The 57,671-nt window shown below is 72.4% G+C and carries 41 protein-coding genes and 1 pseudogene (1 of these 42 running past the window's edge); 17 read left to right on the top strand and 25 right to left on the bottom strand.

Features of this window, described 5'->3' with window-relative positions; genetic code table 11:
- On the top strand, positions 1-638 hold the 3' end of the coding sequence (locus WME75_RS08355; protein WP_437488216.1) for a hypothetical protein. It extends 1,066 nt beyond the left edge of the window; 638 of the gene's 1,704 nt are visible here — the last part of the coding sequence; its start codon lies beyond the left edge, outside the window; the stop codon is at positions 636-638.
- A gap of 614 nt (positions 639-1,252) precedes the next feature.
- Here WME75_RS08355 and WME75_RS08350 read toward each other — a convergent pair.
- From WME75_RS08350 to WME75_RS08330, 5 genes are all read right to left on the bottom strand, one after another.
- Entirely contained in the window at positions 1,253-3,016 is a 1,764-nt protein-coding gene (locus WME75_RS08350; RefSeq protein ID WP_437488213.1) for a serine/threonine-protein kinase, read from the bottom strand.
- Between the two features lie 168 nt (positions 3,017-3,184).
- Positions 3,185-5,077, bottom strand: a complete 1,893-nt coding sequence (locus WME75_RS08345) for a serine/threonine-protein kinase (RefSeq protein WP_437488210.1) — start codon at positions 5,075-5,077, stop codon at positions 3,185-3,187.
- Positions 5,078-5,172: 95 nt separating this feature from the next.
- Positions 5,173-7,257, bottom strand: coding sequence for a protein kinase domain-containing protein (locus WME75_RS08340; protein ID WP_437488207.1), 2,085 nt, complete (start codon positions 7,255-7,257; stop codon positions 5,173-5,175).
- A 79-nt stretch (positions 7,258-7,336) separates the two neighbouring features.
- The gene (locus WME75_RS08335) at positions 7,337-8,839 is read right to left on the bottom strand and encodes a protein kinase domain-containing protein (RefSeq protein WP_437488204.1); all 1,503 of its coding nucleotides are present in this window, start codon (positions 8,837-8,839) and stop codon (positions 7,337-7,339) included.
- A gap of 266 nt (positions 8,840-9,105) precedes the next feature.
- Complete coding sequence (locus WME75_RS08330) at positions 9,106-11,637, bottom strand: protein kinase domain-containing protein (protein ID WP_437488199.1); 2,532 nt, start codon at positions 11,635-11,637, stop codon at positions 9,106-9,108.
- A 376-nt stretch (positions 11,638-12,013) separates the two neighbouring features.
- Here WME75_RS08330 and WME75_RS08325 point away from each other — a divergent pair, with 376 nt between their 5' ends.
- The gene (locus tag WME75_RS08325) at positions 12,014-12,355 is read left to right on the top strand and encodes a cupin domain-containing protein (RefSeq protein ID WP_437494770.1); all 342 of its coding nucleotides are present in this window, start codon (positions 12,014-12,016) and stop codon (positions 12,353-12,355) included.
- An 84-nt stretch (positions 12,356-12,439) separates the two neighbouring features.
- Here the strand turns inward: WME75_RS08325 and WME75_RS08320 are convergent, their stop codons facing one another.
- From WME75_RS08320 to WME75_RS08285, 8 genes are all read right to left on the bottom strand, one after another.
- Positions 12,440-15,250, bottom strand: a complete 2,811-nt coding sequence (locus WME75_RS08320; RefSeq protein WP_437488196.1) for a transglycosylase SLT domain-containing protein — start codon at positions 15,248-15,250, stop codon at positions 12,440-12,442.
- Positions 15,251-15,428: 178 nt separating this feature from the next.
- A complete protein-coding gene (gene cheB / locus WME75_RS08315) occupies positions 15,429-16,511 on the bottom strand; it encodes a chemotaxis-specific protein-glutamate methyltransferase CheB (protein ID WP_437488193.1) in 1,083 nt (360 codons plus the stop codon).
- A gap of 93 nt (positions 16,512-16,604) precedes the next feature.
- Entirely contained in the window at positions 16,605-17,483 is an 879-nt protein-coding gene (locus tag WME75_RS08310) for a CheR family methyltransferase (protein ID WP_437488190.1), read from the bottom strand.
- 29 nt (positions 17,484-17,512) lie between these two features.
- Complete coding sequence (locus WME75_RS08305; RefSeq protein WP_437488188.1) at positions 17,513-19,588, bottom strand: HEAT repeat domain-containing protein; 2,076 nt, start codon at positions 19,586-19,588, stop codon at positions 17,513-17,515.
- The gene (locus tag WME75_RS08300) at positions 19,585-20,076 is read right to left on the bottom strand and encodes a chemotaxis protein CheW (protein WP_437488185.1); all 492 of its coding nucleotides are present in this window, start codon (positions 20,074-20,076) and stop codon (positions 19,585-19,587) included. The genes WME75_RS08305 and WME75_RS08300 overlap by 4 nt, the downstream gene beginning before the upstream one ends.
- A gap of 56 nt (positions 20,077-20,132) precedes the next feature.
- Positions 20,133-20,669 carry a chemotaxis protein CheW gene (locus WME75_RS08295; RefSeq protein WP_437488183.1) on the bottom strand — a complete coding sequence of 179 codons (537 nt, stop codon included), beginning with the start codon at positions 20,667-20,669 and terminating at the stop codon, positions 20,133-20,135.
- Positions 20,662-22,923, bottom strand: a complete 2,262-nt coding sequence (locus WME75_RS08290) for a chemotaxis protein CheA (protein ID WP_437488180.1) — start codon at positions 22,921-22,923, stop codon at positions 20,662-20,664. Before WME75_RS08290 ends, WME75_RS08295 begins: the two co-directional genes overlap by 8 nt.
- A complete protein-coding gene (locus WME75_RS08285) occupies positions 22,923-23,414 on the bottom strand; it encodes a response regulator (RefSeq protein WP_437488177.1) in 492 nt (163 codons plus the stop codon). The genes WME75_RS08290 and WME75_RS08285 overlap by 1 nt, the downstream gene beginning before the upstream one ends.
- 340 nt (positions 23,415-23,754) lie before the next feature.
- Here WME75_RS08285 and WME75_RS08280 point away from each other — a divergent pair, with 340 nt between their 5' ends.
- Entirely contained in the window at positions 23,755-24,861 is a 1,107-nt protein-coding gene (locus WME75_RS08280; RefSeq protein ID WP_437488175.1) for a VWA domain-containing protein, read from the top strand.
- Between the two features lie 51 nt (positions 24,862-24,912).
- Here the strand turns inward: WME75_RS08280 and WME75_RS08275 are convergent, their stop codons facing one another.
- Together WME75_RS08275 and WME75_RS08270 are read right to left on the bottom strand one after the other, a co-directional pair.
- The gene (locus WME75_RS08275; RefSeq protein WP_437488173.1) at positions 24,913-25,749 is read right to left on the bottom strand and encodes a hypothetical protein; all 837 of its coding nucleotides are present in this window, start codon (positions 25,747-25,749) and stop codon (positions 24,913-24,915) included.
- A gap of 161 nt (positions 25,750-25,910) precedes the next feature.
- The gene (locus WME75_RS08270; RefSeq protein WP_437488172.1) at positions 25,911-26,969 is read right to left on the bottom strand and encodes a hypothetical protein; all 1,059 of its coding nucleotides are present in this window, start codon (positions 26,967-26,969) and stop codon (positions 25,911-25,913) included.
- 271 nt (positions 26,970-27,240) lie between these two features.
- Between WME75_RS08270 and WME75_RS08265 the strand changes: the two genes are divergently transcribed.
- Positions 27,241-27,510, top strand: a complete 270-nt coding sequence (locus WME75_RS08265; RefSeq protein WP_437488169.1) for a hypothetical protein — start codon at positions 27,241-27,243, stop codon at positions 27,508-27,510.
- A 45-nt stretch (positions 27,511-27,555) separates the two neighbouring features.
- On the opposite strand, the gene WME75_RS08260 is transcribed toward WME75_RS08265, so the two are convergent.
- The 3 genes from WME75_RS08260 to WME75_RS08250 form a co-directional block, all read right to left on the bottom strand.
- A complete protein-coding gene (locus tag WME75_RS08260; RefSeq protein WP_437488168.1) occupies positions 27,556-28,518 on the bottom strand; it encodes a serine/threonine-protein kinase in 963 nt (320 codons plus the stop codon).
- A gap of 161 nt (positions 28,519-28,679) precedes the next feature.
- Positions 28,680-32,498: a hypothetical protein gene (locus tag WME75_RS08255; RefSeq protein WP_437488165.1), complete on the bottom strand. Its 3,819-nt coding sequence runs from the start codon at positions 32,496-32,498 to the stop codon at positions 28,680-28,682.
- 532 nt (positions 32,499-33,030) lie between these two features.
- Complete coding sequence (locus tag WME75_RS08250) at positions 33,031-36,495, bottom strand: nitric oxide synthase oxygenase (protein ID WP_437488163.1); 3,465 nt, start codon at positions 36,493-36,495, stop codon at positions 33,031-33,033.
- Positions 36,496-37,087: 592 nt separating this feature from the next.
- Between WME75_RS08250 and WME75_RS08245 the strand changes: the two genes are divergently transcribed.
- Entirely contained in the window at positions 37,088-37,993 is a 906-nt protein-coding gene (locus WME75_RS08245; protein ID WP_437488160.1) for a DUF5995 family protein, read from the top strand.
- On the opposite strand, the gene rlmN is transcribed toward WME75_RS08245, so the two are convergent.
- A complete protein-coding gene (rlmN, locus tag WME75_RS08240) occupies positions 37,971-39,170 on the bottom strand; it encodes a 23S rRNA (adenine(2503)-C(2))-methyltransferase RlmN (protein WP_437488157.1) in 1,200 nt (399 codons plus the stop codon). The genes WME75_RS08245 and rlmN overlap by 23 nt on opposite strands.
- A 685-nt stretch (positions 39,171-39,855) precedes the next feature.
- Here rlmN and WME75_RS08235 point away from each other — a divergent pair.
- Positions 39,856-41,484, top strand: a complete 1,629-nt coding sequence (locus WME75_RS08235) for a hypothetical protein (RefSeq protein ID WP_437488155.1) — start codon at positions 39,856-39,858, stop codon at positions 41,482-41,484.
- A complete protein-coding gene (locus WME75_RS08230) occupies positions 41,485-42,477 on the top strand; it encodes a hypothetical protein (protein ID WP_437488152.1) in 993 nt (330 codons plus the stop codon).
- A 35-nt stretch (positions 42,478-42,512) separates the two neighbouring features.
- Here the strand turns inward: WME75_RS08230 and WME75_RS08225 are convergent, their stop codons facing one another.
- The gene (locus WME75_RS08225) at positions 42,513-43,322 is read right to left on the bottom strand and encodes an alpha/beta hydrolase (protein ID WP_437488149.1); all 810 of its coding nucleotides are present in this window, start codon (positions 43,320-43,322) and stop codon (positions 42,513-42,515) included.
- A 232-nt stretch (positions 43,323-43,554) separates the two neighbouring features.
- Positions 43,555-44,607, bottom strand: coding sequence for a CAP domain-containing protein (locus WME75_RS08220; protein ID WP_437488146.1), 1,053 nt, complete (start codon positions 44,605-44,607; stop codon positions 43,555-43,557).
- An 875-nt stretch (positions 44,608-45,482) separates the two neighbouring features.
- Between WME75_RS08220 and WME75_RS08215 the strand changes: the two genes are divergently transcribed.
- From WME75_RS08215 to WME75_RS08175, 9 genes are all read left to right on the top strand, one after another.
- Positions 45,483-46,322 carry an SDR family oxidoreductase gene (locus tag WME75_RS08215; protein ID WP_437488143.1) on the top strand — a complete coding sequence of 280 codons (840 nt, stop codon included), beginning with the start codon at positions 45,483-45,485 and terminating at the stop codon, positions 46,320-46,322.
- Positions 46,323-46,332: 10 nt separating this feature from the next.
- Positions 46,333-46,665, top strand: coding sequence for a hypothetical protein (locus WME75_RS08210; protein WP_437488141.1), 333 nt, complete (start codon positions 46,333-46,335; stop codon positions 46,663-46,665).
- The gene (gene mtnA, locus WME75_RS08205; RefSeq protein ID WP_437488139.1) at positions 46,666-47,805 is read left to right on the top strand and encodes an S-methyl-5-thioribose-1-phosphate isomerase; all 1,140 of its coding nucleotides are present in this window, start codon (positions 46,666-46,668) and stop codon (positions 47,803-47,805) included.
- Between the two features lie 54 nt (positions 47,806-47,859).
- Complete coding sequence (gene lipA, locus WME75_RS08200; RefSeq protein ID WP_437488137.1) at positions 47,860-48,999, top strand: lipoyl synthase; 1,140 nt, start codon at positions 47,860-47,862, stop codon at positions 48,997-48,999.
- A gap of 109 nt (positions 49,000-49,108) precedes the next feature.
- The gene (locus WME75_RS08195) at positions 49,109-49,678 is read left to right on the top strand and encodes a tellurite resistance TerB family protein (protein WP_437488134.1); all 570 of its coding nucleotides are present in this window, start codon (positions 49,109-49,111) and stop codon (positions 49,676-49,678) included.
- Positions 49,679-49,873: 195 nt separating this feature from the next.
- Positions 49,874-51,064 carry a thiamine pyrophosphate-dependent dehydrogenase E1 component subunit alpha gene (locus tag WME75_RS08190; protein ID WP_437488131.1) on the top strand — a complete coding sequence of 397 codons (1,191 nt, stop codon included), beginning with the start codon at positions 49,874-49,876 and terminating at the stop codon, positions 51,062-51,064.
- A gap of 165 nt (positions 51,065-51,229) precedes the next feature.
- A complete protein-coding gene (locus WME75_RS08185) occupies positions 51,230-52,204 on the top strand; it encodes an alpha-ketoacid dehydrogenase subunit beta (protein WP_437488129.1) in 975 nt (324 codons plus the stop codon).
- A gap of 3 nt (positions 52,205-52,207) precedes the next feature.
- Positions 52,208-53,641 (top strand): dihydrolipoamide acetyltransferase family protein, encoded by a 1,434-nt coding sequence (locus tag WME75_RS08180; protein WP_437488126.1) that lies wholly within the window; start codon positions 52,208-52,210, stop codon positions 53,639-53,641.
- Between the two features lie 875 nt (positions 53,642-54,516).
- Positions 54,517-55,185 (top strand): pentapeptide repeat-containing protein, encoded by a 669-nt coding sequence (locus WME75_RS08175; RefSeq protein WP_437488124.1) that lies wholly within the window; start codon positions 54,517-54,519, stop codon positions 55,183-55,185.
- Between the two features lie 12 nt (positions 55,186-55,197).
- On the opposite strand, the gene WME75_RS08170 is transcribed toward WME75_RS08175, so the two are convergent.
- The 3 genes from WME75_RS08170 to WME75_RS08160 form a co-directional block, all read right to left on the bottom strand.
- Positions 55,198-55,497, bottom strand: coding sequence for a hypothetical protein (locus WME75_RS08170; RefSeq protein ID WP_437488122.1), 300 nt, complete (start codon positions 55,495-55,497; stop codon positions 55,198-55,200).
- A 603-nt stretch (positions 55,498-56,100) separates the two neighbouring features.
- Entirely contained in the window at positions 56,101-56,481 is a 381-nt protein-coding gene (locus WME75_RS08165; RefSeq protein WP_437488119.1) for a hypothetical protein, read from the bottom strand.
- Positions 56,482-56,486: 5 nt separating this feature from the next.
- Positions 56,487-56,726, bottom strand: coding sequence for a hypothetical protein (locus WME75_RS08160; protein ID WP_437488117.1), 240 nt, complete (start codon positions 56,724-56,726; stop codon positions 56,487-56,489).
- Between the two features lie 215 nt (positions 56,727-56,941).
- Between WME75_RS08160 and WME75_RS08155 the strand changes: the two genes are divergently transcribed.
- The gene (locus WME75_RS08155) at positions 56,942-57,235 is read left to right on the top strand and encodes a hypothetical protein (protein WP_437488114.1); all 294 of its coding nucleotides are present in this window, start codon (positions 56,942-56,944) and stop codon (positions 57,233-57,235) included.
- 198 nt (positions 57,236-57,433) lie between these two features.
- Here WME75_RS08155 and WME75_RS08150 read toward each other — a convergent pair.
- Positions 57,434-57,664 (bottom strand): annotated as a pseudogene (locus WME75_RS08150) (tyrosine-type recombinase/integrase); the annotation flags it as partial.
- Positions 57,665-57,671: the final 7 nt, after the last annotated feature.

Here is a 57,671-nt window from a genome sequence, read left to right as displayed (position 1 = left end):
CAGGCGCAGAGGGCCCCGGTAGCATCTCCATGACCGGCTATGCCGGCGTCCCCGGAGCCCCTGGGCGCCGTGGCGCGCCTGGACAGGGCGGTGGCGGCGGCGGCGGTGACCGAGGCGAATCGTCAGTCTCGAGAGATTATCGTTGTGACGATGGCCTCATTGCAGACCGCGCCGGCGCGGCCGGTGGCTCCGGCGGGGCTGGCGGCTGCGGCGGTCTGGGAGGCCGTGGTGGCTTCCCGGGCGGCGCCAGCATCGCGCTCATCAGCGTCGGTGCCACGCTTTCCTTCGAAGCGGTCGTCCTGAAGGCTGGCGATGGCGGCCGTGGTGGCAACGGCGGCGACGGACAGCCGGGCGGCGAGGGCGGCGCGGGCGGTCGGGGCGGAACGGTTGATCCGAACGAGGCCCTAGGCCTGCACGGCGGCTGCGACGGCGGCCGCGGCGGCCGCGGCGGCGACGGCGGCAAGGGCGGCGGCGGGCAGGGCGGCCATTCTCTCGGCATCGCCTTCAACGGCACCCCGCCGCCCCTCAGCGGTGTTGCCATCCAGCTCGGCGCGGCTGGCCTCGGCGGCGGCGACGACGGCGACACCGGCCTCGGAGCCGACACAGGAATTGCGGCTGACACGCTCGCCTTCAACTAGACCGCCCCGATACGCCGGCCACCGCGATGAGCACCACCGACACTCCGCCGAGATCCCACCGGCTGCTGGCACGCTGCAGCCCGCTGCAACGCTTGAAATCTCCTCTCCGCCACGCAATCAGCGCGGTCAACGCACGCAACGGGCACCTCGCCGGCCTCGCAGCGCGCCTCGGGCGCCGATCCACGCCGACCCCCGCCGCGCTGCTCGTCTCAACGCTTGCGACGGCTCACCCGTCGTCCAACGCTCCGCTGCGACGCTTGCATCAAGCGCTGCGGTTGGCGTGGAGCTCGCCCGAGCTCACCTCGCCCTGAACGCTCCGGCGCAGCGCACCGATGCGCCATGGCGCCCGGCGGAGGTCACCCATCGACCCGGCGATTCGCACCTTCGGCCCGGCGAAGTGAGCCCCAGGTTCGTCGAGATCGCACCTCGATCTTTGGCCGTCGCGCATCGACTTTTCGATGCCGCACATCGATTTTTCGATGTTCCCCATCGATCTTTCGCGGTTGCCCCTTGACAGCCCGCCGCACCGAGAAGCCCGCAGCGCGCGACGCTCGTGGCCCCAACCTCCCGCTCGCAGGAAGCACCCCGGAGCGGCTCGCCCGTCGATATCTCCCTCAAAACCCCCAGTCCCGCCTGGGGCGCCCCTGGGACGTCCCCGAGCTCGCCGGTTTCTGCCCTCCGATCTCGGACCACATTCGTGGCGCCACCTCGCGCTTCGGCGCGGCAGTCGGTGCCTCCTTGGGGGCAGCCGGGGCGGCGCTCGTCGCCGGCGACGCTGCCCCGGGAACCTGCGCCCGCTCAGGCGCCGCGCTCGCTCCAGCAGCGCCACCCGATACACCTTGCATCGACGTCGGCGCTGGCTCCGGCCCTGGCACAATCGCCGGCTCTGCCCCCTCGCCCTGCGCCCCCTCTCCCGCCGCGGATGCCACCGCCTTCGGCGCCGCCGGCTCGCCCGCGGCCGGCGCCGCAGCGCCCGCCGTCGCCTCCGCCGCCTCCCCCGCCGCCGCCGCCTCCGCCTTCACGCTCGCTGCGGCCGCCGCGCCCGCCTCCGCCTTCACGCTCGCTGCGGCCGCCGCGCCCGCCTCGGCTCCCGGCACCTCCAGCACGCGCCGCAACATCACGCCCAGCCCCACCCCCACGGCGACGATCGCCACGCTTCCCGCGGCGATCCACGCCGCGCGCGCCCTTCGCGAGCGCGGCTGCGCCGACGCCGACACGTGAATCGCATCGGTCAGCGTGCCCGGCGAGGCGCCCTGCGCCACGGCCGCAGCGCCGCTCCCGCCGCCCGGCCCCTGCGCAGATCCCGCCGGATAGGCCGCACCTCCATAGCCACCGGCATAGCCACCGGGCGCCGCGGTCCCCGCGATCGCCACACCCGCCACACCCGCCACACCCGCCGCAGCTGCCGGCCCCCCTGCCCCCGCGCCACCCAGCGCCGCGGCCCCTCCCGCGACAGGCGTCCCCACCGCCGTCCACCCGAACGGGTTCGATCCTCCGCCCCCCACCCCCGACGACGAGAACACCGGCACGCCCGCCGCCCGGCCGAACTCCTCCACCATCTCGCGCACGCTCTGGAACCGGTGGTTCCGGTCGCGCGACAGCGCCCGCGCGAAGAACGCGTCGAGCGCCGGCGGCAGATCCAGCGCGAGCTGCCGCGCCGTGGGGATCGGCTCCACGAGGATCCGCGTCATCACCTGCGCCAGCACCTCGCCCGGGAACGGCAGGTAGCCGGTCACCATCCGGAACAGGATGACGCCCATCGCCCAGAGATCGCTCCGCGCGTCGATGTCGCGCTCGGCCCGGAGCTGCTCCGGGCTCATGTAATGCGGCGACCCCATCACCTCGCCGGTCGTCGACGCCTCCGTCACGAGCTTCGATGTCGTGTCCTTGGCGATGCCGAAGTCGATCAGCTTGAGCTGGTCCTCGTCCTCGCCGTCGACGCGCGCCAGGAACAGGTTCGCCGGCTTCAGGTCCCGGTGGACCAGCCCGGCGTCGTGCACGCTCCGCAGCGCCTTCCCGGCGTGCACCAGGAGGCGCTGCGTCTCCGGCAGCGAGAGCCTGCGCACCCGCAAAAGCCGCGCGCTCAGGTCCTCCCCGCGCAATAGCTCCATCACGAGGTACGGCACGCTCTGCTCGAAGCCGAAGTCGTAGACCTGCACGACATGGGGGCTCCGGAGGTGCGCCGCCGCGCGCGCCTCACGCTCGAAGCGGGCGCGGAACGCCGGCGATCCGGCGTAGGCCGTGCCCATGAACTTGACGGCCACGTGCGTGCCGAGCTGGACGTGCTGCGCCACCCAGACCGAGCCCATGCCCCCCGCGGAGAGCGCGCGCTCCAGGCGGTACTTGCCGGCGATGATCGAGCCTGATTCGAGCTGCATGCGCCGGGGCGCCTCCTGCGGGTGGGAGCAGCGTAACCGATCGCGCGCCGATCGCGCAGTCCTGGCGCAGCGGACGCGCGTGAGGGCGCAGCGCACAGGGCGCACGTCGCGGCGAGCTCGAGAGCGACGCCGTGGTGCGACGGGCGTCTAGGCGACGGGCCAGGCTGCTCAGAACGGCCGAGGCGGCGCGGGTTTCTTCTTCTCCGCTGCACTCGTGGCGTCAGCCGGCGATGCGGCGCGGGCGGGTGGCGGAGGTGGAGGCGGAGATCGCGGCGCCTCGTCGTACACCGACTCCGCGGCCGTCTGCGTCTTTCCACGGACGGACGTCCCGCCGGACGCCGGTGTCCGCGCTCCCGCGATGGCTGCTGCCGTCCCCGTCGGCGACGACGATTTCACCTGGGCCGCTGTCCCTCCGGGGGCAGGTGGAGCGGGCGGAAGCGCGCGCTGCTGCGGCGGTGCGTCCACCTGGGCCTCGTGCTGCTCCTGCTCGACCGGCGCCGCAGCCCTGCGCTCTGCGCCCGCGCTCGCCGCGGCGCTCTCCGCCGCCGCTGGCGGTCCCGATCCTTCAGCAGCAGGCGCCGCTGTCGTCGCAGCGGGAGCCCTCTCCTGCCGTGTTGCCTCCGCCGCGCCCACGGCCGGCTCGCGGCCTCCATCAGCTCCGGCGGGTGGTGTCGGCCCCCTCCAGCCGACGAGCCACGTTGCGGCGATCGCGCCCACGATCAAGCCCACCACCAGCGTCGCGGCCACGGCCGTGGTCTTCCCTCCCCTTCGCCTCGCCTCGACGGCGGCCCGCCCCTTCGCCGCGGGTTGCGCGCCCGCGGCACGCGCGCCGGCCTGCTGTGCCTGCGCCGCGCGCATCATGGACATCGCCGCCTGGTGCTGCGCCTCGGCGGCCTTCCCTCGCATCACGAGCGTCCCACGAAGCGTCACCATGGGTCCGGCGCCGGCAGCCGGAGCTCCGGCGCTCGTGCCCGGCGCCGTTCCTCCTTGCGAGGCCGGTGTCCCCGGCCGCCCGAGCGGCACCGTCGTCACCACTTCCTCCGCGCCGACCGCGCTCCCCTGCCCTCGCGCCGGAGCCACCACCGTCTCCTGATCCGCCGTGCTCCCCAGCGGCGGCCTCCCGCGCTCCCCCGTGGTGCGCAGCCCCCCGCGCTCCGCTTCCCCCGCGCCCTCCCCCCGGAGCGCCCCCGCCTCACCCGCGGTCGACACGACGAACGCCGCGAGCTCCCGCGCCACCTCCTCCGCGGTCCCGAACCGCTCCTGCCGCTCCCTGCGCAGACACCGGTCGACGATCGTCACGAGCCGCTCGTCCACGCGCCGCAGATAGCGGGACACCTTCGGGATCTCCCCCGACAGGATCTGCGACAGCAGCTGCGGCCCCTCGCCCTGGAAGGGCCGCACGCCGGTGAGCATCTCGAACAGCATCACCCCGAGCGACCAGAGATCCGCCCGCGCATCGAGGTCCTCGTCCGCGCGCAGCTGCTCCGGGCTCATGTAGACCGGCGAGCCCACCACATCGAGCGTCGACGTCAACCCGCTCGCGGCCGCGAGGCTCTTCGCCACCCCGAAGTCGAGCACCTTGACCACGAAGTCGCCCGCCTCGGGCGGCCGGTGCAGGAACACGTTCGCCGGCTTGAGGTCGCGGTGCACGATCTGCACGGCGTGCGCCGCGGCGAGCGCGCCCGCCACGTCGTGCGCGATCCGGGCGGCCAGCGGCGCCTCCAGACGGCGCCGGGCATCGAGCAGCGCGGCCACGCTGTCGCCCACGAGCAGCTCCATGATGAGGCACGGCTCGCCGCCCTCGGCGCGGGCCACATCGAGCACGTCGACGATGTTCGGATGCTGGAGCGCGCCGCACGACTGCGCCTCGCGGAGGAGCCGCTTGCGCAGCAACGGATCAGGACGGGCGATCACCTTGAGCGCCACCTCGCGCCCCGTGGCCTCGTTCCTCGCGGCCCAGACGACCCCCATCGCGCCCTGCCCGATCTTGCGGCTCAGGCGGTACTTCCGCGCGAGCAGCATGCCCGGAAGGAGCCTGTACGCCTCGATCGGTTCCGACATATGCCCCCCGGGTCGCGCCGTCAGCCCACCGCGGGCTTACCATCGCTCCAGCGCGACCGGAATCACCGAACCCGCGCCTCGGCGGTCGACGCCGATCAGGGTGCGTACGGATCCCGCTTCCTCTCGTTTTCCCGCAGGCAGTTGGTCCGCATGAACCCCGTCTTTCCCGCGCAGGGATCCACCTTGGGCCGCTTGGCAGCGGGCTGCTGCGGAGGCGGCGTCGCAGCCGTTTTCCCAGGCGCCTTGCCCCCGGGCTGCGCGGCAACGGCGCTCCGCGGCGCAGACGGCGCCGCCGCTGGCGCCGCCTTCACCGGCGCCGCTGCTGGTGCCGCCTTCACCGGCGCCGCTGCTGGTGCCGCCTTCACCGGCGCGGTCGCCCCTGGCGTCGCCGCCGTGACGGCCGTCGCCGCTGCGGTCGGAGCGCTCGGCGCCGGTGACGCCGATGCGTCCGCCTCCGCGTGCCCCGAGTCGCTCGCCGCGCCCGCATCCGCGTCGGCGTCGCCCTCGATCGGCTCAGCCACGGCCGGAGCTTGCGGAGCAGGCGCCGCCGGCGGAGGCAGCGTCTCAGCCGGCCTGACGACGCTGACCGCGCTCGCGTCCCCGGCCTCGATCGACGCGTCAGGCTCCGCGGGCACCTCGCTGCCCTGGAGGGCGCGCAGGGCGAAGAAGAGCACCGCTCCCACGAGGCCAGCGGCGAAGGCGGCCAGCAACGCCAGGATCGCGCCGGGGACCTGGATCCTCGCCGGGCGCCGCTGCTGTTCCAGCGGCGGCATCGGCGGCGGCGTCGCGCGCGCTGCCCACGGCGACGGCTGCGCTGCCGCCCCACCCGCCTCCGGGCCCGGCACGAGCGGCGCGGTCGTCGAGCTCCCCGATCTGCCCGGCTCGTCCTGTCTCCGTGTCGGCGAGACACGCGCCCCCGCGTCCGCGCCCCCCATGACCTCCGGATCGAGCTTCTGGGTCAGCTCAGCGTTCCACACCGGCTCGGCCCCGGCGCTCGCCCCCAGCGCCGGCGGCATCCCCGCTGGCACCACGCTCGCCCTCTGCGCCGGCGGCATCCCCGCTGGCACCACGCTCGCCCCCAGCGCCGGCGGCATCCCCGCTGGCACCACGCTCGCCCCCAGCGCCGGCGGCATCCCCGCTGGCACCACGCTCGCCCCCAGCGCCGGCGGCATCCCCGCTGGCACCACGCTCGCCCCCAGCGCCGGCGGCATCCCCGCTGGCACCACGCTCGCCCCCAGCGCCGGCGGCATCCCCGCCGGCGCCGCGTAGCCGCCTCCCCCCCCGCCCCCCACGGCGGCGCCCGCCCTCCCGCGCGACCTCGCTCCCGCGGCCGCGTACCCGTCGAGGAGCTCCGCGACCTCCGCCGCCGACCCGATCCGCTCGTCCCGGTGGCGCGCCATGCACCGCGCCACGAGCTCCACGAGCCCTGGATCCACCCGACGCAAGTACCTGGAAATCTTCGGGATTTCCCCGGTCAAGATCCCGGTGAAGACCGCCCGCGCGTCCCCCTGGAACGGCCGCATGCCGGTCAGCATCTCGAACAGCACAACGCCGAGCGCCCAGACGTCGGCGCGGGGATCGACGCTCGGATCGGCCCGCACCTGCTCCGGGCTCATGTAGAGCGGCGACCCGACCGTGCCGCCGGTCGCCGTGCGGATGCCGTCGTTCAGGGCGAGATTCTTCGCGACCCCGAAATCGAGCACCTTCACCACCGGCTCGTCCACGTCCGGCTCGCGGTGCAGGAAGATGTTCGCCGGCTTCAGATCGCGGTGGACGATGTGCGCCGCGTGGACCGCGGCGAGGCCCCTCGCCACGTCGCGCCCGATCGCCGCCGCCACGTCCGCGTCGAGCCGACGCCTGCGCTGGAGCAGCTCCGCGAGCGTCTCTCCCGTGAGGAGCTGCATCACGAGGAAGGGCTCGCCGAACTCGGTCTCGCCCATGTCGTACACGTCGATGACGTTGCCGTGCCGCAACGCCCCGCCATTCCTCCCCTCGCGCTGCAGCCGCCGCCGGAGCTCGGGATCCGGGCGGTGAATCAGCTTCAGCGCCACCTCGCGCGACGTGGACAGGTTGAGCGCCGCCCACACCACCCCCATGGAGCCCTCGCCCAGCCGCCTCACCAGCTTGTACTTCTCGGCGATCAACAGGCCGGCAGCGATGTGCGTGAAGGACTTGGACATCGAGCTCAACAGGGACGGTCGAGGCGCCGCACCGAGGCGCGCAAGGTATCGTTATCTATCGCCGAACGAAAGGGCGTCATCACAAGGTAACCTGCGCTCCACCGCGACCTCCCGGGCTCTCCGCCCCGGCGCGCAACAGGAGGTACCCCGCGGCCATGCCGATTCCCACGAGGAGCACCGCCGCGAGCACCGCCAGCGCGATCCACGCGATCCGCGACCGGGCAAGCTCAGGCGACGATCGCTCCGGCGCGCGGAGCGGCCCGAACGGCACGGTGACGCCCACCGGCGGCGGCGCCGGCGCCTTCGCGATGGCACCGGCCGCAGACGCCTGCGCGGCGCCGAACGCCTGCCGATGAACGGACGCCTCCGTCGGTGAGAGCTTGACGGTCCCGTTCTCTCCCAGCAGGGGATGGCTCGCCGTCGGCTTCCGGGGCACCGGCGCCGCCGGGCTCCCGCTCGCCGGAGGCGTGGGCGCCGGCGATGCGCCCGTTCCGCGCGGCGGCGGCGCCGGCGATGCGCCCGCTCCATGCGGCGATAACGCCGGCGAGCTCTCGCGTCCGTGCGGGAGCTGCAGAGACGCCACCGACACCGGAAGCGGCGTCGTGGTCGCCGGCAATGCTCCTGGCGCCGCCCCGCCCCACGGCCCTCGCCCCGGCTGCTGCGGCACGTCGTACCGCAGGTCCGGCGACGATCCCGGCGACGAGGCGCTGCGCGGCTGCGCCGACGGCCTGGCGAACGGCTCGAGCGCCGCGGCCACATCCGCCGCCGAGCGCGGCCGCTGCTCGCGGTCGCGCCGGAGACACTGCGCCACGATCGCATCGAGCCCAGGGTCGACCTGCCAGACGATCTGGGAGACCGTCGGGATCTCGCCCTGCAACACGTTTCTCAGGAGCTCGTGCGCCCTGCCCTGGATCGGCCGCCGGCTGGTGAGCATCTCGAACATCAACACGCCGAGCGCCCAGAGGTCGGCGCGCGTGTCGATATCGCCCTGCGCCCGCACCTGCTCCGGGCTCATGTAGGCGGGCGAGCCGATGAGGATGCCTGTCGCGGTGCGTATCTGATCGGGCCCCGTGAGGAACTTGCTCACGCCGAAGTCGAGTATCTTGACGACGTAATTGCTCTCGCCAGGCTCGGTGTGGAGAAAGATGTTGGACGGCTTCAGGTCCCGGTGGATGATGCCGCGCTCGTGCGCCGCGGAGAGGCCGCGCGCGATGTCACGGGCGATGCGCGAGGCCTCGGGGATCTCCAGCTTTCGCTTGCGCTTGAGCAAGGCGGAGAGCGTCTCGCCGGACAGCAGGGGCATGACCAGGAACGGATCGCCGTTCTCGGTCGCGTCAGCATCGTAGATATCAACGATGTTCCGGTGGCTCACCGCGCCGCAGGCCCGCGCCTCCCGGAGGAGCCGGACGCGGAGCTCCGGGTCGGGCCGCGCGAGCAGCTTGAGCGCCACCTCGCGCGAAGTGGCCTCGTTGTGCGCGGCCCAGACGACCCCCATCGCCCCCTCGCCGATCCGACGGAGCAGCCGGTATTTGCCGCAAACGAGCGCACCTGGCGGCGCGGCAGGAGGCGAGGGAGAGGGCATGGATGGGCTCGCGTTAAGGACGGACGCAGAGACAGGTCGAACGCGCTCGGAGAGCGATTGTCGCAGGTGAGATAGCGTACCGTCAAGTAAAGGCGCGTGCCCGGGTGGCGGGGCGCAGGAGCACGAGGTCGGATCCGGCGCGCTCGAGCGCGCGCCTGCGCTCAGCGCACCGGAGCGTCACCGGCGCATCGCTTCTTGCGAGCACCGGTGCGAGCGACCGCGGTGTCAGAGCGGGAGAAGCGGCGCCAGACCCCGGAGCATCAAGCCTACTTTCTCAACTTCGCCATGCACTTTTGCTTCTCCATGAACTTGAGACCAGCGCACGGATTCGAGAGGGGTCTGGCGGTCTGCGCTGTCGCCGGCGGGGACGAGCTCGGTACCGTGCGCGGCTTCGCGCTGCTCGCCGTCGCCGGCGTGCCGCCCGCCGCTGTGCCGGCGCCCGTCGCGCTGCCCGCGCTGCCGCCCGTCGCTGTACCGGCGCCCGTCGCGCTGCCCGCGCTGCCCGCGCTGCCGCCCGTCGCTGTGCCGGCGCTGCCGCTCGCGGCCGTCCCGGTGCTGCTCACCGGAGCGGCGCTCTGCGCCGCCGGCGGCTCGGACGGGGCATTCACCGCGGAGCCCGACGGCGCTCCCGCGGGCTGCTCCGGGAGCCGGTCGTCCTGCGGCCGAGCGCCGCCGCCCTCGGGCTTCCCCTCGTCCCTCCCCGGGGTGATCCCGGGCAGCATCGTGCTCCCGGACGGCGCGGGTGCGGCGGGCGCCGTCTCGTGCGACCGCAACGCGATGAGCATCCCCACGAGGATCAGCGACAGCGCGGCTGCCGTGATCGCCAGCGTCGCGGCTGTCCGCTTGCGCTTCAGATCGTCGCCCTGCGGCGCGGTCTCCTGAGCACCCTGGGCCCTGTATGCCCCGGTCTGGTGGACCGACGGGTGGTTCGAGACGAGCGGGGTCGTCGACGAGCTCCCCGCCTGCTGCGGCACGCCCGTGCCCGTGGTTGCGCCCGGCCTGGAGTCCGACGGCGTGGAGTCCGAGCCGCTCGCGCCCGCCTCCGGCGCGAGCATCACCGTCGACGCCGGGATCCGGCTCGATGATGCGCCGACGCTGCCGTGGGCCGGCGCGCTCGCAAGACCGATGCCGCCCGGCCCTGCGTTTCCCTCCGGCATCGCCGGCGAGGCCATGCGCACCGTCATTCCCCAGGCCCCGCGCTCCGGGAGCGCCCCCGGCGCGGCCTGCGCCGGCGCAGTCTGCACCGGCTGCGCCCAGCTCGCGTGGGACTGCCTTGACGCTCCGGCCGGCGAAGGCAACGGCGTCAACAGCGCAGCCGCCGGGTGTCCCGCCGGGTACTGCCCCGATCCCGCGCGCGGCTTGCCAGCCCCGGCCGCCTCCGCGCTCCCCCGCGTGATCGGCAGGGTCGCCACATCCTCTTCCCACAGAGCGGGACCCGCCGACGCCGCGGCGATGTGCTGCCCTGAGCTCCCCGCGCGTCGAGGCGGCGCAACCGCCGCCTGCCCCGCATACGCCACCTGGCTCGGGCCGGCCGGCTGCCCCGCAGCCACCTGCCCCGACCGCTGCGACAGCAACCCGCCCGCCCCCGGCGGCTCCTGCAACAGGATCGGAGCCCGCCGCCCCCCACCGAGCAACGCCAGCGGCAGCGCTCCCGCGTCGACGCCGGCCGACCCGGGTTGCGCCACCGACCCGGGTTGCGCCACCGACCCGGGTTGCGCCACCGACCCGGATTGCGCCACCGACCCGGGTTGCGCCCCTGACCCGGGTTGCGACCCCGACCCGGGTTGCGACCCCGACCCGGGTTGCGACCCTGACCCGGGTTGCGCCGCTCCGGCCTGCGCCCCCTGCCAGCTGCCGTCCACGCCCTCGCCCGGAAGCAGCCCCTGCCCCTCCGGCGACGTCTGCCGCCACGCCGCGTTCATGCCCGAGCCGACGCCCCGCGCCGCGTACCGATCGAGCTGCGCCGCGACCTCCGCCGCCGAGCCGATCCGGTCCGCGCGGTCCCGCCGCATGCAGCTGGCGATCAGGTCGACGAGCCCCTGGTCCACCCGCCGCAGGTACTTGGACACGGTGGGGATCTCGCCCGTCAGGATCCCCATGAACACCGCCTGCGCGTCCCCCTGGAACGGCCGCATGCCGGTCAGCATCTCGAACAGCACAACGCCGAGCGCCCAGAGGTCGGCGTGGTGATCGACGTTCGGTTCGGCCCTCACCTGCTCCGGGCTCATGTAGAGCGGCGACCCCACCGCGCCGCCCAGCACCGTGTGCAGGCCGTCGTTGACCGAGAGGTTCTTCGCGACGCCGAAATCGAGCACCTTCACCACCGGCTCGTCCATGTCCGGCTCGCGGTGCAGGAAGATGTTCGCCGGCTTCAGATCGCGGTGGATGATGTGCATCGCGTGCGCCGCCGCGAGGCCCCGGGCCACGTCGCGCCCGATCGACGCCGCGACCGGTGGGTCGAGCCGGCGCCGCCGCATGAGCAGCTCGGCCACGGTCTCCCCCGTGAGCAGCTGCATCACCAGGAACGGCTCCCCGGCCTCGGTCTCGCCCATGTCGTACACGTCGATGACGTTCCGGTGCCGCAGCGCCCCGCAGTTGCGCGCCTCGCGCTGCAACCGCAGCCGGAACTCGGTCTCGGGGCGGTGGATCAGCTTCAGCGCCACCTCGCGGGCGGTCGCCACGTTCACCGCCGACCAGACGACCCCCATGGCCCCCTCGCCGATCTGGCGCACGAGCCGGTACTTCCTGTCGATCAGCACGCCGGACGCGAGCCATGTCGAACTCGTCGGCGATGACATCAGCGGCTTTCCGGCAGCACAGCGCGCCCCACCCTCACGGAGCACGCCCGGACGGACGCGGCCAGCGACGCGAGGTGAGCCGAGCCATGCCTCCGGCACCCCCACCGTCCAGCGCTCGCGTCGCCCGATCCCTCATGCGCCTGCTCCCGCACGACGTAACATCCGATCCCCAGGTCCACGGGACGCGCCTCCTGCGCGAGCCATCCTACAGCACTTCTCCCCGGCGCGATACGTTCTCTGCAACGGAGAACGGACGACAAAAGACGGACCAGGAATGCGGGCGAAGCCTGATTCGCTCGTGCCGGGCTCGGATCCACGATCGCCGCCCTCGATGGCTGCCACACCCGGCGAACGACTCGAGGAAAGCGAGGCGCACATGGGCGACACAACCATCATGAAGGTCTCCTCCGGCCGCTCCCCGAGAGGCCAGATGGGGCAAAAATACCTGGCTTCCGGAATCCAGGTCTCGATGCGACTCTGGGAGCAAGAGCCGCCGGGCGACGCCAAACAGCCCACCGTGCGCGATTACGAGACGGTGGGGTTCGTCATCGAGGGGCGAGCCGAGCTGCACATCGAGGGGCAGATGGTGCGCCTGGAGCCGGGCGACTCCTGGACGGTGCCTAAAGGCGCATCGCATTTTTACAAGATCATCGAACCGTTCACCGCGGTGGAGGCGACGAGCCCGCCAGCCAGCGTCCACGGACGCGACGAGACCTGAAGAGGCTTTCAGGCAACGCCTGACCGCGACGCCGGCTGTCTTGCCTTCCGGGAGGAGCTCACCAGGGCCGCAGGGCCACTCGACTCACAGCGCGGTGCCGGCGCCGGCCGCGGGCTTCTCTCTGGCCTGCGCTCCCTTGGCGTCCTGCGCTCCCTTGGCGCGCCCCGCCGGTTTCTTCTCGTCTGCGCCGCTCGGCGGCGGCTTCTTTTCGCCCTCGGCGGTCTTCTTCTCTTCCGGCGTCGCTCCGGCCTGATCGCCCGCGCCCGCCGCGTCGGCGCCACCAGGCGTGTCGCCCGCGCCCGCCTCGGCCTTCGCTCCGTCGGCCCGCGCCGGCTTCGTCTCGCCTGCCTCGGCCTTCTCGGCCCGCGCCGGCTTCGTCTCGCCTGCCTCGGCCTTCGCTCCGTCGGCCCGCGCCGGCTTCGTCTCGCTCGCCTCGGCCTTCTCGGCCCGCGCCGGCTTCGTCTCGCTCGCCTCGGCCTTCTCGGCCCGCGCCGGCTTCGTCTCGCTCGCCTCGGCCTTCTCGGCCCGCGCCGGCTTCGTCTCGCCCGCCTCGGCCTTCTCGGCCCGCGCCGGCTTCGTCTCGCCCGCGGCCGCAGCGCCTCCCGGCGTGCCGCTCTCGTCCTTGGCGACGGCCCCCTCGTCCTTCCCGGCGCTCGCGCGCGCGGCCTCGGCGGGCGCCGCGGGCGCCGTCCGCACCGCCGGCTTCACCGGCTCGGCTGCGGCCGCCTTGTCGCCGTCGTCCACCACGCCCGCCGCCTGGGTCGACGCCACGCGGACCTCGTCCTCGCGCGGCTCGACCGGCGCCGGCTCGTCCGGCCGCGAGGCCGGCACGTACACAACGAGCCGATCCCCGGGCATCAGCGGGCTCCGCCGCGAGCGCTGGTTGATCCGCTCCAGGCTGCCGACGCTCAGGCCGTAGCGGCTCGCGAGCTCGCTGAACGTATCCCCCTCCCGCACCGCGATCTCGATGCGCTTTCGCCCCTTCAGCGCCTCGAAGTGGGCGAAGAAATCCTCCGAGCCGACCTCCAGGGCGCGCGCGCCGGCCTCGTCGAGCAGGAACACCCCGTCGTAGCGGTGCGACCTCGGGACGAACAGCTGGAGCGTCATCCCCTCGTGCAGCGACGCCCCGGGCGCCAGCGTGTTCCAGCGGCAGATCTCGTCGGGCGTCACCGACATCACCGCCGCGAGATCCCGGAGCGCATCGCCCGCGACCACGCGGTAGAACACCCGCCGGCGACCCTCGTAAGAGAAGCGCTGCGCCGGGACCACCACGACCGGCTTCGCCTCCGAGGAGAGCGGCGCGCCGTTCGCGAGCAGGTGCTCCGCGGCCGCCACGCCCACGCCCTCCGCCGCCGGGACGAACAGCAGCGCCCCCGGGCGCACCGGCTCGCCGGGCCGCAGGCCGTTCAGCGTCTGCAGCGTCCACCGCGTCGTCCCCCGGAACGTCGCGACGTCGTCGAGCGACTCGCCCCAGCGGACCAGGTAGCGCTCGAGCTTCGGCTCGCGCTCCAGGAGCTTCGGCATCGACTTCGCCGCGCGCGCCCCCGCGCCCGCAGGCACCCGGACCTCCCACCGCGCCTGCTCCTTCGCGTCCACCGGCAAGGGCGGCGTGCGCTTCGCCACGAGCTGCGGGTTCAGCGCCTCGATCTCCGGCGCCCCCGCCCCCGCCGCGGCCGCCACCGACTGCAGCGAGATCCCGGAGCCGAGCGAGATCTTGTCGAACGTCACCGCCGGATCGAGCTCGACGTCGTCGCAGCCGAACACCTTCAGGTTCCGCGCCACGATCGCGATCGCGAGGATCTTCGGCACGTAGAGCGCCGTCTCGAGCGGCATCCCCGCCTCGAGCCGCGACAGCTCCCAGAAGTCGTTCGTGTTGTACTTCCGGATCGACGCGAGCAGCCCGCCGTACCCCATGTTGTACGCCGCGAACGCGAGCTCCCAGCCGCCGAAGCGCCGCCGCAGATCCGAGAGGTACCGCGCCGCCGCCAGGGTGGAGCGCTCTGGATCCAGCCGCTCGTCGACCCATCGGTCGACCGTGAGGCCGTAGATGCGCGCTCCCTCGGGCATGAACTGCCAGAGGCCGGCGGCGCCCGCCGGCGAGTGGATGGTCGGGTCGAAGCCGCTCTCGACGAGCGAGAGCCAGAGCAGGTCCTCCGGGAGCCCCTGCTCGCGAAGGACGCGGCGGATGGCGGCGCCGTAGCGGCCGCTCCTCTTGATCCACGTGACCACGGCGGAGCGGCCGCGCGGGTCGTCCTTGTAGTACTCGAGGTAGCGCACGACCCGGCCGTCCCAGCGCACCGGGATCTCGGGCAGATCGAGCTGCCGCAGCCAGGAGATGTCGCGGGTCTCCTCGGCCATCGCCGGCGCGACGGGCAGCCCCGAGGGCGGCAGGCCGGAGGCCTCGATGCGCGGCTCACCCACGCCGAGCAGGAGCGTGCCGTCGACCGGCCACGCGGGCCCGGCGCTCGGGGTCGCGCCGGGAAACAGGGCCAGGTCGATGTCGCGCATCGTGCGGAGCTCGGGCGACTCGGCGACGCTCGCCCCAGCCGGCGTCGCGGTGCCCGCGATGACCCGCCGCGCGGCCGCGTCCGGCACGCCGGGCTGCCCCGCCTTGCGCGGGATCTTTGTCGCGCCCTTCTTCGGCGCCTTCGATCGCGCCGCCGGCTTCGCCGGCGTCTTGGCGGCCACGCGCTTCGCGCCGTCCTTCCCGCTCGACGCGGCAGGCCTGGCCGGCGCCGGCTTCTCCGCCCTGGCCTCGCCGGCCTTCTTCGCCTCCGGCCGGTCCGCCTTGCCGTCGGCCGCCCCGTCCTTCTTCGCCTCGACCTTCGCCGGCTCGGCCGCAGCCTCCGGAGGCGCGGCGAGGCCGTCGAGAGCGACGCCCGAGAGGGCGGCCATCCAGCCAAGACAAACAAGCCTGCGTGCGGCGCGTAGGATCCGCATGTCAGGGACCGACCTGTCTCACGATGCGCCCGAGGGGTCAACTTTGGCAGGCAGGCGAAACGGCCGCAAACGTCCAGAGGTCGGGGGGCTGGAGCACACACAGCGCCGGCGGGCGTCCCCCGCGCCGGTCGCTCTAGGAGAGCAGCGCGATGAAGTCGCCGACCGCCGTGAACGGAAGGCTCTCGTTCACGACCCCCGCGCGCACCGCGGCCCCCGGCATGCCGTAGACCACCGCCGAGTCCTCGCTCTCGGCCACCACCGTGCCCCCGGCCGCGCGGATCGCCCGCGCACCGTTCACCCCATCATCCCCCATCCCCGTCAGGATGATGCCCACCGCGCGGCTGCCGCCCACCTGCGCCACGCTCCGGAACAGCCGATCCGCGCTCGGCACATACCGATCGCCGGGCGCCGGCGCCCCCACCCGGATCCGGATGTCGCCGCTCAACCCGACCCCGCTGCCAGGCGTCACCGCGATCTCCATGCACATCCTCCCGGGACATACGTAGGCCTTGCGGCTCAGCACCTGCTCGCCGTTCTGCGCCTCCACCACGCGGAGCCCGCCCTTGCGATCGAGCCGCTCCGCGAACGTGCGGGTGAACTTGTCCGGCATGTGCTGCGCGATGAAGATCGCGCCGGGGAAGCGATCCGGGATGCGGTTGAAGATCTCCAGGAGCGCCGTGGGACCGCCGGTCGACGAGCCGACCGCCACGAGGTGGCGCAGCGAGACCCCGAGCCGCGACGCCTCCTGCACCGGACGCTGCAACGCAGGCTGCGACGCCCGGGCCGGAGCCACGGCCGCCGGCAGCGGAGACCGGGGCCGGAGGTAGCGCACAAGCAGGACCTTCTGGATGATCTCCCTGCGGATCTGCGCGTCCGCCGTGAACTGCCGGTCCGGCTTCGCCACGAAGTCCACGGCGCCGAGCTCGAGCGCCTTGAAGACGTTCTCCTTGTGGCTGTAGCTCGAGACGATGATCACCGGCGTGGGCTGCCTCGCCATCAGGATGCGGAGGAAGGTGAAGCCATCCATGCGCGGCATCTCGAGGTCGAGCGTGATCGCATCCGGCCTCAGCTGGGCGGCCTGACGGAGCGCGTCGTCGCCGTCTCCGGCCTTGCCCACGACCTCGATCTCGTCGCTTCCGCTCAAGATCTCGGCGATGTTGCGCCGGTTGTACGCGGAGTCGTCGACGACGAGCACGCGCAGGGGAGCGAATGTCATGAGCGCAAAACCTTCCGCCGGAGGTTCATTCTACCCCACCCGGAGCGCCATGGGACCATCCGTCGCCCGCACAGCCTCGACTTCGTAGGCGCCTCATCCGCCCTCCTCCCCGCCCCCCCGCTCCGGGAAGGTCTCCGCGAGCCCCAGACGCAGCGTGGCCGCCGGCTTCCGGTACACGAGATCCTCCCGCAGGTGCACGATCTCGAACGCGGTCGTGACGTTCAGGAGCGACTCGGAGTGGCCCAGCAGGAGGAACCCGCCGGGCGAGAGGCGCTCGTAGAAGATGTCGATCACCCGGCGCCGCGACTCCTCGTCCAGATAGATGAGGACGTTGCGGCAGAAGATGACGTCCACCCGCCCGACCACCGCCGCGCGCGACGAGTCGAGCAGGTTCAGATGGCCGAACTGGCAGAGCGAGCGCAGCTCGTCCGCCACGTGGAACCCGTCCGGCCGCTCCGTGAAGTAGCGCCGCTTCAGCTCGGGCGGCGCCACGCGGAACGACGAGGCGCCGTAGATCCCCTTGCGCGCGGCGACCACGCAGCGGCGCGAGATGTCGCTGCCGAAGATCCGGACCTCGCCGCGATCCGCGGCGCCCGACTCCCGCGCCGTGATCGCGATCGAATAGACCTCCTCGCCCGTCGAACAGCCCGCGCTCCAGATGGACAGACGGCCCTTGGCGCCCCCCGCCTTGACGATCATCGGCACGATCTCGGTCATGAGGGCGCGCAGCTGGTAGTCCTCGCGGAAGAAATACGTCTCGTTGACCGTGATGAGCTCTATCGCCTCGTCGAGCTCGGCGCGCGCGCGGCTGTGGGTGCGCAGGTACTCGTGGTACTGCGCGAACGACGAGAGCCCGAGCACCACGACCCGCTCGCGGAGCCGGCGCTCCATCGACGTGCGCGCCTCGGGACCGAACTGGAGCCCGCAGTGCTTGTTGAACAGGTCGCGCAGCCTCTGGAACTCGTCAGGCAAGAGGCGGATTTCGTCGTCCCGCCGCCGGTTCACAGCACCTTCCCCGAAGGCGGGCCGCCGGACATCCCCGAGGGGGACGTCGAGCCCTCGCCACCCTCCATCGAAGCCGGCGCGCCCATCCGATCCCCCGCCTCGCCCCATGGCGGATCCGAGCGGAACGGGGCGCCCCCCTGCGCCGCCGCCGAGACGAGCTCCGGCTCCCCCGACGCGCGCACAAGCCCGAGCAGCTCGCGGGCGCGCGTCCGCTCGTCGCCCGCCCGATCCGCGAGCGAGGCGTACAGGCGGCCAAGCGCCCGCGCCGCCGCGAGCCGGACCTCCCGCTCCTCGTCCGCCAGCGAGAGGCTCAGCACCTCGAGCGCCGAGACCCCCGCCGCCGCCGCGATCGCGGTCACGGCCGCGCGGCGCGCGCGCACGTCCCCCACCGACGCGGCGCTCGTGAGGAACGCGATCTCCTCAGGATCCGCCGTGCCGAGCGCCTCGATCACGATCGCCGCCGCGAGGTGGGTCTCCTCCGCCTGCATCAGCGGCCGCGCCAGCGCGCGCGCCGGCTCGGGGTACCGCTCCGACAGCCCCGCGAGCGCGCACTCCGCGGCGCGCGCGACCGGCAGCGAGATCGCGCGCGTCTGCGACACGACCCGCGAGAAGTCGTCCGCGGTGCCGATCTTCGCGAGGCCATAGAGCGCGCTGGTCGCCACGAGCGTCGAGGGGCTCTTGACCGACCTCCGCACCGCGCCGAGCAGCTCGTCGAGCGTCGGATCGGCGGCGGGCGGCGGCGGATGCGCCAGCGCGCCCTCGCGCCCGCGCTGCTCCGCGATCGCCACGGCGCCGTCGATGAGCGCGGCCGTCGCGTCGTCGAGGCCCTCCCAGAGATCCGGATCGGGATCGATGTGCCGATCGAGGTAGGCGAGCACCGCGGGCAGCGCCTCCCCGCCGAGCTGCCCGAGCGCGCGCTGCGCCGTCTCGACGAGCGCGGGCTCGATCATGGCCTGCACCGCGGCGTCGGCCGCGCCGGGCGCGCGCGCCATCGCCGCGAGCAGGAGCGCCTGCGCGCGCCCGCTCACCGGATCCACGCCGACGCCGCGCCACGACGGGGGCTCCGCGCCGCCGGAGCCCGGCGCGGCGGAGGCGGCCTGCACGAGGCGGGCGCCCACCTCCTGCGGAGCCGCGCGCAGCGCGTCGACCACGTGCGACGCGAGCGGCCCCTCGACGAGCCGCGCGAGCGCCCGGACGAGCTGCGCGAACGCGCCGCCCCGCGCCGTCGCGAGCGCCGCGGAGAGCGCCCGCGGCGCCTCCGGGCTCTCCGCGAGCGCCGCGGCGACCAGCGCCGCCGAGCGGAGGATCGGGTCGTCGATGAGCAGCGACAGCACCCGCCACGGCACCGGCGCCTCGAGCCCGTTCAGCCCGTTCAGCGCGGTCAGCCGCACGAAGCGATCCCGATCGCCGAGCCGCTCGTACAGGATGTCCGTCACCCGCTCGCGCGCGATGAGCCCCATCCCGGCGATCGCCTCGATCGCGCTCTGGCGCAGGTTGTCGTCCTTCTCCGCGAGCGCCGCGTAGAGCGCGTCGAGCGCCGCCGGGTCGCGCGTGCGGCCGAGCGCGTCGACGACGAGCTTGCGCTCGTCCCCCGTGAGCTCGCCGAGCGCCGCGACGAGCGCCGGCGTGGCGTCGCCGCCGCAGTAGCCGAGCACCTCGATGGCCGCGTTCCTGAGGCCGACGTCGTCGCTCTCCCGCAGCGCGCCGAGCACCGCCCCGACGAGGAGCTGCGCGGCGGACGGCCGCTCTCCCTCGGCGCCGCCCGGCGGCGGCGCCGCCTGGATCAGCCGGTGGCACGCGTAGGTCGCCTCCTTCCGGACGCGCCAGTCGGGATCGCCGAGCGCGCGCAGCAGGAGCGGCAGGGCCTCCGTGACGTCCGCCCTGCCGAGCCGCGCGGCCGCCTGGCGGCGCTCCTCGGCGTCGTCCGCGGCGAGCGCCGCGGCGATGGCCGCGATCGGCATCGGCGTGCTCCGCACGCTGGGCGCGACGGACTCGGGCTCGGTCGGCCAGGGGCCCGCGTCGCTCACGCGCGGACCCCCGTACGGGCCGAGATCGTCGAAGGCGCGGCTCACGGGGCCTCCAGGAGGGCGCCCGACGCGGCGAGCGCGAGCGCGAGCTCGATGAAGCGCCCGACGTCGAGCACGAAGATCATCCGCTCGTCGTGGGTCGTCACCCCCACGATGCCGCGCAGATCGCCGCTGCCGCCCACCGGCGGCGTCGGCCGGTAGTCGCCGCTCGTCCCGAAGACCTCCGTCACGGCGTCGACGACGAGCCCCACCGTGTGCGTCCCGACGTCGACAAGGATCCACTTGGTGCTGCGGCTGGGCTCGACCGGAGGCAACCCGAAGCGCACGCGGAGCTCGATCACCGGCACCACCTCGCCGCGGTGGTTCGCGACGCCGGAGACCTCGGGGGGCGTGTGCGGCAGCATGGTCACCTCGAGCGGATTCACGATCTCGCGCACCCGCGTGATGTCGATCGCGTAGTGCACGTCGCCGACCACAAAGCCGACGAGGCTCTTCTGCGGGTCGGGACGGCTGCGCTCTCCAGTCAACGGCATCTGAGCCTCCGAGCGTCCGGGCTCTACGAGCCGCCCGGGCGCGGACGATTCGTCCGTTAGGACGCGAGTATGGCCTGCAGGTCGAGCAGGATGATGACGCGCGGCTGCGCCTCGCCCTGGGTGCCATCCGACGCGCTCGCCCCGTGCATGGGCCGGGCGATGCCGGCGATGTGGCCCGCGACGTCCCCCCCGAGCGCCGTCGCGGCGTGCTCGATCTCGGCGTCGGCGAGCCGGTAGACCTGCTGGACCTCGTCGACGAACAGGCCGAGCGTCTCGCCGTTGGCCGCGTCGACGAGCAGGATGCGCGCCCGCCGCTGCGGCGCCCCCTCGTGCAGCCGCATCCGCCGCCGCAGATCGATGACGGTCACGAGCTGCCCGCGCACGCTGACGATGCCCATCGTCGAGTCCGGCGCGCGCGGCACCGGCGTGAGCGGGGGCGGCTTCAGGATCTCGCGCACGAGCGAGACGGGCGCGGCGTAGGTGTCGCCCGCGAGCGAGAACGCGAGGTACTCGGTCCGCGGCCCGCTCGCCTGCGCGCGCGAGTTCCGCTTCGAGACGGGGATCCGGGCGGTCCTTCGGGAGAGGTTAGCCATGGGTGCTCCGCGGGTCATTGCGCTGCCGGTCGCCGCCGCCGTGGAGGATCTCCTCGATGAGCGCCGGGGCGTCGATGACGAGCGCGATGCGCTGGTCGCCGAGCTCCGTGGCCCCGGAGAAGCCGCGCACCGAGGCGAGCGACGGGCCGAGCGCCTTGATCACGACGTCCTGCTGGCCGATGAGCGTGCTCACGACGAGCCCCAGCCTGCGCGCGCCGACCGACGCCACGACGATGTACTTGCGCTTGTTCCCCCCCTGGAGCCCGAGCGTCCCGCGGCCGCCGTCACCGCGGCGCCCGCCGGACAGGGCGGCGCGGGCCGCCGAGCCGCCGCGCGCCCCGCCGAGCAGGCCGGCGATGCGCGCGCTGAGCTCCTCCTCCTCGTTCAGGCCGAACAGCCGCGCCAGGTAGCAGAGCTGGAGCGTGCTGTTGCGCAGCGTGATCATCTCGCGGCCGTCGATCTGGCGCACCGTGGCCTCGTCGAGCGCGACCGCCTCCTGCACGTTCGTGAGCGGGATCGCGAACAGCCGATCGGCGACGCGGACGATGAGCGCGCTGATGATCGCCAGCGTGATCGGCAGCGTCACGGTCATCTTGGTGCCGATGCCGGGCTCGCTGTGCACGTCGATGACGCCGCCGAGCTTGCTGATGTTCGTCTTCACGACGTCCATCCCGACGCCGCGCCCCGAGATCTCGCTCACGTCGGTCTTCGTCGAGATGCCGGGCTGGAAGATGAGGTTCAGGACCTCGCGGTAGCTCGTGGTCCGCGCGTCCTCCGGGGTCATGACCCCGCGGCGCAGGGCGGCGTCGAGCAGCCTGTCGACGTCGATGCCCTTGCCGTCGTCCTCGATCTCGATGACGACGTGGTTGCCCTTCTGGAAGGCGTTCAGCGCGATCGTGCCGACCGCCGGCTTGCCCACCGCCTCGCGCACGCTCTTCGACTCGATGCCGTGGTCGATGGCGTTGCGCATCATGTGCATGAGCGGGTCGCTGAGCTCCTCGACGATGAGCTTGTCGACCTCGGTCTCGGCGCCCGTGATGACGAGGTTCACGAGCTTGTCGGCGTCGCGGCTGATCTGGCGCACGACGCGGGCGAGCTTGTCGAAGACCTGCCCGAGCGGGACCATCCGGACCTCGAGGATGCCCGCCTGCATCTGGGCGAGGTGCCGGTCGAACGTGCGCTGGAGCCGGTGGAGGTCGAGGGAGAGCTCGCGCTCGGTCGGCGCCGACCGGAGGCGCTCGACGAGGCGGCCGAGCGCCGATCGGACGAGGGCGAGCTCGCCGACGATGTTCATCAGCCGATCGAGCTTGTGGATGTCGACCCGCACCGTCTGGGCGACCGAGCGGATGGAGCTGAGCTCCCCCTTGCGGTTGCGCGCGCTCGACGGCGGGCTCGCCGCCATCGAGCCGGTCAGGTCGACCGCGCGCGACACGCCCGTCGGCACGCCGCCCCGGAGCCCCGCCGACATCGACGGCATCCCCGGCGGGGCGACCCGGCCGTGCCCGTTGTCGTTGCGCCGCGGGATCTCCTCGACCGCGGCGCCGGCCTGGTGCAGGGCGCGCTGGAGCTCCTCGAGCGGCGCGCGCGAGGCCATCAGGATGTCGAGCTCGATCGAGTCCTGGTCCGCGCCCGCGCCGGTCGGCAGGTAGGTGATGATCTCGCCGTACGGCTTCGCGGTGATCTTCAGGTCGTCGAGGGCCTGGTCGATCGTGGCGAGGTGAAACTGCACGCGGAGCCGGAACAGGGTCATCCCGCTCGCGATGTTCGTGCGCAGCCGGTGCTCCTCGTACTCGGTGAGCACGGAGAGCAGCCCCGGATCGAGGTCGTAGTTGTCGTCCGGGAGGCCGGCCGCGCTCGGGCCGGCGTCCTGGTGGAGCAGGCGGAGGAGGTCGTCGACCTCGGGCATGGGCGCGTCGCGCCCGTCCTTCTCGTTCTGGAGGATGCGCCCGTAGAGCTCGACGCTGCGGAACAGGAGATCGAGGACGGACGCGCTGATCTCGATGCGGCCGAGGCGCAGGTTGTCGAGCAGCTCCTCGAGCTCGTGCGACAGGGTGGCCATCCGGGTGGCGCCGAAGAGCCCGGCGAGCCCCTTCAGGGTGTGCACGGCGCGGAAGACGTCGTTGATGACGTCGGGGTCGACCTTGTTGGTCCGCACCGCCTCGTCGAGCGCGAGGAGATCGCGCCCGAGCCCCTCGACGATCTCCTGCGCTTCCGAGAAGAACTCTTCGCGCGCCCGATCGCCGCTGTCGACCATCAGCCGCCGCCTCCCTCGTCGGAGCCGGGCTGCTTGGTGCGGGTCACCGGCCCCGGGGCGCGCGCGGCCAGCGGGGATCCGCGCTCCTCGGCGCCGTCTCCGCGGTCGGCCGGCAGCGGGGCCTCGGTGTCGGCGCGCTGGGCCCGCCCATCCAGGCAGGCGATCACCGCGTCGCGGAGGGCCTCGGGCGTGAACGGCTTCGGGAGGAAGAGATCGGCCCCGAGGCTGAGCCCGCGCTGGACGTCGCGCTCGGTCGCCTGCGTCGAGATGATGAGGATGCCGACGCGCCGGTAGCGCTCGCTCTGCCGGACGAAGCGGATGAGCTCGAGCCCGTTGATGTCGGGCATGTTGATGTCGGTGATGACGAGGTCGAACGCGCCGCGCGGCAGGAGGCGGAGCGCGTCGAAGCCGTTCATCGCCTCGACGACGTCGACGTCGCCCTCGAGGCCCAGCACGCAGTCCTCGAGCGTCGAGCGTACATACGCTCGCATTGCCGGCGAGTCCTCGACGATCAGGATGCGTGCCATGTCCGCGATAGGGTAACGGAAATCCGCCGGGGGAGAGCAACTCGCTGACGGCCCGACGGCGGCGCGCGCTCCGGCTCCTGCCGCGCGGCGCGCCGGCCTGCCTATGTACGGCGGTCTCCTTCCCGGTGTAAACCGCCGCGAGCGCCCCCCGGCGCGGACCGGCGCGACGTCCGCGCGGCGGCCTCCCCGGGAAGGGCCAGCTCGCCTGCGGGCGCGGCCGCGCCCGGCTGGTGCGCCGGCTGTCGGGCGGGCCGCCTGCAGCAGTGAATTGACAGCGCAGCGTCCGATGCGCGCTAATCGCGCCGTGAAAATTCTCCTTTGTTCACCAGCGTTCCGGATCCTGCTCGCCGCCGTGTTCGCTCTCTCGAGCGTGGCCTGCGGCGGCGGGCTGCGGGTCAACCGGATCAACTCCGCCCAGAAGAAGCCGAACAACGTCTGGGTGTTCTTCAGCGTCGATGCCGGCGAGGACGAGCCGGTGGGCGGCCTCACGGCCGAGGACTTCGAGATCTACGAGGACGGCGACCTCGTCTCGAAGTTCGAGAGCAAGCAGACCATCCAGAACCCCGAGGTCGCGGCGGTCATGTACACGATGCTGCTCGTCGACATGAGCGGCAGCATCACCGAGTCGGGTCAGGCGGACGCGCTCGTCGACGCCGCGCAGTCGTTCAGCGATCGGGTGGGCAAGAGCCAGAAGGTCGGCGTCTACGCGTTCGACGGCGAGGTAAAGATCCACTCGGTCGTCCCGTTCACCGAGGCGCAGGGCTCCGTCCAGGGCGGGCTTGAGGGGCTCCGGAGCTACAAGCCCAAGGACACGTCGACGAACCTCCACGGCGGCGTGGTCGAGGGCGTCCGGGAGCTCAAGAAGCAGCTCGACAAGGATCGGCGGCCGCTCAAGTTCGGCACGCTCGTCGTCTTCTCGGACGGCACCGATCGCGCGAACCGCGTGAGCCGCGACGACATGCTGAAGGAGCTCAACAAGGAAGACTACGAGAACTACCAGATCTTCGTCGTCGGCGTCGGCGCCGAGATCGAGAAGGCGAGGCTCGACGAGATCGGGCGCGACGGGACCGAGCTCGCGGCGGACCAGGCCAAGGTCAAGGAGTCGTTCGAGAAGATCGCGGCGAAGATCGAGGCGCACATGAAGCGCTTCTACCTGCTGTCGTACTGCACCCCGGCGCGCGCGGGGGAGCACGAGGTGGAGATCAAGGCGATCCAGAAGGATCCGTCGGCCTCGGGGTCGCTCGCGTGGAAGTTCAACGCCGACGGCTTCGGGCCGCCGCCGGAGTGCGATCCCAACACGCCGCCGTCGTTCGATCTGAAGGCGACCACGCCGGTGGAGGAAGGGAACGGAGGCGGGGGAGCGAAGGCGAACTTCAAGGCCAGCGCCGGCGTGAAGGTCGAGGCGAAGTGACGAAGGGCGCCGCGGCCTCTCTCGACGGCCGCGGCGCGGTTCCTTCTGCGGCTAGCGCGGCACCTCGGGGACGAACTCGGCGCCGAGGCGGAAGATCAGGAAGTCTTTCGTGACGTTGCCGCTGCCGCTGGGCCACAGGAACGGGCTGCCGGTGCTCCGGTCCGGCTCCCACTCGTACCACATCCACCGAGCCTCCTTGTCGATGTCGCAGACGACAGAGAACTCGTTGCCGGGCTCCGGGATCGAGCGCTCCGTGTCGTTGGTTTCTCCGAACACGACATGGCCGTTCGCGGACGGCTCGGTCGTCACCCAGCCGGCGCTGGTCGTCTGGGGGTCGAGATCGCCGCCGTTGCAGCGCGCGATATGCTGGTTGACGGTCTCCAGCGTCGGCCCGAGCGAGCCGAGGTCGTAGTCCTCGCCGGTCGCGCAGACCTCCCACGCGCCGTCGCCGGTGAAGACGGGCGCGGCCCCCTCACGGAAGAACTGGCCGATCACGCCCTGCGTCGTGCTCTTGTCGGCGTACGTGATGATGTAGAGGTAGTGTCCAGCGTTCGCGGACGCCGCCGGCACGGTGTACGACTCGGGCCCATTGCCGATAGGACAGGAGAAGATCGCCTGGGCGAGGTTGTTCTCGATCCCGCCGAAATAGCTCAGGAGCTCGTCGCCGCTCCCGTAGCCAAAGCCGTATGCGTTGTCGGCCGTGATGATCACGCTCACCGCGGTCGAGAGCTCGGTTCCCCCGCCGCCGACGCCGGCGATCTCCCCGGGACCGTCCTCGTCCTCGCCGCCCGCGCCCCCGGTACCGGTACCGGCGCCGGAGCCGGCGCCGCCGGGATCGGTGCCAGCGTCCGAGCACCCGGAGGCATGAAGCGCGACAGCAAAAGCCAAGGCTGAAGCTGAAACAAGACGTAGGTTCATTGCACAAGGATCGGCGAAGTCGCGCCCTGCGTAAAGGCTCACCGGGGCACGCGATCACGCCGTCCCGGCGTCGCGCACGATTTTGTCGCTGACCTCGCGGGCGGGGGCGCCCGCAGGCGCGCGGGGGCAGGTCAGGGCACGATCTCTCGCACGCTGCCCTTCTTGTACAGGAGCCCATCGGGGCCTACCCCGTCGCTCCGGAAGTAGACGGTGATGTTGGGCTTGCCCGTCTCCGATCCCGGGCGGGTCGGCTCCCCGGTGAGCCTCATCGCGGGATCGATGCCCGGCTGGCAGGGCACGCCCCCCACGCCGAAATCGGTCCCCTGGTCGACGTGCTCGTGGATCTTCACCCAGGCGCCGCCGTCCGCGCCGTCGGTCTCATCGATCCAGAGCTCCTGCTTCACATCGCCGTTCGGCAGGTCGTAGACGAGCTGCTTGTACCCGATCCAGACCTGCTCCGGCATGCCGCCCTCCCAGTACGTCCTGCTGAGGATGGCCACCGAGGCGGGGTGATTCGTCTCCTTCTCGAAATCGATCTTGCCGTCATAGCGCATGCGCGCAGCGATCCCGCGCGTGTCGCACTTGTTGTCGTCCTCGTCGCCGATCGTGCCGTGGTTGGTGCGCGTCATGGCGACGAGGCCTCCGTAGGGCGTCCCGTCGTCGGCGGCGCGCAGGAAATACATCGTCACCTCGACGTCGCGCCACGGGTCCTCGAGCGCGGGGTCGTGCACGTACATCCGCGGAACGTCGCCGCTGATCTTGAGGATGCCCTGGCCGTCGGTGTCATACGAGGCGTCGCCGTGGTCGGCGTCGAACCACGCGTCTTCCGGGTCGATCCCAGAAAACGTGCGCGCAGCCCCGCTGTCCCAGGCCGAGAACCACGCCTTGCCGGAGGGCAGCGTGGGTCGCAGCATCGCGATCCCGAACCTGTCGAGCTGGCCCGCCTCCCCTCCCCCGACGCCGGTCGCGCTGGACACCTCGGCGCTGCTCGACCCGGACGAGGCCTCGCCGCCGCCGCCGCCAAGGCCACCGCCGCCGAGGCCGCCGCCGCCGCCGGAACCGCCGCTGCCACCGAGGCCGCCTGCGCCGGGCGGGCTGCCCGCCGCCGGAACGCCATCGCCGGCGCAACCCGCGCTGCTCAGGGCGACAGCCGACATGACCGAGACCGCGATGGTCAAAGAGACGCGCATGCCTCCGGAATAACACAGCCTCATCGAGGCGGGCGAGCTCGGAATTGAACCACAGAGAGGCACAGAGGACACAGAATATAAAGAACGAGAGATCTGCCCCCCTACTCTCTCCTTTCCCCTCTCTCCTCTGTGCCTCTGTGCCTCTGTGATTCAATTCTCCATTTTCATGCCTCGACCGCTCGCCGTTACAGCGGGATTGCGGCTTCCAGGTGTCTGCCCCATGAGATCACGCGAGCATCGCCTTGCCAGGCGATGCGCCAAGGGGGGAATCATGAAGAATACGCTCGTCGCGCTGATCCTCGGCGCGCTCTCGTTGTCTACCCTGCTGTCCATCAGCGATGTTGCGCAAGCTCAACGACGGCCGCCGGAGGGCTCCTATCTCAGGACGTGCAGGAACGTCCGGACGGAGCGAGGCACGCTGTCCGCGATGTGCAGGGACCGAAGGGGGAACTACCTCAGGACACGCATGGTCGACTTCCGGCGGTGCGGAGGAGACATCGAGAACGACAACGGCCGGCTCCGCTGCGCCCGTCGCCGCTGACGCGCGCCGCAGCCGGACAGGGCGCCCGCCGCGCGGTGGGCGCCCTCAGCGGCGAGGGAGCGGGGCCCCCGGCGCGATCCGGCCTTCCTCGACGGCCACCACGTACGGCGGCAGGCGGCCCGCCCGCACCGCGCGGACGTCGGCACGCATCGTCGCCGCGTCGGGATAGCGCTCGACCTTGTGGAACGCGAGGGCACGATCCACGACGTCGCACACCTCGGAGGGCACGTCCGGCGCACACAGCGCGAGCGACGGCGCCCGCTCCGTCGCCGCGGCGATGAGCAGGCGCGCGTCGGCGACGTCACCGTGAACCGCGCGGCCCGAAAGCAGGCGAAACATCGTGGCGCCCAGGCCGAAGACGTCGGTCCGGCCGTCGATCTCGCGGACCCTCCCCGTCGCCTGCTCGGGCGCCATGTACTCGCTCGTGCCGAGCGCCACCCCCGTCTTCGTGGCCGTCTTCTCCGGCAGCTCCCCCATCCCGAAAGGAAGCGGATCGAGCACGCGCGCGATCCCGAAATCGAGCACCTTCACCCGCCCATCGTTCCCGATGTGCAGATTTTCAGGCTTGATGTCCCGGTGAACCACGCCGTGCGCGTGCGCCACGACCAGCACGTCGAGGCCCCGCTCCGCCAGCGTCAGCACCTCGCCCACCGGGAGCCTCCCCACCCGGGCCATGCGGTCGAAGACCGTCTCGCCCTCGAGCGCCTCCATCGCGAGGTAAGCAGCGCCGTCGTCCGCGATGCCCGCCTCCAGCACGAGCGGCAGCCCCTCGCAGAGCGGGCCGACAGCGGCCAGGGCGCTGCCGATCGGGCCCTCGCGCAGGAAGCGCTTCCGGAGCTCCTCGATCTGGCTCAGGGACGGGTGCAGGACCTTCACCGCCGCGACGCAGCCGTCAGCGCGCCGGCCGAGGAAGACGCTCGCCATCCCGCCGCCCCCGAGCACGCGCTCCACCGTCCAGGTGCCGATCCGGGTGCCGATGCGCTGCGCCGCAAGCTCCTCGTCGTCCATTGAGCAGGTGGATGGTACCATTCCGTCCACGAGGAACGCTCAGGAAAGGCCGCTCCGCCGGAGGCTCGGGCGATGACCTCGGGAGAGCGGGAGCTCCGCGCCGGACGCCGGTGTCAGCGGTGCCGGCGCCACCGAGGCTCGCGCGACGTCTCTGCCCCTCCCTACGTGCCCCAGCGGCGGCGCTCGTCCTCTTCGTCCGCCGCGTGCTGCTCATGGCTCTGCGTCAGCGATTCGATGAGTCGCTCGGCAAAGGCGCGGACGAGCGGGTCGGGGTCGGCGAGCCACGCGCGCGCGCGTTCGAGCTGCTCGGCGTCGTGCTCGGCCAGGCTCGCGACCGCCCCGTCGGTGCTGTGGACACGGGCGATGATCTCATCCGCGACCGAGCTCCGCGGCCCGAACCGCTGCACCAGGGCGCGCCAGATGGGATCGAGCTCGGACGCGCGGGGATGCACGATTGCGGCCGCGTGGCGGCCCCGGCGCGCGTCCTGCCCTACCCACCCGAGGACATCCTCGGTCGGCCAGGCGAACGAGGAGCGATGATGAAACATGAACGCCAGCAGCAGGTGCCCCGCCGCGGGGTCGCGGCGGCCCAGGGCCGCCGCGACGGCCCGCCACGCCGCTGGCGCGTCGCGCGCGACGGCCACGTGCAACGCCTCCCACGCGTGTTCCTTGGCGCCATGAGGCTGCGATAGCGCGACGAGCGCGAGCTCGGCGACGCGCGCCGCCTCCCCCTGATCGACGAGGAACCGCGCCCCCAGCTCCCAGAAGTGGCCTGTCATGCCGTGCACGCGGTGGGGCGCCAGGCGTTCGAGCGCCCGGAGCACGAGCTCTCGCAAAGGCGCCGCGCGCTCGGGCCTGTCCTCGATGCGATCGACGACAAGCTCCAGCGCCGCCGCCGCGTGCTCGATCGACGCGCCATCGAGGAGCGCCCCCGCGAAGGACGCAAAGGCCGCCTCGCTCACCTGGCGCAGCCAGTGGCCACGGCGGCCTAGCTCCAGGACGCAGGCGTTGTCGAGGAGGCCGCCCTGCACCGCCGACTGAATCCAGGCGAGGCGCTCGTCCGTTGCGCCCAACTCGACGACAGCCAGCGCCAGGACGGACGCCTCATCCGCGTCCAGCTTCAGGTCGCGCAGGACCGCGTCAGCTGCCGCATCTCGGCCCGCCCACGCCCAGCCGCCCAGGTAGCGCGCGAAGACGATCCGCCCCTTCCACGCCTTGCGCCAGGCCCTCGCCCGCTCGCGGAGCCTCGCGAGCACCAGGCCGTGCTCATCGCAGCGGCCCAGCGCGTGAGCGAACACATGCGCGCGCACGGCCTCGTCAGACACGAGCCAATCGAGCTCGTCCAGCACTGGGGCATCGCCCGCGAGCCCCTCGCGCGCGAGCGCATCGTCGAGCGCGTCGTCGTTCTTGCGAAGCGCGGCCGGTCCCCAGGCCCCGACCCGCTGGCGAAGGCGCTGCTTGAACGAGGAGGGCGCTAGCAGCGCCTCGAGCCGGCCGGCGTACTCGCCGTCGGGCGCGAGCCAGCCCGCGTCGTAGGTGCGCATATCCTCGAGGGCACCGCGGAGCTGGACGCGCTCGGCCTCCGTGAAATCGGCCAGATGGGCAGCGACCGTCGCCATGGCATGGTCGCCCAGCCCGGACCGGACTGCGCTGCGCAGCTCATCGGCGGCCGCCCGCTTGGCCACCGTCGCGACGGCGGGATCGGGATCGGCGAAGCGCCCGGCGAGGAGCGTCCAGGCCCGGGCGCGGGCCAGGCGGGCCTCTTCGCGCGTAGGCGCTGGCCAGGCACCGTCGATCGCCTCGTGCGCGATGCGGAACGCCCTCGTCGCCAGGACCGCCTTGATGCCTTCGAGGGCGAGCGCGCGCACGGAGGGATCGGTATCGCTCAGGCGATGTTCCAGGAGGGCTAACCGCTGGGCGAGCGTTCGGTGCGTCGCGTTGAGCTCGACGAGGAACAGGCTCGCCCATGTCGCCGTGGCGTTGTTCGCGTACGACTCGTTCTCGGCCTGGGCGAGGCGGAGCAGCGCGGCCTCCGCGTCCTCGAAGGCGTCCGCGCAGGCCGCGAGTTCCTCCAGGGCGAACATGATCCCGCGGCGCTCGTCGACGCGCGCGCGCAGTTCGTCGATGCTCGACGCCTCGATCCGCCGCCGGAGCTCGCGCGCGGTCGCGTCGGGCGCATGCCGTGCGATGAACAGGAGGCGCGGCCCGAGCAGGCCGAGCGATCTGAGCCCCCCCCAGTCCGCCGGCGCCCGCTCGAGGTCCTTGACGCCGACCCGAGCCATGCCCACCAGGAGCTCGCGGGGGAGCCCGAGCCGCAACAGGGTCTCGAAGAAGTCGTCCAGGTAGAGCTGGCCGTACTGGACCAGCGTCCGGCCTCCCGGGTCGTGCCCGCCGTCCGGTTCGAGGAGCCACGCGATCACCTCCCGCTCGAGCACGAGCGGCGTCACGTACTTGTACTTCCAGCCCTGGTTGCGCCGGAGGATCCCGCGCCTCACGCACTGATCCGCGACATCGAACAGGTCCTGCCCGCGCTCGAGACCCACGGCGCGGGACACGTCCTCCCGCTGCGCCGGCGAGAGCTCACCCCAGTCGATCCGTCGCGTGATGGATGCGGCGAGCAGGCAGCGCGCACGGCGGAGGCGGAGCGCCTCCAACTCCGGGCCCGGGCTTGCCTCCCAGGACGCCGCGAGCGCCCACTGCGCCGCCTCGCGCAGGTCCCGGGGCGGGCGATCTTCGACACGAGACTCGCGCGCGAGCAGGTCGACGAACCACGGATAGCCCTCGCTCAGCCGGGCGATGTCGTGGACCCCCTGCGTGTCGGCCGACACCCCGAGCACGTGGGCTGCGAGCGTCCGGGTGGCGGTCGGGTCGAGCGGCTGGAGGTACCAGCGCGGGGAGAGCCTCGCCTTCGCCAGCACCTGCTCGGGCGCCGGCGTCACGATCAGGAGGCGCGCCGACGTGTGCGTCCTCGTGGCGGCGACGAAGCGCGCGGCGAGCGGATCCACCTGGATCGGCGGACAGTCGTCCACGATCAGGACGACCGTCGGGTGGCGAACCAAGAGCCGTCCTGGGCCCAGCGCATCGAGCGCCTCCTCAGGGCTCCGGGCGACCCGCACGCGCTGCTCGATGGCCGGGTCGCTCGCGAGCGCCTCGAGGACCAGGCGCGTCTTGCCGACGCCCGGAGGGCCGACGAGCCACGCCGCCAGCTCGCGGGGCGTGGACGGGGCGTGCCGGATGAACCTGAGCAACGCGTCGCGCAGCACCTCTCGCTCCGCATCGTCGGTGAACTCCGGCTCGCTCCTGTCTTCCTGGTGGTGAGCGCGCCATGCGTCGAGGCCGTGGAGCAGCGGGACGACGCTGAACCGGTCGGCCCACCTGGCGACGCTCCCGCCCTCGGGCTGGCGCGCGCGCAAGAAGTCGGTGAGCGCGTGGGCGTCCAGGATCTCGATGCGCGCGCTGGGGTCCTCCGCGTCCGGCCGCTCCTGTCTCATGCGCTCCCAGAGCGCGGCGGCGAGGTGCTCGTGCGGCGTTCGTTGGACACCGCCCCGCATCACCTGGCTGTCGAGGTTGCCGATGGTGTTGATGAGCAGCTTGAAGTAGCCGCCCTCCAGCAGCACCTCGACGACCCGGCCGAGGCCCTTCCGCTCCTGCACGTCCCGCAACGCCAGGTTGAGCCAGTTGTCCCCGCTCTTGCAGCTGTACGCCGTTCGGGCCTGACGGTCCTCCGTGAGCGGACCCAGGTGGTACGCTTTCTGGTAGTCGGCCTTGGAGAGGCGAGGCGACCTCTTGACGGTGAGCAGGATGTCGCGTCCCCCGTCCGCAACGCTCCGTTTCGCTGGGCCGTCGAGGGCAGGATCGTCGTGGCGATCGTAGGCCTCGAACCGGATCAGATCGAAGCAGAACTGCTCGAAGTCGTCCGGTTCGAGCGCCTCCAGAGGGTCGACCTCGAGGTCCGTCCAGCCGAGCGGGTCCCGCGCCACACGGGGACTATGGGCTGGCGGCGCCTCACGGGTCAACGAAGGGGCCCGCCTTCGGGAGGATAGCGACAGCGGACGCCGGACGATCAGGCGAGCCAGGCGGACGTCGGATCCCTCACCCATCGATACGGGCGCGACCGGCACGCAGGCGTCCGACCTCCCCGGCACCTGCCTTTCCCAGCCGACGCGATCCGTCGCGCCCCCCTCCGCTACCCCCCTCGCGGCTCACTCGATCCGTCGCGCCCCCCTCCGCCACCCCCTCGCGGCTCACTCGATCCGTCGCGCACCCCCTCCGCCACCCCCTCGCAACGGATCCGATCCGTCGCGCACCCCCTCCGCCACCCCCTCGCAACGGATCCGATCCGTCGCGCACCCCTCCGCTACCCCCCTCGCAACGGATCCGATCCGTCGCACACCCCCTCCGGGGGCCGGGCGTCTCGGCAAGACCGCTCTCTCTCGCTCTCTCGCAGCCAGCGACGAACTCAGGCGACGCGGTACCAGGTCCCGGCATCCGCTCGTGGATGCGCCTTCGCCACTACCCCTTCCGCGGCTTCCACGGATCGTCCTGATAAAGATAGTTCGGCTTCAGGATCTTGTTCTCCATGTTGGTGTGGAACACCCCCATGGTCGACGCCGACATCGGCGGCACGATCCACGTCCAGTCCGCATAGACCGGGCGCTCGCACTGCCGCTCCTGCTGCTCGAACTTCTTGAAGTACTCCGAGAGCGTGTGGTGGTCGAGCATCCGCACCTTCGCCTGACGGAACGAGTGCAGCACCGCGAGGTTCAGCTCGACCAGCGCGGCGTCCTGCCACAGCGTGTCGCTGCGCGACCGGTCCAGCCCGAGGCGATCCGCGATGAGCGGCAGCTGGTTGTACCGCGTCACGTCGCTCAGGTTGCGCGCGCCGATCTCGGTCCCCATGTAGAAGCCGTTGAACGGCGCCGCCGTGTAGTGGATCCCGCCGAGGTCGAGGGCCAGGTTGCTCACCGCCGGCAGCGCATGCCACCTCAGCCCGAGCTCGGCGAACCACGCATGGCGCGGGTGCTCGATCGGGACCTCGAGCACCCGCTCCCGCGGCACCTCGAACCACCGCGGCCGGGCGTCGCCGATCTGGACGATCAACGGCAGCAGATCGAACCGCGTCCGCTCCCCGCCCGGCCACCCCAGCGCGAGGGCCTGCTCCGTCAGCTCCACGTTCGCCGGATCGCCAAGGATGCCCCCGTCCGGGAGCCGGTAGCCCGCATAGCGGACGATCTGCCCGTTCCAGATGCGGATCCGCGGCTCCCCCGGCCTGAACACCGACATGGTCGCCCGGATGTCGCCCCCGTTGGTCGCCAGATCGAGGTGCTCGAGCAGCGCCTGGAAGATCTCCTCCTCCGTCTTCAGATGCCGCAGATCGCGCACGTGGAGCGTCGACCAGAAGAACCGCCCGATGCAGCGCGAGCTGTTGCGCCACGCCAGCCGCGCCCCGTAGGCGAGCTCGTCGGGGAGATGCGTGTAGGTCCCGTGCTTCTCCAGGCTCGCCCGCACCTCCTGCCAGCGCTCGTCCACGGCGGAGGGCACCCCGAGCTCCGCGTAGCACTGGCGCAGGAACGCCTCGGCCTCGATCGGCACCGCCGCGGGCGCGGTCGGGGTCAGGTGAAACGACCCGTGCTCGACCGGACAGACCCCGCCGGCCACGCGGACAGCGCCGGCCCGCCGGAGCGGCGTCGGGCGGATCGCTCCGGCGACGTCGACGTTCGAGGTGAACAGCTCCCGCTCGATGGCGTCCTGCGGCCAGCCCGCCGCGCGCAGGTGCTCGAGCGCGTCGCGCATGAAGGCCTCGGGCCCGCACACGAGCGCCCGCGAGCCCGGCCGGTAAGGGTACAGCTCGGCCACGTGCTCCCGGGCCAGCCGCCCCTCCGCCTGCGTCGCGCGCAGGCGGAACGCGACGCCGGGCGTGCGGGCAGCGACCGCGCGCAGCTCCTCCTCGAAATAGAGGAAGTCCGCGGCGCGCGACGCCGACCAGTCGAGCAGGAAGCCCCGCGCGTCAGGGCGGTCGGCCCTCCCGTCGAGCGCCCGCAGCATCGCCATGGCCGGCGTGACGCCGATCCCGCCCGCGAGGAACACAACCCGCTCCACGGGCGGCGCCGGAAGGACGAAGCCGCCCCGCGGCGCCGAGGCGCGCAGCAGCGAGGCCGCGGCGCGCTCGCACAGCCACCGGGAGAAGACCCCGAGCTCCTCGCGCTTCACCGTGATCTCGTAGTCGCCCCCCGCGCGCGCGGGCGCCGAGAGCGTGTACGCGCGCGCCACCCAGCGCCGATCGAGGTAGCCCTGCACGAGCACGTGCTGCCCGGGAATGGACGCCGCCGGTGCGCCGCCGATCGGCGATAGCGCGATCTGGAAGATCCCGGGCGAGAGCTCCCGCGCGCCCTTCACCTCCGCCTGCACAAGGCTCGACCCGCCCAGCATCTCCTCGATCGCCGGGACGCAGCCGCCGCAGATCTGCCCCGCCCGCGTCCGCTCGGACAGCTCGGCCAGCGTCGCGCACCCGGCCTCGACGAAGCCCGTGATCTGCCCGCGCTTGACCCCGGCGCAGTTGCACACGACCTCGTTCGGCTCGAACAGCGCCGCGGGCTGTTCGAGGTTCAGCTCGCCGAGCTCCCGGAACGTCGTGAGCTGCCAGCCGGGCAGCGGGGCGCGCGCCATGAGCAACCGCATCGCGGACGGGAGGTCCTGCCACTCGCCCTCGATGTGCAGCCCCGCGAGCTGCCCGTCCGACACGAGCAGCGCGCGGCGCCTGTCGCGGTCCCCGCTCGTCACCCACCGGAGGCTCACGGGGGGCGCGTCGAGCCACCGCGCCGAGACGCCGCTCCCGTCGAGCGCGCGGGAGAGCGAGAGGATCCGGCCGCCGCTGTCCACGATCGTCGCGACCGCCACCGCCTTGCCGGCCAGCGCGCCCATCGCGGCGCCCTCCTCGACGATCGTCTCGCGCCGGGAGAGGAGCCCCTGCCCGGGGAGCAGGTGGACGTTGACGTAGTCGAGCGCGTGCCGCTCGGCCCACACGTCGACGCCCACGGGCGGGAGATCGAGCCAGGCCTCGTCGGACCCGCGGGCCTCCTCGGGGATCCCTTCCGCGGCCACGCTCGCCCACCCCTCGATCAGCGCCTCGGCCGCCGCCCGTCGCAGGCCCGCCTGGACCAGCGTCGCGACGGCCCTGTCCGCCGGCGTGTCCACGTACCGGATCTCGAAGGTGTCCTCGCGGAGCAGCCGCTGGACCAGGTTGTCGAGCCGCCCCCGCAACCCGGCGGTGAACTCCTCGAAATCGAGCGTCCCGTCGCCGGTCGTGTCCGCGGCCTGGAGCAGCGCCCTCGCCTCGTCGGTCGGGACCCCGAGGCCGGTGAGGTAAGGCAGGAGCTCGTCCTCGCTGAGCGCACGGTTGCGGTCGCGATCGATCTCCTCGAACCTCCGCCACGCGAAGCGCTCGCTCGTCAGCGCCGCCCGGACGGCGCTGGAGAGCGCGGCCGCCACCTGAGCGCCGGTGCGCGCGGCCGGGCCGCAGACGACCGGCGCCTGGACGCCGGGCTGCTCGAGCGCGCGGATCGCCATGCGGGCCACGTCGGCCGGCGCGACCCAGGGCAGCGCGCCATTTCCGAGCGGCAACGGCAGCGTGCGACGGAGCCGGATCTCCTCGCGCCAGAGGTCGAGCGCGCTGAGCAAGGGGCCGTGCCACACGGCCGTCACCCTGGCGCCGGAGGCGCGCACAAATGCCTCAGCGTCGCGGATCTGCTGTCCCACCCGGCTCGACGGAGGAAGGTACGGGCCCACCCAGAGGAGGTGCGACGCGCCCACCTCCCTGGCCGAGGCGACGAATGTCCGCGCAGCCACATGGGGATAGGCGAGATCCGCGGTGCTCAGCACGAGCGCGATGGTCGGCTCCGCGGGCTCGATCGGCAGGGATTGGAGGAAGGAGGCGAGGTCGTTCTTCGGCTCGGAGCAGACGATTTTGAGGAAGCTCATGGTGCTCGGCAGGGGCAACCGCGGAGGGGCGAAGCTCGCCCTCCCGCGCGCCGGTCGACGTCGATGGATGCGCGCAGACGCGCGGATCCCGCCGCCCAGGATACGGCGCATCGCCCGGCGACCCGAAAGGCGAAACGTCGGCTCGATGCATCCCGCGCGAAACGCCACATCGACGCGCCGCACACCGCCGCGTCAAGTCGTCGAATCATGCGGGGCGTCAGGGGATCCCGCATTCTGTGTGAAGCTTACCCCTGTGCGCGTAACAAACTGCCCCATGGGGCAGTTTGGCGCGCCGGTCAGCTCTCTCACCCTGTCGGGCGATAGCGCCGATGTGGCCACCGTTCGCCGGTCCGCTCCGGATAGCCACTGACCAGGGCCGAGGATCTCGCGCGCTCGCCCGGGTCATCTACCGGACGGTAGCCGCTGGATTCGCGGGAAATCCCGGGAGAAGCGGCGCGACGGACGAGCACGCCTGAGGCGGCCGTGCGCGCGCGAGCTCCCTTCGGAGTGCCTCTCACGCCCCGCGAGACTGTGTACGACTGCGAACTGGACATACGGGCACGATCCTTGAATTCGCTCGCTCAGCGCAGCCATGAAGACCCTTACTTCAGATCGGCCCCTGGCGATGGTGAGCAAGCAGACGCGGTCGCCGGCCGCGTGCCGTCCCGCGGACTCGGCCGCCCGTCACGCCATTCTGCAGGGGGTGACGATGAAGCCGGAGAGCGTCGCGGAGGCGCTTGTCGCGCTGGAGACGGTCGCCGCGCGGCTGCGCGAGAGGAACGACCCGCGGGCGGTGTTCCCCGACGTCTACGCCGTGATCACGCGCCGCGTGAAGGAGGCGGTCGTCGACGGCACGGACCGGCGGTTCCTCGAGCCCGCGTGGATCTCGCGCCTCGCGGGGATCTTCTGCGAGTACTACCTGAAGGCCCTCGCGGCGTCGCTGGACGGGCGCTCCACGGAGGTCGAGGCGTGGGACGTCGCCTTCGCCTGCAGCCGCGCGAGCGGCACGGCGGCGGGAGCGCACGCGCTGCTCGGCATCAACGCGCACATCAACTACGACCTGGCCCTCGGGCTCTACCGGAACATCGTGCAGCACGGCGCCGCGCAGGACGCCCGGCTCCTCGGCCGCTACCGGCACGACCACGACCTCGTGAATGAAATTCTCGCGGCGGCGATGCCGGAGATCTTCGCGATCCTGAGCGATCGTTATGGCTGCCCGCTCGCCCGCGTCGCGACCGTGACAAAGGAAGTGCGGCGCGCCGCGTCCAGCGTCGTGCTCTTCATGCTCAAGGGCTGGCGCGATCGGGTCTGGGCCGACCTGCTCTCCTTGCTCGGGACGCTCGAGACGACCCAGGAGACGGGCAAGCGCGCAGTGACTGCCCGGATGAACCAGCACGCGGGCAAGGTCGCTCGCACGGTCGCGGCGGGCAACGGGGCGCTGCGCGTGGGGACCCCGCTCGTCCGGAGCGCCGCCCTCACGCTGGCGCTGGCTGCCTGACGCGGGCCACCCCCGCGAGCTGGCCGCAGGCGCCGCCCACGTCGCGCCCCCGCGGCCGCCGCACCAGCGTGGTCACGCCGTGGCCGGCCAGCCGTGCCACGAAGGCGTCGAGCCGCTCCGCGGACGGCGGGCGCAGCGCCGGATCCGGGCCGGGGTTGCAGGGGATGACGTTCACGCGGCACCGGAGCCCGGTGACGTACGCCGCGAGGAGATCCGCGTCCTCCGGGGCATCGTTGTACCGATCGAAGAGCACGTACTCGAACAGGACCCGCCGGCCGGGCGGCATCGACCTCGCGAGCGCCTCCTTCAGCGCCGCCATCGAGAAGCGCGCGTTGACCGGCATGATCGCCTGCCTGCGGGCGTCGTCCGGCGCGTTCAGGCTGACGGCGAGCTCGGCCCGCGCCTCGCGGAAGAACGGCTCGATCTTGTCCACGACCCCGACGGTGCTCACGGTCACGTGCGACGGCGCGAACCGGAAGGCCCGCGGGTCGGTGAGCAGGCGGATGGCCTTCAGCACCTCGCCGAGGTTGTCGAACGGCTCCCCCATCCCCATGAAAACGAGGTTCCGGAGCGGCGCGCCGCGGCGCTCCGCGGCGAGCGCCTGGGCGATCCGGACCTGATCGACGATCTCGCCGGCGGCGAGCTGGCGCGCGAGCCCGAGCCGCCCCGTCTCGCAGAACGCGCAGGCCCGGGCGCAGCCGACCTGGCTCGAGACGCAGAGGGTGGTGCGGGCCGGCCCCGGGATGAGCACCGACTCGATGAGCGCGCCGTCGCGCGCGCGCAGGACCAGCCGGAGCGTGTCGTCCTCCGACGGCGCCCGCTCGGCGATCTCGAGCGACAGCCCCGGATCGAGCGCGAGCAGCGCCTCGTGCGCCCACGCCCCGACCTCCAGGGCGGCGAGCGCGCCCGCGTCCCACGCCGGCGCGGGCCGCGGCGCGCCCGGCTCCGCGCCGAAGGCGTGGCGCACCACCTTGCCGGCCACCGCGCGCGCCGCGGACGCGGTGCCGCCGGCCTGGCGGAGGAGCTCCGCGAGCGAGGCGGCGTCGTGGTCGGCGAGCCGCGCGCCGGCGCGCGCGCTCCTCCGGATCAGGGGGCGCGCCGCGACCTGCGCCGGCGCCGGCGGGTCACCGGCGCGGAGGTCCGGCGCGCTCTCTTCGGGGATTTCCGGAACCCGCATGCGCACCAGCTAGCACGCCGCGCGCGGCGCCGCGCGGCCCGGTGATCGCCGCCCCGCGCCCCCCGCGATGCCCGCGCCCGGACGGCCGCCGGCTGAAACCGCCCGCCGAGCACCCCGGTCGATCCCCCCGGCGCCGGTGGGTCCGCCTCTGCAGGTCGTCACACGGTTGTCAACGACGACCGGCGCGCTGGACGCCGGTACCCCTCGACTCCCTGCAACGTGGATGAAATCTGGGCGCTGTCTGGGGTCATCGGGTGGCCAATCTGTGGACAAGCATGTGGACTTCCAAACCCGGGTCAGGCGCGTGATTTTTGGGTTGCAGATCGGTTCCGGAGGAGGGAGTTTAGCGCCCGGAAGTCCTGCGGCGCGTCGAGCCGCGGAGTGCCCGAGATCGCAGAAAAAATCGGTGGCATCGGTGTGGGCGGCGCGTCCATGCCCGGGCTGGCGTCGACCGGCGCCGGCGCCGGCGCTTGGAGGAGCTGCCGCCCCGCGAGCAGCGCAGGACCCGGCAGCTCCCTGAAGATGTCAGGGGCGGCGTGTGGGTATTCCACATGCTGGGAACAACCTGTGGATTATTTGTCCGTGCTGCGCCTGCCGTGCAGCGGAGCTCGGGTGGCCGGTACGCTGCGGGCTCCGGAGTTTTTGTAGCGCTCGCGGTCACACCGGTGGGCTACGTTGCGGGCCGATGCCCGTACGGAACGGCTCCGCCCGCTGCGCGCCGCGCGCGCTGATCGCGATCGCGGCGGGGAGCGTCTCCGGGGGGCTCATCGCGGGCGCGGCGGCCGCGCAGGCGCCTCCCCGGGACGCGCAGGCGGAGGCGGCCCTGAACGAGGCGATGGGGGTCGACTACCTCGAGACCCGGTTCGATCAGGCGGAGCGCAAGCTGCGGGCCGCCATCGACGCCTGCGGCGCGTCGGATTGCTCGCCTGCGGTCAAGGCCAGGCTGTTCGTCGCGCTCGGCTCCGTGCTCGCCCTGGGCAAAAAGGAGCTGGGGGGCGCGCGCGACGCGTTCGCGGACGCCCTGCGCGTCGATCCGTCGGCGAAGCTGAACCCGGATCTCGCGACCCCGGAGGTCTCGTCCGCGTTCGAGCAGGCGCGCGCCGCGACCGGCGTCGGGGCGTCCGCGGCGGCCGGGACGCCGCTCGAGATGGCGCCGCCGCCCGAGCAGCTCATCCGCACGCCCGTCCCTCTCTATGTCGAGGTTCCGGACGAGCTGCTGCCCAGCGTGAAGCAGGTGACCGTCTGGTACCTCGCGCCCGGCGAGCGCGCGTACCGCCCGCTCGTCATGAAGAAGCTGCGCGGCCAGGGGTTCGGCATCAACGTGCCGTGCGCCGCGCTCGGAAAGGAGGGGACGCTCCGCTATCACGTCGCGGCCGTCGACGAGGACGGCGCGATCCTCGCGAGCGCCGGCGCGCGCGACGCGCCGCTCTCCACGCAGATCAGGGCGCACATCGCGTCGGCGCCGCCCCACTGGCCCGGGCACGCGCCGCCGGCGATGTGCGCGGCGCCGGAGCAGGAGCGGACGCGGCAGTGCATCGACGACCGGCAGTGCAACCGCGGGCTCACCTGTGTCCGCGGCGCGTGCGCCGCGACGAGATCTGCAGAGGAGGCCGCGCCCGCCGTCCATCGGAGCTGGGTCGGGCTCACCTTCTCGCCCGACGTCGTGCTGTTCTCCGGCCGCGACGTGTGCTCCCTCGCGTCGCAGGAGCGCGGCAACTTCGTCTGCCTGCGCGGCGACGGGACCCGGTACGACGGCGCGCCCACGCCGGGCGTCGCGAACGACGTGAACCTCGGCTTCGCGCTCGCGACGTCGCGGGTGGCGCTCGCCTACGATCGGCTGGTCCTCGACAACCTCACGGTCGGCGGACGCGTCGGCTTCGCGGCCGGCGGCACGACGGACGGCGGCGCCACGTTCCTGCCGCTCCACCTCGAGGCGCGCGCGCAATATTTCCTCATGGCGCGGCCGTTCGAGCAGCTCGGCGCCCGTCCCTTCGTGCTCGCCGCGGCCGGGGTCGCGCAGGTCGACGCCGAGGTCGACGTGAAGGTCCTCGAGGACGCGGCCGCGTGCGGGGCCGATCCTGCCAGCATCGAGAGCCCGTGCACGAGGCCCGGCCAGAGCGGGAGGATCGAGGAGCGCCAGCAGACGCTCGCCGCGACCAGGCAAGCGGGCCAGGGCTTCGCGTCGCTCGGCGTGGGCGTTGCTTATGCGCCGCTCGAGGCCGTATCGCTGAACCTCGCGCTCCGCGCGAGCCTCACCTTTCCCGCCATGACCACCGTCCTCTCCCCCGAGGTCGGTCTCTCCCTGGGGTTCTGAATGGCCGACACCTCGGATATGCGCCGGGGCGCAACGCCCCCTGGCGTGCTGCGCAACCCGAAGATCGACGCGGCGATCGAGCGCGCCGTGCAGCTCGGCGATCCGGCCGAGCTGCTCGCGCTGCTCGATCGCAGCTCCGGGCTCCCTGCCCGGCGCAGCGGGGGGCGCGCGCCCGGCCCCGACCTCGGGCCGAACGCCCCCTTGCCGCGCGTGAACATGGATCTCGCGCGGGCGGTCGGCGCAGCGATCGCGGATCGCGGCGCGCCGGCCGAGCCGCTCGTGCGGGCGCTCTGCTCGAGCACCGAGGAGTACGCGCTCATCGTGGCGGCGCAGGCGCTCTCGGCGCTCGCCGCGCGCGCGGCGCCGGCCGCCGGCGCCCCGCGCGCGGCGGGCGCGGGGCGTCCGTCGCGGGCGCGCGGCGCTCGGGGCGGGCTTGATCCGCTCGACGAGCTCGGGCAGCTGGCCGAGGATCCGCGGCGCATCGTGCGCGACGGGGTCGTGGCAGCGCTCCGCGCGGTCATCGCGGCGCGCGGCGACGCGCTTGTCGGCGAGCTCTCGTCCTGGACCGACGGTTACCTGCAGGCGTACGTCGCGCTCGAGGCGCTCGCCGAGCGCACGCTCCTCGCCGGGCTCTCGGCGGGCGCGGAGGTGGTCGCGCGGCTCGAGGAGGCGTTCGCGATCTCGGATCGCTCGCCGCGCGCCGACGAGCGGCTGCAGGGGCTGCGCCTCCTCCGGCAGGGGATGCCCGCGCAGATCGCGGCGCTCGCGGGGCGCTTCCCCGAGGTCGTGCGCTGGCTCGAGGAGAAGACGCGGGTGGAGCGCCCCGAGTCGCGCGACGTCGTGGAGCAGGCGATCGCGGCGCTCCGGAAGGGGTCCTTCTCGGACGCGGAGGCCGCCCGGCTCGCCGCGGCGCTCTCGGCGAGCGCGCCGACGCCGCGCTATCTGGCGCGCATCGTCCAGGGGACGCGCAAGCGGAGCAAGGGGCGGAGGTAGACGGGCGGCGGGGCCTGCGACGGCGACCGCCTGGCTCAGGCGGCCTGCTGCGACCCCTCCGGCGCGCCGGCGTCCCCTTGTTGCCCCTTGGCAGCCTCCGCGAACAGGAACTGCAGCGCCCCCGGCGCGCGCCGGCGCCACGCGTCCTCGCAGTGGGTCCCGTCCTCGTCCGGGCAGAAGCGCAGGTCGGCCTCGCTGTAGCCCCGCTGGCGCAGGTGCTCCACGAGCCGCGCGGCGTCGCGCAGCACCGAGCCGTCGTCCTCCCGAGCGCCGGCGTCGACGTACAGCCGCGAGCTCGCCGGGACGGCCTGCGATGCGATGACGTCGAAGATCTGCCGCTCCGCGAACCAGAGCGACGGCGACATGCAGAGCGCGGCCCCGAGCACGTCGGGGCGGCGGAAATGGGCGTAGAGCGCCGCGAGGCCCCCCATCGACGAGCCGCCGATCGCCGTGCCGGCCGGGTCGCGCCGCACCGCGAAGCGCTCCTGTACGGCCGGCACGATCTCGGAGGTGATCCAGCCGAGGAAGTCGTCGAGCCTCCCGTCGCTGCCGTCGCCCGGGAACGGCGACAGCTCGGTCAGCCGCTCGCTCCCGCCGTGATCGATCCCCACGAGGACCGGCGCCACGAGGCCTCGATCCGAGAGATCGCGCACCGCCTCGTGCAGGCGCCATCCGCCGCTGTAGGAGGGGTCGTCGTGAAAGACGTTCTGTCCATCGAACAGGAAGAGCACAGGTGACGGCCCTGCCTGCGCGCCCTCGCCGGGCAGGTAGACCCGGACGTTGCGCTGGCCCTGGAAGCCGGGAATCCGATAGGGACCGAGGAGATAGATGATGTGTTCCGCCATGAGCTTTCGAGGCGGAGGACCGGCGCAGCTCGTCTGTCTCGAGGACGCCTCCGTTCCGCCGACCGGAGCGCATAGCAATGGCCGGGCCGCCCCCGGTTGCCGCCCTCCGGCTGCAGCGCCGCTGCGCGGCCCGGGCCTCCTCCGGCCCGGACCGCGCAGCGCCGCTGTGACAGAACACCTCACGCGTGACAGGCTGCTCCGAGCAGGCGGCTGTCGTCGCGGGGGCTCGGCGCTAGTTGCAGCTCGCGTCCGAGGTGCCGCCGAACACCGTGGTCCAGTAGGACCCGTAGGTCCCGCCTCCGGTCGCCCGCCCGATGCCGATGACCTTGAAGGCAGACCCGAGCATGTTCTTGTTGTGGCCGTCCGAGTTCTTCCACTGGTCGAACGTCTTCTGCGCCGTCGAGTTGCCGGCGGCGATGTTCTCGGCCATGGCGGTCCTCTCGGCGGACGCATAACAGGCGTTGGCCGCGCGGGTCCACGGCGACCGGCCGTCCTGGCTCGTGTGGTCGAAGTAGTTGTGATCGCGCATGTCCTCGCTGTGGCCCTGGGCGGCGCGGCTCAGCGCGGTGCAGCCCGAGAGCGCCCCGAGGCCCTTCTCGGCGCGATACTGGTTGATGATGGAAAGAAACGCCTGCTCCTCGGTATCGAGCGGCGTCGTGCTGGGCCCGGCGCCGCTGCACGTCGAGCACTCGCCGCAATCGCTCGAGCAGCTCGAGCAGTCCTCGCCCGCGCCGCAAACCCCGTTCCCGCAAACCTCGCCGCCCGTCGAGCCGCCCTCGCCCGTCGAGCCGCCCTCGCCCGTCGAGCCGCCCTCGCCCGTCGAGCCGCCCTCGCCCGTCGAGCCGCCCTCGCCCGTCGAGCCGCCCTCGCCGCCGTCCGGCTCCGAGGGGGCGCACGCGACCTGAACGTACATCTTCTTCGTGGTCCGCCTGCACGGATCGCCGAAGGTCGCGTTGTTGGCCGTCACGGTGCAGCTCGACTGCCCGAGGCACGCGCGCTCCACCACCGCCTTCGACGTCGACGCGTTGCACGAGGTCGCGCGGAAGCTGCCGCAGACCCCGCGAGGTGTGCCATAGCTCGCGAAGTCGACCGCCGTGATGACCTCCCCGGCCGGACACGAGAGCGAGATGTCCGCGCCCTCCCGAGCGGTATCGCAGACCGCCCCCTCGACCGGCTCGGAGGCCTCGTCGGACTGCTCCGGCTCGACCTCGGTCGAGCCGAGACAGCCGACCACAGAACAGCCAGCGATGAAGGCGAGGACAAGCGTCCGGTGCAAAGCGCTCATATGCATGCTCCTTGTCTGTAAGTCCGTCTGAGCTCGGCCCGCCCCGGCACCGCGGCTCGCGCCAGCAGGTACGCCGGGGCACGCGACGCCTCGACGGGCCACCCAGTACAGCGTTATTCAGGGGGCGAAGTCGCGCTCAGCGCGTCTTCACGCAGCGCAGCGCCTCCCTTCGATTCGCTGACAACACGGTGTCACCTGACCGCTGGCATGTCCAGATACGAAACACTCCCATGCGCTTGATTTGCCGCTGGATCACTGAATCTTTTCATGACCCGTGGAACCGGCCCTCGCGGGGCTCGATGAGGCGGGATTTCTTCACCAAGTCCGGTGTACGACATGGCGCCAGATGGACACCCCATCTCCCTTGAGCCGAAGGGTGGGATTCCGTAGGCCGAGCGGAGACCCAGGCCAGCGCTCTGTCGATGCCGAAAATATCGTGTCAACGAGACCACGACTGACCTGCTCGACAGCCTGCGCCTCCAGCGCTCGACGCTCGACTCGAACGGCCTTGTCCTGGCCGCGCGCCCGCCATCGCGGCCTGTCGGGGCGCTGGGCTGAGCCAGGATCCGTCGGCGGTTGCTCGGCCGCTGGAGGTCTCCTCGGGAGCTCGGCGTGCTCGTCCCGGGCGAGCTGCACACGTCAGGCTTTGAGAGCCCCCTGACATCTGGAGGCGCCCCCATTGCTCGCGGTGTCACAGCGCGCCCATGAGGGCCCTCGCCCGCTACCGTCCACGGCAGAGCCTGCCTCGCGCCGTGTGCCGCTCGAGACGGCACACGCAACGCAGGCAACGCAGGCAACGCAGGCAATACAAAGACCGCCCGATCGCGCGCCGCGGGGCCGCACCCGCGCCGGCGCCTGTGCTATGACCGCCCTCCATGCGCCTCAAGGACCGCGTTGTCTTCATCACCGGTGCTTCCCGCGGGATCGGCCGGACCATCGCCCTCGCCTGCGCGCGAGAGGGTGCGGATATCGTCGTCGCCGCGAAGACGGACGTCGCCGAGAACCCGCGCCTCCCGGGCACGATCCACGACGTCGCCCGCGAGGTCGAGCAGCTCGGCCGCCGCGCGCTGCCCATCAAGCTCGATGTGCGCGACGACGAGGCATCGAGGGGCGCCGTCGCCGCGGCGGTCGAGCGCTTCGGGCGCGTCGACGCGCTCATCAACAACGCGGGCGCGCTCTGGTGGGCCGACGTCGTGGACACCCCCATGAAGAAGTTCGACCTCATCATGGGCATCAACGTGCGCGCGTCGTTCGCCCTCTCGCAGGCCGTCCTCCCCCACATGATCGCGCAGAAGTACGGCCATATCATCATGATGTCGCCCCCCGTCGAGGCCGACGCCTGCGCCCACCACGGCGCCTATGCGGTCTCGAAGTTCGGCATGACGATGATCGCCCACGCGATCGCCGGCGAGTACGCCGAGCACAACATCACGGCCCACGCCCTCTGGCCCGCGACCGCGATCGAGAGCTTCGCCACCATGAACTTCGGCCTCGGCGGCCCGGAGCTCTGGCGCAAGGCCGACATCCTCGCCGACGCGACGCTCGCGCTGCTCTCGCGCGAGCCGTCGGCCCGGCGCGGCAAGGCGTGGATCGACGAGGTCCTGCTCCGCGAGGAGGGCGTCACCGATTTCTCCAGGTACCAGTGCGTGCCCGGCGTCGAGCCGCCGCACTTCCCCTTCAGCGCGATCCCCAAGGCGACCACCACCACGAAATGAGGCGCGACGCGTGAGCCGCGACGACGACAAGGAAACGGGCCCCGGTGGCGGCGGCGGGCTCGATCCCGGGCCGGAGCTCGCCGCGGTCTTCGACGACCTCGAGACGCTGCTCAAGAACGGCGACGTGATCGCCGCGCTCACGTCGCGCGGGATCAACGGGAGCCTCGCGCTGCTCGCCGCCGACGCGCTCCGCGCCTACCTCGCGGGCCGCAAGGCCGACGCGGCCGAGGACTTCGCGACCGTCGCCGAGGAGATCCGCGGCCGGCTCGCCGCGAGCGCCGAGGAGACGGGGACGGACGCAGGATCGCAGGGGGAGCCGTCACGCTCGAACGGGAGGCGCTGAATGAGCACGAGCTTCGAAGCAGAACAGACGTCGCAGCAGGCGGGTGACGGCGCGCGGCCGACACCGCCGTGGGCGCCGGCCGAGGCCATCTCCGGCGCGGACTACTCGGCCGTCGAGCTCGCGCAGAGCGACGACCGCGTGTTCCTCCTCGAGCAGCGCGAGCTGCCCGAGCGCGAGCGCTACCTGACCCTGGCCGACGCCGCCGGCGTCGCCGAGGCCATCCGGACGATGGCGGTCCGCGGCGCCCCGGCGATCGGCATCGCCGCCGCGTACGGGATGGCGCTCGCCGCGCGCGCCGCCCGGGGCGAGGGCGCCACCGGCTACCTCGCCGCCATGCGCGCCACGGCGGAGCACCTCGCCTCCGCCCGGCCCACCGCCGTGAACCTCGGGTGGGCCGTGCGGCGCATGCTCGCCGAGGCCCTGCAGCACGCGGGGCGCCGCGGGGAGGAGCGCGCGCGGGAGCTCGCCGCGCTCGCGCGCGAGATCCACCGCGAAGACGTCGTCGCCTGCCACCAGATAGGCCGCGCCGGCGCCGCCCGCCTGCCCGAGTCGGGCACGGTCCTCACGCACTGCAACGCCGGCGCGCTCGCGACCGGCGGCTACGGCACGGCGCTCGGCATCATCCGGGCCGCCATCGCCGAGGGCAAGAACATCGGCGTGCTCGCGTGCGAGACCCGCCCGTACCTCCAGGGCGCGCGCCTCACGGCCTGGGAGCTCCAGCGCGACGGCATCCCCGTCGAGGTGATCTCGGACTCGATGGCCGCGTGGTTCATGCAGAAGGGCGAGGTCGGCGCCGTCGTCGTCGGGGCCGACCGCATCGCGCGGAACGGCGACGTCGCGAACAAGATCGGCACCTACGGCCTCGCCTGCCTGGCGCGCCACCACGGCGTCCCGTTCTACGTGGCCGCCCCGTGGAGCACGCTCGACCTCGCGACCGACACCGGCGCGTCGATCCCGATCGAGGAGCGGAGCCGCGACGAGGTCGCCGTCGTCGGCGGTCGCCGCATCATCCCGGCCGGGGTGCCCGTCCGCCACCCCGCCTTCGACGTCACCCCCGCGGAGCTCATCACCGCCATCTTCACCGAGCGCGGCAAGATGACGTCGCGCGAGATCAGCCGCTCCGTGCCGCCGGCCGGCTGACGCCGGCCGCCTCCCCCTCGCCCCCACCCGCCGCATGGGCTAAGGACACCCCTGATGGCGCAGTTCTCGCCCAAGCCTGAATGGCTCAAGGTCCGCGCTCCTGGAGGTGACACCTACCACCACCTCAAGGAGACGTTCCGCAAGCTCGATCTCCACACGGTCTGCGAGGAGGCGCGCTGCCCGAACGTCGGCGAGTGCTGGCGCGAGGGGACCGCGACGGTGATGCTCCTCGGCGACGTGTGCACGCGCGGCTGCCGCTTCTGCGCGGTCACGACCGGCGACCCGCGCGGCGCGGTCGACGTGCGCGAGCCGGAGCACGTGGCCCGCGCCATCGCCCGGCTCTCGCTCCAGTACGTCGTGATGACGATGGTCAACCGCGACGACCTGCTCGACGGCGGCGCCGATCACGTCGCCCGCACGGTGAGCCGCCTGCACGCGCTCCGCCCCGACCTGCTCATCGAGACGCTGGTCGGCGACTTCCAGGGCCACATGAGCGGCGTCGACGCGGTGGTCGACGCCGGGCCCGACGTCTTCGCCCACAACGTGGAGGTCGTCCGCCGCATCACGCGCGCCATCCGCGACGTCCGCTCGAGCTACGACCAGTCGCTCGCCGTGCTCCGGCGCGCGAAGGACCGCCAGCGGCGCATGGCCGCGGACGCGGTCGAGCGCGGCGCGCCGGCGCCGCGGCGGCTCACGAAGAGCTCGATCATGGTCGGCATCGGCGAGACCGACGACGAGGTGCTGGAGGCGCTCCGCGACCTGCGCGCGGCGGGGGTCGACATCGTGACCCTCGGCCAGTACCTGCGCCCCTCGTCGAAGCACGCGCCCGTGCAGCGCTTCGTCGAGCCGGACACGTTCGCCGCGTTCGCGCGGGCGGCGCTCGAGATGGGCTTCCTCTACGCCGCCAGCGCGCCGCTCGTGCGGTCGAGCTACAAGGCCGCTGAGGTCTTCGTCCGCAGCCTCATCGACCGCGATCCGGCGGAGCTGTCCGCCGGCGCCCCGGCGGGCGCGGCCCCCGCGGGCGCGGCGCACGTCGAGGCGCTCCTGGAGGAGCGGCTCGCCGTGGCGCGGCGCGAGGCCGCCCGCCTCTCTGCAGAGCTCGCCCCCGACGAGCCCCTGCCTCCCGACGGCCCGGCGGCGGCATCGGCCAGCCCCGCGCGGCTCGTCCCCGCGGCCTCTCTCGTCCGCAGGTAGCGCCGTCCCGCCCCGGGAAGGGCGCCGCCGCGCCGGCCCACCGCAAGCGCCTTGACGCTTCCCGGCGATTGGCCGAGCGTGGAAGACGGCAGGAGGGTCAGAGACCACGATGTCCGCTCCCATCGACAGGCGCCCCCGCGGCATCGCTCCCGGCGCCCCGCGCACCGGCCCACAGACGCCCCGCGCGCGCGTGGCATCCATCCTCTCCCAGGCCGCGCGGGCCTACAGCGCGCGGCCTCCGATCGAGGACATCACGATGCCCACCGGCTTCGATCCGGCCGCGGTGGCGCTCTTCGAGACGATCATCGAGGCCGCGTTCCTCGTCGCGAACGCCGACGGCCACTTCGACGAGGCGGAGCGCAGGCGCTTCCAGGCGATCGTCGTGGACGCTTGCCAGAACCTCGTCCACGAAAAGCAGCTCGAGGCGCTGCTTGCCGACCTCGGCGAGATGCTCGCCGAGGACGGGATGGAGAAGCGCATCACCATGGTCGCCCGCACGATCGGGCGGACCGAGCATCAGCGCGAGGTGCTCCGCGTGGCGGCGTTCATGGCGACCGCCTCGGGCGGCGTGGACGCGCAGGAGCACGGCGTGCTCGATCAGCTCGCGCGCGGGTTCAAGCTCGACGTGGCCGCGGTCGACGAGGCGCTCGCGCAGGCGGCCGAGCCCGGGAACGTCTAGCCGGGACATCCGCACCACGGCGTGCGGTGCGGGACGCGCGACGAGATCGCGCGCCGGGTTCGACCGCGCCGCGGCGAGTCAAACCTGCGACGTGATCGCTGCGACGAGTCAACGGCGCGCGCAACGCGAATGAGCGAACGGCGCGTCTCGGCACTGGTCTCGAGCAGCGCCTTTGATTAGTGTCCCCGCGAGCCGATGAGCACCGCGACGTACTCCACCGACCGCCCGCCCAACGTCTCAGGGGCAAGCCTGGAGCCGCAGGCTGCCGTCGCCCGGCACCCGCTCGACACGTGTGCCGACGACGTGATCAAGGTCCTGCGCGACGACGGCTCGCTCGATCCCGCGCACGATCCGAAGCTCGCCCCGTCGGAGGTGATCGCCCTCTACAGGGCCATGGTGCGGGTGCGCCAGCTCGACGAGCGCCTCGTGGCGCTGCAGCGGCAGGGGCGCATCGGGTTCCACATCGGCTCGCTCGGCGAGGAGGCGGCGGTCCTCGGCAGCGTCTCCGCGACGCGGCCCCAGGACTGGGTGTTCCCGTGCTACCGCGAGTTCGGCGCCGCGCTCTGGCGGGGGCTGCCGCTCCAGCGGTACATCGACAACATGTTCGGCAACGCGAACGACACGGTGAAGGGGCGGCAGATGCCGGACCACTACACCTACCGCGAGGGGCACTTCGGCTCGGTGAGCTCGCCCATCGGCACGCAGATCACGCAGGCCGTCGGCTTCGCGTGGGCCGCGAAGCTGAGGCGCGACGAGCTCGCCACGCTCGTGTACTTCGGCGACGGCGCGACGAGCTCGTCCGACTTCCACAGCGCCCTGAACTTCGCGGGCGTGTTCAAGGTGCCGGTCGTCTTCTTCTGCCGCAACAACGGCTGGGCGATCAGCGTGCCGACCGAGCGCCAGACGTCGAGCAACACGTTCGCGTGCAAGGGCGTCGCGTACGGCGTCCCCGCGGTGCGGGTCGACGGCAACGACCTGTTCGCGGTGGTGAAGGTGGCGCGCGACGCGATCGCGCGCGCCGCGCGCGGCGAGGGCGCGACGCTCATCGAGGCGATGACGTACCGCCTGTCGGGCCACTCGACGAGCGACGATCCCAAGGCGTACCGCCCGGACGCGTGGCTCGACCCGTGGCGCCGGCTCGACCCGATCGAGCGGCTGCGGCGGCACCTCGAGCGCACCCAGGGCTGGACCGAGGCGCAGGATCGCGAGATCGAGGTGGCGGTCGACGCGGAGGTCAAGGCCTGCATCGCGGTCTCGGAGAAGGTGGCGCCGCCGTCGCTCGACTCGATGTTCGAGGATGTCTATGCGGAGCCGCCCTGGCACCTCGTCGAGCAGCGGGAGCAGCTCAAGGCGGGCCCGAGGCCCAAGGGCCACGGCGGCCGCTAGGCCGCGCGGGCGCGGCGTGGACGGCGTTGTCGGCGGGGCGGCTCGCCGGGCAGCGCCGACGGCCGGGGTGGCGCCGCCGCCCGCGATCGACGGGGGTCCCAGGGGAGCGGGGGCGCCTGTGAGGTTGCACTCCCACCTTCTGGCCGAGAGACGGAGACGAAGAGCATGCCTCAGATGAACATGGTCCAGGCGATCAACGACGCGCTACGCCACGAGATGCGGCGGGACTCGCGGGTCGTCGTGCTCGGCGAGGATGTCGGCAAGGTCGGCGGGGTGTTCCGCGTCACCCAGGGCCTGTTCGACGAGTTCGGGGACGACCGGGTGATCGACACGCCGCTCTCGGAGAACGGGATCGTGGGGGCGGCGATCGGGATGGCGCTCTACGGGCTCGTGCCGATCCCGGAGATCCAGTTCGCCGATTTCATCTATCCCGCGTACGACCAGATCGTGTCCGAGCTGGCGAAGTACCGCTACCGCTCGGGCGGCGAGTACCCGTCGAAGCTCGTCATTCGCACGCCGGTGGGCGGCGGCATCCGCGGCGGGCACTACCACTCGCAGTCGCCCGAGGCGCAGTTCATCCACGTGCCGGGCCTGAAGGTCGTGTGCCCGTCGAACCCGGCCGACGCGAAGGGGCTCCTGCTCTCGTCGATCCGGGATCCCGATCCGGTGCTGTTCTTCGAGCCGAAGCGCATCTACCGCGCGGCGAAGGGGGACGTCCCTGACGGTGACTACACGGTCCCGCTGGGCCAGGCGAAGGTGGTCCGGCCGGGCTGGCACGTGACGCTCGTGGTCTGGGGGGCGATGCTCTACGAGGCGCTCGACGCGTCGAACCAGGCGGCCGCGCAGGGCATCGAGTGCGAGGTGATCGACCTGCGGACGCTGTGGCCGCTCGACATCGACACGGTGATCGAGTCGGTGAAGCGGACGGGCCGGTTCATCGTGGTGCACGAGGCGCCGAAGAGCTGCGGCCTCGGGGCCGAGCTCGTCGCGCTGGTCAACGAGAAGGCGTTCCTCCACCTGGAGGCGCCGCCGCTCAGGATCACGGGCTTCGACACGCCCTTCCCTTACACCCTCGAGAACGAGTACCTCCCGCTCTCGCATCGTATCCTTCCGGCGATCCTCGAGATGGCGAGGTACTGACGCATGGGCAAGTACGAGTTCAGGCTTCCGGACATCGGCGAGGGTGTCACGGAGGGGGAGATCGTGACCTGGCTTGTGTCGCCGGGCGACGTGGTCGCCGAGGACCAGCCGATGGTCGAGGTGATGACCGACAAGGCGACGGTGACGATCACGTCGCCGCGCTCGGGCCGGATCGTGGAGACGCGGGGCGAGGTGGGCGGGGTGGTCCCGGTCCACTCGGTGCTCGTCGTGTTCGACCTCGACGACCGCTCGGCGACCGCGTCGCCCGCGTCGCCCGCGTCGGGGACGGGGATGCGGCAGTCTGCGGCGAACACGGGCCCCGCGGAGCCTGCGGCGACGGCGGTCGGCGACATCAAGGAGGACCTGCCGGGGATGAACCTCGTGGCGCCGGCGCGGCCCGCGTGGACGAACGGCAGCATGGGGGGCGCCGGCCAGGCGGCCTACTTCAACGACAAGCCGCTCGCGACGCCGGCGACGCGCAAGCTGGCGCGCGACCTCGGGGTCGACCTGCGGCGCGTGCCGCCGACCGGCCCGGGGGGCCGCGTGACGAAGGACGACGTGCGGGCGCTGGAGGCGCCCGAGGGGGCCGAGGCGACGCCGGTGGTGTCCGAGGTGGCGCCGAGGCGGCCGGCGGGCGTGGCGGGCGTGGCGGGCGACCTGCTGGAGGAAGAGGACCGCGGGCGCGGGGCGGCCCGGCCCGAGGGGGAGCGCGGCCGCGGGCTGCCGGCGGCGCCGGGCGACGAGCGCATCCCGCTGCGCGGCGTGCGCAAGCGGATCTTCGAGGGGATGTCGCGGTCGAAGCACACGGCGGCGCACTTCACCTTCGTCGAGGAGTGCGACGTCTCTGCGCTGAAGGAGCGCCGCGCGCGCCTGCGCCCGCTGGCCGAGAAGGAGGGCGTCAAGCTGACGTTCCTGCCCTTCTTCGTGAAGGCCGTGGTCGCGGCGCTCAAGAGGCACCCGACGCTGAACAGCGCGTTCGACGAGGCGGCGCAGGAGATCGTCGTCCGGAAGAGCTATCATATCGGCATCGCCTCCGCGACCGAGGCCGGGCTCATCGTGCCTGTCGTGCGCGACGCGGATCGCCGGAGCGTCCTCGGGATCGCGAAGGAGATCGCGCGGCTCGGCGAGGACACGAAGTCGGGGCGGGTGAAGCCGGAGGATCTCGGCGGCTCGACGTTCACGATCACGTCGCTCGGCCAGCAAGGGGGGCTGTTCGCGACGCCGATCCTGAACTTCCCCGAGGTCGCGATCCTCGGGATCCACCAGATGAAGCAGAAGCCGGTGGTGCGCGACGGGCAGATCGTGATCGGCGAGGTGATGCTGCTGTCGCTGTCGTTCGACCACCGGATCATCGATGGTCACGTGGGGGCGGCGTTTGCCTACGAGATCATCGGGTATCTGGAGGATCCGGATCGGCTCTTCCTCGAGATGAGCTGAGCTGAGCTGAGCTGAGCGAGAGGCGCGGCCGCCGGACCTGGGCTCGGTCGCGGCGGCGGGCGCCAAGACCTGCGCCGCGCCGGCGCCCTCCTGCGCCGCGCCGGCGCCCTCCTGCGCAGCCCCGGCGCCCTCCTGCGCGGCCCCGGCGCCCCTCCTGCGCAGCCCCCGCGCCCTCCTGCGCAGCCCCCGCGCCCTCCTGCGCAGCCCCGGCGCCCTCCTGCGCAGCCCCGGCGTCCCTCCTGCGCAGCCCCCGCACCCTCCTGCGCAGCCCCGGCGCCCCTGCTGCGCCGCCCCATGGGTGTCCTGTGTCACAATTGCTTGGCTCCTGCGCGGCCCCGGCACCGTCCTGCGCGCCCCTGTGGGCGTCGTGTGCAGCCCTGGTTCGACGCCTGCGCACCGCCGCCACCCCTGCTGCGCCGCCTCAGCGCCCTCCTGCGCACGCATCGGCGTGAACTGCGCAACGTTTTCCCCTCCTGCGCACCCCTCCGCGGGAACCACGGAGCTGCTTGCGACGTGAGCGCCGCGCTCTCCTTTTCTGGCCAGAGCTCCTGGTGTGCCGATACTGGGGAACCCCCTCAATTTGTGCCCGTATACAGCGGAAAATTGAACAGGGAGGCAGGGAGGCGAGGAGTTTTTCTGAGATTTTACTCCCCGCCTCCCCGTGAATTTTCCCAAAAATTTGAGGGGATTCCTCCCGGGCAAGCTCGCTCGACGCGTCATCTGGTCGAGCCGCATTCTGGATGCCCCTGGCTGGGCGGTTACGGGCCACCGTGAGCTACGGTGGCGTCAGAGCGCCTTGACGACCCGCGCCCAACGATGACATTATATCTAGAACGCTCAGTGGATTGGAGCAGGGAATGGCCCGACGAGGACGGTTGAACATCGACGATACTCCCAAATCCGGCGCTGCCGGCGGTGGAGGGATCTCTCCAGGGAAGATGGATCCGTTCGAAGGGAAGGACTCATTCGACGGTGAGACGTTCGATGGGCTCACTCTGGAACGAGCGGACCTGAGCGGCCGAGACTTCTGTAATTGTGTGTTCCGGCGTTCGAAGCTCGGCGAGAGCCGCTGGACGCGCGCTCGGCTCGAGAACTGCGTGTTCGAGAGCTGCGATTTGACCAAGGCCGACCTCACCATGCTCTCGCTGCGCGGCGTGGCGTTCAACTCCTGCAAGTTGATGGGCATCAACTGGACGAACATCACGAAATACCCCGACGTGTCGTTCGAGGATTGCGACATGCGATACGTCATCATGGATTCGCTCGCGCTGCGCAAGACGCGCTTCGAGCGGTGCGCGATCACCGAGTCGGTCTTCGCCGCGACGGACCTCGTCGGGGCCGTGTTCGAGGAGTGCCGCTTCGCGGGGACACGCTTCGAGGATTGCGACCTTGGAAACGCGCAGTTCCCTCGGTCCCAGGATCTGTTCATCGATCCGGCGAAGAACCGCGTGAAGGGCGCCCGCATTCCGCTCGAAGCGGCGATCCTCCTCGCGGCCTCGTTCGGCATGCACGTGCTCGGCTTCACGGAAAAGGACAGCCGATGACGACCCGAGCGGTCACTCCGCAGCGAGGCGCCTCGCGAGCGCTCCCCGCGCGCCGTGGAGCGCCCTGGTGCGCCATTTGTACGCCGTGCTGAGGGGTATCGCTCTCGTCTCCGCGATCTCCTTCATGGGGATCTCGAAGAGGTCGCGCTGGACCAGCACCGAACGCAGCTCGAAGATCCGATGGAATGCACGATCCGGATTCCTGGCCGATCGGACCTGCTCTCGCCTCTCCCAGAGGCGCACCATCGCGTCCTGCATGACGTCGTCGAGGTCCCGCGAGGGCACCCCGACGTAGCTGACGAGCGATCTCACGCGGGCGGGTAGAGGGCAGGTCGGCGTTGCTCGGTCCACGATCCAGCAGACGATCCGGGCCCGGTCCGAAGGTTCAACAATCGACCGAGCCCTCGCAAGAGGCCGGGCGAGCGGCTCCACGGCGGGCGATCCCGAAGGCGGGGCGGACCCGCACGGAGCCGTCGCAAGCTTGCGGCGGCCCACCTCGACGAGACGGCGGGGCCGTGCAGCGCGCTCGCTGCACGGCCCCGACTAGTCGACAGGATGGCGCCTGTGGCGTCTTTCCTGGTCAGCTCTCTCCCGCGCCCGGCCCTCGGCCAACCAACATCGGGCGAAGAGGAGAGGACCAAGCACCAAACCGAGAACGACCAGACCGCGCAGCCACGGGTTGCTATGAGGATCGCTCGTCACCGTTTCGTAGTTCATGGCAGTAAAAAGGATCCATGCACCAGAAACGACTATACCGGCAACCCTCAGAATCGGTTCCATGATCACTCGACTGCGCCGCTCAAAAGAATGCGCACATGAGGCCGAGACCGAAAAAGCCTCCACCCGTCCAGGAGTCACAATGCTTCCTATCCCGTTCCGTCCTTGCGCGCGGGCAGTCTGCTGTTCACGATGATTTCAGACCTTCTCCACCCTGACGCCACGCGAATGCTGGGCGAGCGCGGAGAGATCTCCGAGATCCGAGGTGAGTACGGTCCCGCCTGGCTCCGCGAGCGCGACGACGAGCGCATCGACCGCGGAGCCTCGACGGGCTCGCCTCCGGAGCAGCGCAGCTCGCCGCGCCAGCGGCTCGGAGATCTCCTCCACGATGTCGCACGTCTTGAGAAAGCTGTTCGCCAGGGCGTCACGACCAGGATGCCCTTGCAAGCACTCCACGAGCACGACGGAGGGGACGAAGGGCGGCCACAGGTCCTGCTCGCGAAGCGCCAGGATCAGCGCCGCCGCCTGCCGGGATCGCTCGGCCAGACGGGTAACTCCGCCCGAATCGAGGATCAACACGCCGGTCAGCCCACCTGGCGGGTGGGCTTTCGCGCAACCCGTCGCGCGACGGCGCCGGCGCGAGCGCGCTCGCCTGCGGCAGGCGGCCCGACCTCTGCCACCAGCTCCGCCACGTAGCGGTCTGTCTCGGCGAGCAGATCAAGCCGACGCAGCTCAGCCCGCACCGCCTTTTGCAGCAGCTCCGAGGCCGGAAGACCACGCGCCTTCACAAGCTCATACAAATCGTCGGGGAGGTAGACCTGCATGCGTGGCATACGCCTAACTATACACCCTCGAAGCTCGACCGCAAGGCAAGCCGAAGCGGCTCGGTGGCGCCATCGCGGCCGGCCCCGGCCGTGAGCGCACGTGCTCCTGCTCGTGCGGGTTCGTGGCCGTCCGGCGCTCGAGAGCAACCGGTCTGCGGTGTCGGGAGCTCGAGAGCCCCGATGCCCGCAGCGGCTTTCTTCAGGAATGCCCTCTGATGACCGGACACCTGCCCGACGGCTCGCCGGTCTGCTGCGGCGCGCAGCGCCGTCGGCAGCAGCGGCTTGTTGGGCGTGTGATCATCAGCGCTGCGACGCTTGTTCTGATCTACGCCTGTACCGGACGGGAGACACGCGACGGCAGCTCGTCAGGCTCCGCTCGCGTCGAGCGCCTGCAGATCGCGATCTCGGCCAACGTTGATCCGATGCACGAAGTGCTTCAGCGCCAACACGGGATCAATGCCGTCCATGGTTATCGGCGCGAGGGTGGGATAATCGAAGCGCGCCTCTAGATCGTCGCCTTCTTGTGCCCTCCCCCACGGAAAATCTCACGGATCCGCGCTGCGCCGCAAGGCCCACATGCTGTCCAGCGCCATAGGGTAGTTCCGTCTAACATTGGCGGCAGCCGCCGCCTTTCCGGGGGCGCCTGGGGGGCGCGGCAGACGCGCAGCCGGAGGCATCGCGAGGTTGCCGGACACATACCGATCCGTTCACAACTTCGGACCGAAGGGGCCGTCGAGGGGGCTGCGGACGGCCAGGCCGCCGCGGTTCAGCACGTGGGTGGAGATCATCGTCGTGCTCACGTCGCGGTAGCCGAGGAATTCCTGGATGGTGCCGATGTCGTGGCCGGCTTCCAGCAGGTGCGTGGCGAAGGAGTATCGCAGGGTGTGGCAGCTCGCGCACCTCGACAGACCGGCGGCGAGGGCGGCCTCTCGCACCGCCAGCCGC

It is taken from the genome of Sorangium sp. So ce1014 (assembly GCF_051521505.1).
Lineage (GTDB): Bacteria > Myxococcota_A > Polyangia > Polyangiales > Polyangiaceae > Sorangium.
The sequence above is the reverse complement of the archived record's forward strand: the minus strand, read 5'-3'. Positions and strand labels throughout refer to the sequence as shown.

Bases quoted from the DNA above. Each gene is read 5' to 3' on its own strand.
- WME75_RS08350 (WP_437488213.1), bottom strand. From the start codon at position 3,016: ATGCAGCTCGAATCAGGCTCGATCATCGCCGGCAAGTACCGCCTGGAG.
- WME75_RS08345 (WP_437488210.1), bottom strand. From the start codon at position 5,077: ATGTCGGAACCGATCGAGGCGTACAGGCTCCTTCCGGGCATGCTGCTC.
- WME75_RS08340 (WP_437488207.1), bottom strand. From the start codon at position 7,257: ATGTCCAAGTCCTTCACGCACATCGCTGCCGGCCTGTTGATCGCCGAG.
- WME75_RS08335 (WP_437488204.1), bottom strand. From the start codon at position 8,839: ATGCCCTCTCCCTCGCCTCCTGCCGCGCCGCCAGGTGCGCTCGTTTGC.
- WME75_RS08330 (WP_437488199.1), bottom strand. From the start codon at position 11,637: ATGTCATCGCCGACGAGTTCGACATGGCTCGCGTCCGGCGTGCTGATC.
- WME75_RS08325 (WP_437494770.1), top strand. From the start codon at position 12,014: ATGGGCGACACAACCATCATGAAGGTCTCCTCCGGCCGCTCCCCGAGA.
- WME75_RS08320 (WP_437488196.1), bottom strand. From the start codon at position 15,250: ATGGCCGCCCTCTCGGGCGTCGCTCTCGACGGCCTCGCCGCGCCTCCG.
- cheB (WP_437488193.1), bottom strand. From the start codon at position 16,511: ATGACATTCGCTCCCCTGCGCGTGCTCGTCGTCGACGACTCCGCGTAC.
- WME75_RS08300 (WP_437488185.1), bottom strand. From the start codon at position 20,076: ATGCCGTTGACTGGAGAGCGCAGCCGTCCCGACCCGCAGAAGAGCCTC.
- WME75_RS08295 (WP_437488183.1), bottom strand. From the start codon at position 20,669: ATGGCTAACCTCTCCCGAAGGACCGCCCGGATCCCCGTCTCGAAGCGG.
- WME75_RS08290 (WP_437488180.1), bottom strand. From the start codon at position 22,923: ATGGTCGACAGCGGCGATCGGGCGCGCGAAGAGTTCTTCTCGGAAGCG.
- WME75_RS08285 (WP_437488177.1), bottom strand. From the start codon at position 23,414: ATGCGAGCGTATGTACGCTCGACGCTCGAGGACTGCGTGCTGGGCCTC.
- WME75_RS08270 (WP_437488172.1), bottom strand. From the start codon at position 26,969: ATGCGCGTCTCTTTGACCATCGCGGTCTCGGTCATGTCGGCTGTCGCC.
- WME75_RS08265 (WP_437488169.1), top strand. From the start codon at position 27,241: ATGAAGAATACGCTCGTCGCGCTGATCCTCGGCGCGCTCTCGTTGTCT.
- WME75_RS08260 (WP_437488168.1), bottom strand. From the start codon at position 28,518: ATGGACGACGAGGAGCTTGCGGCGCAGCGCATCGGCACCCGGATCGGC.
- WME75_RS08250 (WP_437488163.1), bottom strand. From the start codon at position 36,495: ATGAGCTTCCTCAAAATCGTCTGCTCCGAGCCGAAGAACGACCTCGCC.
- WME75_RS08245 (WP_437488160.1), top strand. From the start codon at position 37,088: ATGAAGACCCTTACTTCAGATCGGCCCCTGGCGATGGTGAGCAAGCAG.
- rlmN (WP_437488157.1), bottom strand. From the start codon at position 39,170: ATGCGGGTTCCGGAAATCCCCGAAGAGAGCGCGCCGGACCTCCGCGCC.
- WME75_RS08235 (WP_437488155.1), top strand. From the start codon at position 39,856: ATGCCCGTACGGAACGGCTCCGCCCGCTGCGCGCCGCGCGCGCTGATC.
- WME75_RS08230 (WP_437488152.1), top strand. From the start codon at position 41,485: ATGGCCGACACCTCGGATATGCGCCGGGGCGCAACGCCCCCTGGCGTG.
- WME75_RS08225 (WP_437488149.1), bottom strand. From the start codon at position 43,322: ATGGCGGAACACATCATCTATCTCCTCGGTCCCTATCGGATTCCCGGC.
- WME75_RS08220 (WP_437488146.1), bottom strand. From the start codon at position 44,607: ATGAGCGCTTTGCACCGGACGCTTGTCCTCGCCTTCATCGCTGGCTGT.
- WME75_RS08215 (WP_437488143.1), top strand. From the start codon at position 45,483: ATGCGCCTCAAGGACCGCGTTGTCTTCATCACCGGTGCTTCCCGCGGG.
- mtnA (WP_437488139.1), top strand. From the start codon at position 46,666: ATGAGCACGAGCTTCGAAGCAGAACAGACGTCGCAGCAGGCGGGTGAC.
- lipA (WP_437488137.1), top strand. From the start codon at position 47,860: ATGGCGCAGTTCTCGCCCAAGCCTGAATGGCTCAAGGTCCGCGCTCCT.
- WME75_RS08195 (WP_437488134.1), top strand. From the start codon at position 49,109: ATGTCCGCTCCCATCGACAGGCGCCCCCGCGGCATCGCTCCCGGCGCC.
- WME75_RS08190 (WP_437488131.1), top strand. From the start codon at position 49,874: ATGAGCACCGCGACGTACTCCACCGACCGCCCGCCCAACGTCTCAGGG.
- WME75_RS08185 (WP_437488129.1), top strand. From the start codon at position 51,230: ATGCCTCAGATGAACATGGTCCAGGCGATCAACGACGCGCTACGCCAC.
- WME75_RS08180 (WP_437488126.1), top strand. From the start codon at position 52,208: ATGGGCAAGTACGAGTTCAGGCTTCCGGACATCGGCGAGGGTGTCACG.
- WME75_RS08160 (WP_437488117.1), bottom strand. From the start codon at position 56,726: ATGCAGGTCTACCTCCCCGACGATTTGTATGAGCTTGTGAAGGCGCGT.
- WME75_RS08155 (WP_437488114.1), top strand. From the start codon at position 56,942: ATGACCGGACACCTGCCCGACGGCTCGCCGGTCTGCTGCGGCGCGCAG.